General features: G+C 60.8%; 54 protein-coding genes (2 of these 54 only partly in view). 26 read left to right on the forward strand and 28 right to left on the reverse strand.

The features are described from left to right. On the forward strand, positions 1–1,592 hold the 3' portion of the coding sequence (ptsP, locus tag BMY54_RS02430; RefSeq protein ID WP_093429796.1) for a phosphoenolpyruvate--protein phosphotransferase. The gene continues 688 nt to the left of window position 1, outside the view; 1,592 of the gene's 2,280 nt are visible here — the last part of the coding sequence; its start codon lies off the left edge, out of view; it ends in the stop codon at positions 1,590–1,592. 247 nt (positions 1,593–1,839) lie between these two features. Here ptsP and BMY54_RS02435 read toward each other — a convergent pair whose 3' ends face one another. After that, a complete protein-coding gene (locus tag BMY54_RS02435) occupies positions 1,840–2,586 on the reverse strand; it encodes an NRDE family protein (protein ID WP_093429797.1) in 747 nt (248 codons plus the stop codon). Between the two features lie 132 nt (positions 2,587–2,718). Between BMY54_RS02435 and BMY54_RS02440 the strand changes: the two genes are divergently transcribed. From BMY54_RS02440 to BMY54_RS02450, 3 genes are all read left to right on the forward strand, one after another. After that, on the forward strand, positions 2,719–3,501 hold the full coding sequence (locus tag BMY54_RS02440) for a sulfite exporter TauE/SafE family protein (RefSeq protein ID WP_093429798.1): 783 nt from the start codon (positions 2,719–2,721) through the stop codon (positions 3,499–3,501). A gap of 79 nt (positions 3,502–3,580) precedes the next feature. Continuing rightward, positions 3,581–4,396, forward strand: coding sequence for a prolipoprotein diacylglyceryl transferase (gene lgt / locus BMY54_RS02445; protein WP_016983202.1), 816 nt, complete (start codon positions 3,581–3,583; stop codon positions 4,394–4,396). 50 nt (positions 4,397–4,446) lie between these two features. Further along, a complete protein-coding gene (locus BMY54_RS02450) occupies positions 4,447–5,418 on the forward strand; it encodes a thymidylate synthase (RefSeq protein ID WP_093429799.1) in 972 nt (323 codons plus the stop codon). A gap of 125 nt (positions 5,419–5,543) precedes the next feature. Here BMY54_RS02450 and cadR read toward each other — a convergent pair whose 3' ends face one another. After that, complete coding sequence (gene cadR / locus BMY54_RS02455) at positions 5,544–5,993, reverse strand: Cd(II)/Pb(II)-responsive transcriptional regulator (protein WP_016983204.1); 450 nt, start codon at positions 5,991–5,993, stop codon at positions 5,544–5,546. A gap of 84 nt (positions 5,994–6,077) precedes the next feature. On the opposite strand from cadR, the gene BMY54_RS02460 reads away from it, so the two are divergent. From BMY54_RS02460 to BMY54_RS02490, 7 genes are all read left to right on the forward strand, one after another. Then, complete coding sequence (locus BMY54_RS02460) at positions 6,078–8,387, forward strand: heavy metal translocating P-type ATPase (protein ID WP_093429800.1); 2,310 nt, start codon at positions 6,078–6,080, stop codon at positions 8,385–8,387. Between the two features lie 13 nt (positions 8,388–8,400). Continuing rightward, positions 8,401–9,264 (forward strand): LysR family transcriptional regulator, encoded by an 864-nt coding sequence (locus BMY54_RS02465; RefSeq protein WP_093429801.1) that lies wholly within the window; start codon positions 8,401–8,403, stop codon positions 9,262–9,264. 233 nt (positions 9,265–9,497) lie between these two features. Further along, positions 9,498–10,574 carry a putative 2-aminoethylphosphonate ABC transporter ATP-binding protein gene (locus BMY54_RS02470; RefSeq protein ID WP_093429802.1) on the forward strand — a complete coding sequence of 359 codons (1,077 nt, stop codon included), beginning with the start codon at positions 9,498–9,500 and terminating at the stop codon, positions 10,572–10,574. Continuing rightward, positions 10,574–12,298: a putative 2-aminoethylphosphonate ABC transporter permease subunit gene (locus tag BMY54_RS02475; RefSeq protein ID WP_093429803.1), complete on the forward strand. Its 1,725-nt coding sequence runs from the start codon at positions 10,574–10,576 to the stop codon at positions 12,296–12,298. The genes BMY54_RS02470 and BMY54_RS02475 overlap by 1 nt, the downstream gene beginning before the upstream one ends. 26 nt (positions 12,299–12,324) lie before the next feature. Beyond that, positions 12,325–13,350 carry a putative 2-aminoethylphosphonate ABC transporter substrate-binding protein gene (locus BMY54_RS02480; protein WP_093429804.1) on the forward strand — a complete coding sequence of 342 codons (1,026 nt, stop codon included), beginning with the start codon at positions 12,325–12,327 and terminating at the stop codon, positions 13,348–13,350. A 146-nt stretch (positions 13,351–13,496) separates the two neighbouring features. Further along, the gene (locus BMY54_RS02485; RefSeq protein WP_093429974.1) at positions 13,497–14,630 is read left to right on the forward strand and encodes a TIGR03364 family FAD-dependent oxidoreductase; all 1,134 of its coding nucleotides are present in this window, start codon (positions 13,497–13,499) and stop codon (positions 14,628–14,630) included. After that, complete coding sequence (locus tag BMY54_RS02490; protein WP_093429805.1) at positions 14,630–15,190, forward strand: phosphonate degradation HD-domain oxygenase; 561 nt, start codon at positions 14,630–14,632, stop codon at positions 15,188–15,190. The genes BMY54_RS02485 and BMY54_RS02490 overlap by 1 nt, the downstream gene beginning before the upstream one ends. A gap of 187 nt (positions 15,191–15,377) precedes the next feature. Here BMY54_RS02490 and BMY54_RS02495 read toward each other — a convergent pair whose 3' ends face one another. Beyond that, the gene (locus BMY54_RS02495) at positions 15,378–16,763 is read right to left on the reverse strand and encodes a GTPase/DUF3482 domain-containing protein (protein ID WP_093429806.1); all 1,386 of its coding nucleotides are present in this window, start codon (positions 16,761–16,763) and stop codon (positions 15,378–15,380) included. Then, positions 16,756–18,135, reverse strand: coding sequence for a DUF2868 domain-containing protein (locus BMY54_RS02500; protein ID WP_093429807.1), 1,380 nt, complete (start codon positions 18,133–18,135; stop codon positions 16,756–16,758). The genes BMY54_RS02495 and BMY54_RS02500 overlap by 8 nt, the downstream gene beginning before the upstream one ends. An 85-nt stretch (positions 18,136–18,220) precedes the next feature. Here BMY54_RS02500 and BMY54_RS02505 point away from each other — a divergent pair, with 85 nt between their 5' ends. Beyond that, entirely contained in the window at positions 18,221–18,733 is a 513-nt protein-coding gene (locus BMY54_RS02505; RefSeq protein ID WP_093429975.1) for a dihydrofolate reductase, read from the forward strand. Between the two features lie 108 nt (positions 18,734–18,841). Here BMY54_RS02505 and BMY54_RS02510 read toward each other — a convergent pair whose 3' ends face one another. Continuing rightward, positions 18,842–20,233, reverse strand: a complete 1,392-nt coding sequence (locus BMY54_RS02510) for an L-cystine transporter (protein ID WP_041063642.1) — start codon at positions 20,231–20,233, stop codon at positions 18,842–18,844. A gap of 241 nt (positions 20,234–20,474) precedes the next feature. On the opposite strand from BMY54_RS02510, the gene BMY54_RS02515 reads away from it, so the two are divergent. Beyond that, positions 20,475–21,536, forward strand: a complete 1,062-nt coding sequence (locus BMY54_RS02515; RefSeq protein ID WP_093429808.1) for an HAD family hydrolase — start codon at positions 20,475–20,477, stop codon at positions 21,534–21,536. A gap of 191 nt (positions 21,537–21,727) precedes the next feature. On the opposite strand, the gene ilvD is transcribed toward BMY54_RS02515, so the two are convergent. From ilvD to BMY54_RS02545, 6 genes are all read right to left on the reverse strand, one after another. Continuing rightward, positions 21,728–23,569, reverse strand: coding sequence for a dihydroxy-acid dehydratase (gene ilvD, locus BMY54_RS02520; protein ID WP_093429809.1), 1,842 nt, complete (start codon positions 23,567–23,569; stop codon positions 21,728–21,730). A gap of 257 nt (positions 23,570–23,826) precedes the next feature. Next, positions 23,827–25,059 carry a multidrug effflux MFS transporter gene (locus BMY54_RS02525; RefSeq protein ID WP_093429810.1) on the reverse strand — a complete coding sequence of 411 codons (1,233 nt, stop codon included), beginning with the start codon at positions 25,057–25,059 and terminating at the stop codon, positions 23,827–23,829. Beyond that, positions 25,052–26,029, reverse strand: a complete 978-nt coding sequence (locus BMY54_RS02530; protein ID WP_093429811.1) for a diiron oxygenase — start codon at positions 26,027–26,029, stop codon at positions 25,052–25,054. The genes BMY54_RS02525 and BMY54_RS02530 overlap by 8 nt, the downstream gene beginning before the upstream one ends. Beyond that, positions 26,026–27,099 carry a SagB family peptide dehydrogenase gene (locus tag BMY54_RS02535; protein ID WP_093429812.1) on the reverse strand — a complete coding sequence of 358 codons (1,074 nt, stop codon included), beginning with the start codon at positions 27,097–27,099 and terminating at the stop codon, positions 26,026–26,028. The genes BMY54_RS02530 and BMY54_RS02535 overlap by 4 nt, the downstream gene beginning before the upstream one ends. Positions 27,100–27,539: 440 nt before the next feature. Continuing rightward, the gene (locus BMY54_RS02540) at positions 27,540–28,736 is read right to left on the reverse strand and encodes a class I SAM-dependent rRNA methyltransferase (RefSeq protein ID WP_093429813.1); all 1,197 of its coding nucleotides are present in this window, start codon (positions 28,734–28,736) and stop codon (positions 27,540–27,542) included. A 172-nt stretch (positions 28,737–28,908) separates the two neighbouring features. Further along, on the reverse strand, positions 28,909–29,448 hold the full coding sequence (locus tag BMY54_RS02545) for a type 1 glutamine amidotransferase domain-containing protein (RefSeq protein ID WP_093429814.1): 540 nt from the start codon (positions 29,446–29,448) through the stop codon (positions 28,909–28,911). Positions 29,449–29,676: 228 nt separating this feature from the next. Here BMY54_RS02545 and BMY54_RS02550 point away from each other — a divergent pair, with 228 nt between their 5' ends. The 3 genes from BMY54_RS02550 to BMY54_RS02560 all read left to right on the forward strand — a co-directional run bounded on the left by BMY54_RS02550 (position 29,677) and on the right by BMY54_RS02560 (position 31,707). After that, positions 29,677–30,489: an HDOD domain-containing protein gene (locus BMY54_RS02550; protein ID WP_175559546.1), complete on the forward strand. Its 813-nt coding sequence runs from the start codon at positions 29,677–29,679 to the stop codon at positions 30,487–30,489. Between the two features lie 12 nt (positions 30,490–30,501). After that, positions 30,502–31,314: a bifunctional DNA-formamidopyrimidine glycosylase/DNA-(apurinic or apyrimidinic site) lyase gene (gene mutM, locus BMY54_RS02555; protein WP_007913582.1), complete on the forward strand. Its 813-nt coding sequence runs from the start codon at positions 30,502–30,504 to the stop codon at positions 31,312–31,314. Positions 31,315–31,383: 69 nt separating this feature from the next. Beyond that, a complete protein-coding gene (locus BMY54_RS02560; RefSeq protein WP_093429816.1) occupies positions 31,384–31,707 on the forward strand; it encodes a multidrug transporter in 324 nt (107 codons plus the stop codon). A 132-nt stretch (positions 31,708–31,839) separates the two neighbouring features. Here the strand turns inward: BMY54_RS02560 and BMY54_RS02565 are convergent, their stop codons facing one another. The 5 genes from BMY54_RS02565 to BMY54_RS02585 form a co-directional block, all read right to left on the reverse strand. Continuing rightward, a complete protein-coding gene (locus tag BMY54_RS02565) occupies positions 31,840–32,091 on the reverse strand; it encodes a YfhL family 4Fe-4S dicluster ferredoxin (protein ID WP_003195146.1) in 252 nt (83 codons plus the stop codon). 147 nt (positions 32,092–32,238) lie between these two features. Next, positions 32,239–32,718: a pantetheine-phosphate adenylyltransferase gene (gene coaD, locus BMY54_RS02570; protein ID WP_003229157.1), complete on the reverse strand. Its 480-nt coding sequence runs from the start codon at positions 32,716–32,718 to the stop codon at positions 32,239–32,241. A gap of 115 nt (positions 32,719–32,833) precedes the next feature. Beyond that, a complete protein-coding gene (locus tag BMY54_RS02575) occupies positions 32,834–34,429 on the reverse strand; it encodes a GMC family oxidoreductase (protein ID WP_093429817.1) in 1,596 nt (531 codons plus the stop codon). A 119-nt stretch (positions 34,430–34,548) separates the two neighbouring features. Next, positions 34,549–35,094, reverse strand: coding sequence for a twin-arginine translocation pathway signal protein (locus BMY54_RS02580; RefSeq protein ID WP_093429818.1), 546 nt, complete (start codon positions 35,092–35,094; stop codon positions 34,549–34,551). Between the two features lie 29 nt (positions 35,095–35,123). After that, positions 35,124–36,554 (reverse strand): coniferyl aldehyde dehydrogenase, encoded by a 1,431-nt coding sequence (locus BMY54_RS02585; protein WP_093429819.1) that lies wholly within the window; start codon positions 36,552–36,554, stop codon positions 35,124–35,126. A 146-nt stretch (positions 36,555–36,700) separates the two neighbouring features. Here BMY54_RS02585 and BMY54_RS02590 point away from each other — a divergent pair, with 146 nt between their 5' ends. Further along, positions 36,701–37,372, forward strand: coding sequence for a TetR/AcrR family transcriptional regulator (locus BMY54_RS02590; RefSeq protein ID WP_007913599.1), 672 nt, complete (start codon positions 36,701–36,703; stop codon positions 37,370–37,372). A 33-nt stretch (positions 37,373–37,405) separates the two neighbouring features. Further along, entirely contained in the window at positions 37,406–38,260 is an 855-nt protein-coding gene (locus BMY54_RS02595; protein ID WP_093429820.1) for a sulfurtransferase, read from the forward strand. Between the two features lie 102 nt (positions 38,261–38,362). On the opposite strand, the gene BMY54_RS02600 is transcribed toward BMY54_RS02595, so the two are convergent. The 5 genes from BMY54_RS02600 to BMY54_RS02620 form a co-directional block, all read right to left on the reverse strand. Next, the gene (locus tag BMY54_RS02600; protein ID WP_093429821.1) at positions 38,363–39,205 is read right to left on the reverse strand and encodes an AraC family transcriptional regulator; all 843 of its coding nucleotides are present in this window, start codon (positions 39,203–39,205) and stop codon (positions 38,363–38,365) included. Next, complete coding sequence (locus tag BMY54_RS02605; protein ID WP_093429822.1) at positions 39,202–40,197, reverse strand: hydrolase; 996 nt, start codon at positions 40,195–40,197, stop codon at positions 39,202–39,204. Before BMY54_RS02605 ends, BMY54_RS02600 begins: the two co-directional genes overlap by 4 nt. 63 nt (positions 40,198–40,260) lie before the next feature. Then, positions 40,261–40,875, reverse strand: a complete 615-nt coding sequence (gene rsmD / locus BMY54_RS02610) for a 16S rRNA (guanine(966)-N(2))-methyltransferase RsmD (RefSeq protein WP_093429823.1) — start codon at positions 40,873–40,875, stop codon at positions 40,261–40,263. Continuing rightward, positions 40,875–42,362: a M16 family metallopeptidase gene (locus tag BMY54_RS02615; protein WP_093429824.1), complete on the reverse strand. Its 1,488-nt coding sequence runs from the start codon at positions 42,360–42,362 to the stop codon at positions 40,875–40,877. The genes rsmD and BMY54_RS02615 overlap by 1 nt, the downstream gene beginning before the upstream one ends. After that, complete coding sequence (locus BMY54_RS02620) at positions 42,355–43,710, reverse strand: M16 family metallopeptidase (RefSeq protein WP_007913612.1); 1,356 nt, start codon at positions 43,708–43,710, stop codon at positions 42,355–42,357. Before BMY54_RS02620 ends, BMY54_RS02615 begins: the two co-directional genes overlap by 8 nt. Positions 43,711–44,054: 344 nt before the next feature. On the opposite strand from BMY54_RS02620, the gene ftsY reads away from it, so the two are divergent. The 4 genes from ftsY to rpoH all read left to right on the forward strand — a co-directional run bounded on the left by ftsY (position 44,055) and on the right by rpoH (position 48,244). After that, positions 44,055–45,584, forward strand: coding sequence for a signal recognition particle-docking protein FtsY (gene ftsY, locus BMY54_RS02625; RefSeq protein WP_093429825.1), 1,530 nt, complete (start codon positions 44,055–44,057; stop codon positions 45,582–45,584). Next, positions 45,581–46,252 carry a cell division ATP-binding protein FtsE gene (ftsE, locus tag BMY54_RS02630; protein ID WP_008065082.1) on the forward strand — a complete coding sequence of 224 codons (672 nt, stop codon included), beginning with the start codon at positions 45,581–45,583 and terminating at the stop codon, positions 46,250–46,252. Before ftsY ends, ftsE begins: the two co-directional genes overlap by 4 nt. Beyond that, entirely contained in the window at positions 46,249–47,274 is a 1,026-nt protein-coding gene (gene ftsX, locus BMY54_RS02635) for a permease-like cell division protein FtsX (protein WP_077574909.1), read from the forward strand. Before ftsE ends, ftsX begins: the two co-directional genes overlap by 4 nt. Before the next feature lie 115 nt (positions 47,275–47,389). Beyond that, entirely contained in the window at positions 47,390–48,244 is an 855-nt protein-coding gene (gene rpoH / locus BMY54_RS02640; protein ID WP_003229146.1) for an RNA polymerase sigma factor RpoH, read from the forward strand. A 182-nt stretch (positions 48,245–48,426) separates the two neighbouring features. On the opposite strand, the gene mtgA is transcribed toward rpoH, so the two are convergent. After that, positions 48,427–49,149 (reverse strand): monofunctional biosynthetic peptidoglycan transglycosylase, encoded by a 723-nt coding sequence (gene mtgA / locus BMY54_RS02645; protein ID WP_093429826.1) that lies wholly within the window; start codon positions 49,147–49,149, stop codon positions 48,427–48,429. 74 nt (positions 49,150–49,223) lie between these two features. Between mtgA and BMY54_RS02650 the strand changes: the two genes are divergently transcribed. From BMY54_RS02650 to trmB, 4 genes are all read left to right on the forward strand, one after another. Further along, positions 49,224–49,604, forward strand: coding sequence for a DUF423 domain-containing protein (locus BMY54_RS02650; RefSeq protein ID WP_093429827.1), 381 nt, complete (start codon positions 49,224–49,226; stop codon positions 49,602–49,604). Between the two features lie 71 nt (positions 49,605–49,675). Beyond that, entirely contained in the window at positions 49,676–49,876 is a 201-nt protein-coding gene (gene thiS, locus BMY54_RS02655) for a sulfur carrier protein ThiS (RefSeq protein ID WP_122604433.1), read from the forward strand. 60 nt (positions 49,877–49,936) lie between these two features. Continuing rightward, the gene (locus tag BMY54_RS02660) at positions 49,937–50,731 is read left to right on the forward strand and encodes a thiazole synthase (protein WP_093429828.1); all 795 of its coding nucleotides are present in this window, start codon (positions 49,937–49,939) and stop codon (positions 50,729–50,731) included. Between the two features lie 9 nt (positions 50,732–50,740). Then, complete coding sequence (trmB, locus tag BMY54_RS02665; protein ID WP_093429829.1) at positions 50,741–51,466, forward strand: tRNA (guanosine(46)-N7)-methyltransferase TrmB; 726 nt, start codon at positions 50,741–50,743, stop codon at positions 51,464–51,466. 130 nt (positions 51,467–51,596) lie between these two features. Here trmB and BMY54_RS02670 read toward each other — a convergent pair whose 3' ends face one another. The 6 genes in view from BMY54_RS02670 to BMY54_RS02695 are tightly spaced (at most 26 nt apart) and all read right to left on the reverse strand, a layout consistent with a single transcriptional unit that may run on beyond the window. Next, positions 51,597–51,920, reverse strand: a complete 324-nt coding sequence (locus tag BMY54_RS02670; protein WP_007913629.1) for a DUF3392 domain-containing protein — start codon at positions 51,918–51,920, stop codon at positions 51,597–51,599. A gap of 22 nt (positions 51,921–51,942) precedes the next feature. Beyond that, the gene (gene hemW / locus BMY54_RS02675; RefSeq protein WP_093429830.1) at positions 51,943–53,148 is read right to left on the reverse strand and encodes a radical SAM family heme chaperone HemW; all 1,206 of its coding nucleotides are present in this window, start codon (positions 53,146–53,148) and stop codon (positions 51,943–51,945) included. After that, positions 53,145–53,741, reverse strand: coding sequence for an RdgB/HAM1 family non-canonical purine NTP pyrophosphatase (gene rdgB / locus BMY54_RS02680; protein ID WP_008083802.1), 597 nt, complete (start codon positions 53,739–53,741; stop codon positions 53,145–53,147). Before rdgB ends, hemW begins: the two co-directional genes overlap by 4 nt. Beyond that, positions 53,738–54,172, reverse strand: a complete 435-nt coding sequence (locus BMY54_RS02685) for a DUF4426 domain-containing protein (protein ID WP_093429831.1) — start codon at positions 54,170–54,172, stop codon at positions 53,738–53,740. Before BMY54_RS02685 ends, rdgB begins: the two co-directional genes overlap by 4 nt. A 26-nt stretch (positions 54,173–54,198) precedes the next feature. Then, the gene (gene metW, locus BMY54_RS02690; protein WP_007913638.1) at positions 54,199–54,819 is read right to left on the reverse strand and encodes a methionine biosynthesis protein MetW; all 621 of its coding nucleotides are present in this window, start codon (positions 54,817–54,819) and stop codon (positions 54,199–54,201) included. Positions 54,820–54,826: 7 nt separating this feature from the next. Next, on the reverse strand, positions 54,827–55,087 hold the 3' portion of the coding sequence (locus BMY54_RS02695) for a homoserine O-succinyltransferase MetX (RefSeq protein ID WP_093429832.1). It continues 879 nt past the right edge of the window; the window shows 261 of its 1,140 coding nt (coding positions 880–1,140); its start codon lies beyond the right edge, outside the window — the gene reads right to left on this strand; it ends in the stop codon at positions 54,827–54,829.

The raw sequence follows: 55,087 nt of genomic DNA on the forward strand, positions 1-55,087 counted from the left end.
TGCGCGCGTTGTCCGCCAAACTCGCGACCCAACTGCGCCCGGAAGAGCGCGCACTGTTCGACGTCTACCTGATGATGCTCGACGATGCCTCGCTGGGCAGCGAAATCACCACCGTGATCAAGACCGGCCAGTGGGCCCAGGGCGCGCTGCGTCAGGTGGTCACGGAACACGTCAACCGTTTCGAATTGATGGACGACGCCTACCTGCGTGAGCGTGCCTCGGACGTCAAAGACCTTGGTCGCCGTCTGCTCGCCTACTTGCAGGAAGAGCGCCAGCAGAACCTGGTCTACCCGGAAAAAACCATTCTGGTCAGCGAAGAACTGACGCCGGCGATGCTCGGCGAGGTGCCGGAAGGCACGCTGGTCGGTCTGGTCTCGGTACTCGGCTCGGGTAACTCGCACGTCGCGATCCTCGCCCGAGCGATGGGCATTCCGACGGTGATGGGTCTGGTCGACCTGCCGTACGCCAAGGTCGACGGCATCGAAATGATCGTCGACGGCACACGCGGTGAGGTTTACACCAACCCGAGCGAAGTGCTGCGCAAGCAGTTCGCCGAAGTCGTCGAAGAAGAGAAACAACTGGCGCTGGGCCTCGACACCCTGCGTGACCTGCCGTGCGTGACCCTCGATGGCCACCGCATGCCGCTGTGGGTCAACACCGGCCTGCTGGCCGATGTGGCGCGGGCGCAGAAGCGTGGCGCCGAAGGTGTCGGCCTGTACCGCACCGAAGTGCCGTTCATGATCAACCAGCGCTTCCCGAGCGAGAAGGAACAACTGGCGATCTACCGCGAGCAGCTCGCCGCGTTCCACCCGCAACCGGTGACCATGCGCAGCCTCGACATCGGCGGTGACAAGTCGCTGTCGTACTTCCCGATCAAGGAAGACAACCCGTTCCTCGGCTGGCGCGGCATTCGCGTCACCCTCGACCACCCGGAAATCTTCCTGGTGCAGACCCGCGCGATGCTCAAGGCCAGCGAAGGCCTGAACAACCTGCGGATTCTGCTGCCGATGATCTCCGGCACCCACGAGCTCGAAGAAGCCCTGCACCTGATCCACCGGGCCTGGGGCGAAGTGCGCGACGAAGGCACCGACGTGCCGATGCCGCCGATCGGCGTGATGATCGAGATCCCGGCAGCGGTGTACCAGACCAAGGAGCTGGCGCGGATGGTCGACTTCCTGTCCGTCGGTTCCAACGACTTGACCCAGTATTTGCTGGCGGTCGACCGTAACAACCCGCGTGTGGCCGATCTCTACGACTACCTGCATCCGGCGGTGCTGCAAGCCCTGCAGACCGTGGTGCGCGATGCCCATGCCGAAGGCAAACCGGTGAGTATCTGCGGCGAAATGGCCGGTGATCCGGCGGCGGCAGTGCTGTTGATGGCGATGGGCTTCGACAGCCTGTCGATGAACGCCACCAACTTGCCGAAAGTGAAGTGGATGCTGCGTCAGGTCAATTTGAGCAAGGCTCAGGAATTGCTGGCGGAGCTGATGACTATCGACAACCCGCAAGTTATCCACAGCTCGCTGCAATTGGCGCTGAAGAACCTTGGGTTGTCGAAGATGCATCCGCCGGCGGTGGTCAAGGCCCTCTGAATCAAAAGCCCCTCATCGGAACGCCGCCCGCCTAACCCTCTCCCAGAGGGAGAGGGGACTGATCCGGGGATGCTGCGGACTTACGCCGACCTGAAAGGGCTGTGCTGAATCCATAATCGAAGCGCCCCGACCTGATAGTGCTGTGCCGAATCCATAATCGACTCGGTCTTTCAGGTCGGTGTATGGCGCAAGACACCTCGGTCGGCCCCCTCTCCCTCCGGGAGAGGGCTGGGGTGAGGGTCAGCTCTTAGACACAAACCTCAACTTCCCCAAGATGCCCGCCATACGGCCCAAAACTCCGCTCCACCATCCGCCGAGTCCCGTCCGCCTGAACGATCAACGCCGTACTCGCCCGCGTCCCATAACTCTGACTGGCAATAAACACACTCGACAACAAAGTCTCAGTCGCCAACCCCACCCCTGTATCCGGCAGCTCAGCCGACGGCGCAACCTGCGCATCACTCAACAACCCCAACAACCGCGCAGGCGTCGGATCATCCAGCACTGCACCTAACGCTGCCTTGGCCTTGAGCAACTTCGGCCACGGCGTATCCAGCCCGGCATTGGATAATCCGTAAACCCCCGATCCCAGCATCACCGGTTCCGACATCCGCGCATTGAAGTGCCACAGCTCATGACTATTACCGAGCAGCAGATTAAACCCGGCATATTCCGCCGCACGCCCGACCACTTCGCTCAAATAATCATCAATCGACGCATCGCCGGTCAGAAACCGCGCCACCAACTCACCCCGCGACTTACGCGCTGGCGCCTGCTGCGGATCGCGAATATTGGTCAGCGCGGCAAAGCGCCCGTTGGCGCCAATCCCCAGCCAACTCCCGCCGGCCTCAAGATCACGTCCGGCATGCACATGCGGCGCCTCTGGCCATGGCGCCAGTGGCAGGCTTGGCCGGGCGTAGAACTCGTCACGGTTGGCCGCGACGATCAGCGGCTGGGCATGGCCCGGGCGCCAGGCGAAAACAATCAGGCACATAAGGTGGTCCTTGTGTGTTTTTTGCTCACTCTACGCATCCGGCGTCCGTGCATCCATCGCCAGTGGAGCCAAAGGGTGTGCATCCGTTACCATGCCGCTCCGGTTTTGCGGATGCGGTCTGGGGAGACGGTCATGGAATTTCTGCTCTATCTGGCGCTGGGCGCCTGTGCGGGCGTGCTGGCCGGGCTGTTCGGGGTTGGCGGCGGGATCATCATCGTGCCGGTGCTGGTGTTCAGTTTCACCTTGCAGGGCTTCGATCAGTCGATCCTCACGCATCTGGCGGTCGGCACTTCGCTGGCGACGATCATCTTCACCTCGGTCAACGCCGTGCGTGAGCATCACCGTCGAGGCGCAGTGCGCTGGCCGATCTTCATGTCGATGGCCGTTGGCATCCTGCTCGGTGCAGGTTTCGGCGCGCTGACTGCGGAAGCGATTTCCGGGCCGCACCTGCAAAAGATCATCGGCGTGTTTGCCTTGATCATCTCGGTGCAACTGGCGCTGGACATCAAACCCAAGGCCAGCCGAACGGTGCCGGGTAAACTCGGTCTGACCGTGGCCGGTAGCATCATCGGATGGGCCTCGGCGATTTTTGGCGTGGGCGGCGGTTCGCTGACCGTGCCGTTCCTGACCTGGCGCAGCGTGCCGATGCAGCAAGCCGTGGCAACCTCATCGGCCTGCGGTCTGCCGATCGCCCTGGTCAGTGCATTAAGTTTCATGATTCTGGGGTGGCACGATCCGTTGTTGCCACCGCATAGTCTCGGTTTTGTTTATTTACCGGCGCTGCTTGGCATCGCCCTGACCAGTATGGTCTTCGCCCGCATCGGCGCGCGTTTGGCGCACAGATTGTCGCCGCGCTTGCTGAAACGGCTGTTCGCCGCTTTGCTGTTCAGCGTGGGTCTGAGCTTCTTGCTTTAACCACTTCGCAATCCTGGCTTAATCCTGTGGTGGCAGCGTCGCCCGGGAATTTTGGTTTCAACTCTAACGAGGAGTCGCAATGCTGCCTTACCCGCAGATCGACCCGGTGGCCCTGGCCATCGGTCCGCTGAAAATCCACTGGTACGGTCTCATGTACCTCGTCGGCATCGGCGGTGCGTGGCTGCTGGCGTCGCGCCGGCTCAACCGTTTCGACCCGACCTGGACCAAGGAGAAACTCTCCGACATGGTCTTCTGGATGTCGATGGGCGTGATCGTCGGCGGACGTCTGGGTTACGTGCTGTTCTACGATCTGAGTGCCTACCTGGCCAACCCGACGCTGATTTTCGAAGTGTGGAAGGGCGGCATGTCGTTCCACGGCGGTTTCATCGGCGTGATGCTCGCAGCCTTGTGGTTCGGCAAGCGTAACGGCAAGTCGTTCTTCCAGTTGATGGACTTCGTCGCACCAATGGTGCCGATCGGCCTGGGTGCTGGGCGCATCGGTAACTTCATCAACGCCGAGTTGTGGGGTAAGGCCACCGACGTGCCATGGGCGATGGTCTTCCCGCCGTTCAGCGATCCGGCGCAACTGCCGCGTCACCCGTCGCAGCTGTACCAATTCGCGCTGGAAGGCGTGGCGCTGTTCCTGATCCTGTGGATTTTCTCGCGCAAACCGCGTCCGACCATGGCCGTTTCCGGCATGTTCGCGCTGTTCTACGGCATCTTCCGGTTCATCGTCGAGTTCGTCCGCGTCCCGGATGCGCAACTGGGCTATCTGGCCTGGAACTGGCTGACCATGGGCCAGGTGCTCTGCGTACCGATGATCGTCGGCGGGCTGTTCCTGATCTGGCTGGCCTATCGTCGCGCACCGGCAGCACCGCTCGCGCCGACGGCTTAAACTACGAACCCCGGCGCGCGACGCCGGGGCTCAAAGGACACAGGTAACTCATGAAGCAATATCTCGAACTGGTCTCGCACGTCATTCAGAACGGCACCAAACAGGCCAACCGCACCGGCATCAACACCATCAGTTTCCCGGGTGCGATGCTGCGTTTCGATCTGCAGGAAGGTTTTCCGGCGATCACCACGCGCAAAATGGCCTTCAAATCGGCCATCGGCGAGATGTGCGGTTTTCTCCGTGGCGTGAACAATGCCGCTGAATTCCGGGCGCTGGGCTGCAAGGTCTGGGACCAGAACGCCAACGAAAACGCGCAGTGGCTGGCCAACCCGTTCCGTCAGGGCGACGACGACCTCGGCGAAATCTACGGCGTGCAATGGCGCAAATGGCCGGCGTACAAGCAGATCCCGCTGAGCAACACCGCCGCCATCGAACAAACCCTGGCCAACGGCTACAAGCAGATCGCTCAAGGCGAAGAAGACGGCCAGGCCTACGTGGTGCTGTACAAAGCCATCGACCAGGTGCGTCAGTGCGTCGACACGATCATCAACGATCCGGGCAGCCGCCGCATTCTGTTCCACGGCTGGAACGTCGCCCAGCTCGATGAAATGGCCCTGCCGCCGTGCCACCTGCTGTACCAGTTCCACCCGAATGTCGAGACCAAGGAAATTTCCCTGACCCTCTACATCCGTTCTAACGATCTGGGTCTGGGCACGCCGTTCAACCTCACCGAAGGCGCCGCACTGCTGAGCCTGATCGGTCGCCTGACCGGCTACACGCCGCGCTGGTTCACCTATTTCATCGGTGATGCGCACGTCTACGAGAACCATCTGGACATGCTCAACGAACAGCTCAAGCGCGAGCCGTTCGCCATGCCGAAGCTGAAAATTTCGGATCGTGTGCCGGAGTTTGCCAAGACCGGTATTTATCAGCCGGAGTGGCTGGAGCTGGTCGAGCCGAGCGATTTCTCGCTGGAAGGCTATGAGCACCACGCGCCAATGACCGCGCCAATGGCAGTGTAAGCCGTTGCATAAAACCCCTGTGGGAGCGAGCCTGCTCGCGAAGAGGGCGTGTCAGTCGTAGAGATGTCGACTGATACACCGCTTTCGCGAGCAGGCTCGCTCCCACATTTGGTTTTGCGTGAGTCTTAATGGCCGTGGCTGCGGCCTACGTGGGAATGCTCAACCTCCGTCGCGACTACCCCGCCACTCACTTCCAGGCGCTGCAAAATTCCGCACTGATCGGCCATCGGCCCTTCGCCACAACGTTGGCGCAGGTCGAGCAGTTGTGTCTGCAACGCCAACAAGCCATCAATCCGCGCCTTCACATGTTGGATGTGCTCGTCGATCAGCGTATTCACGCTTTCACACTGATCCTGCGGGCTATCACGCATGGCCAGCAGGCTGCGGATTTCTTCGAGGGTCATGTCGAGGGTGCGGCAGTTGCGGATAAAGGTCAGGCGTTCGGCGTGCGCCTGGGTGTAAACGCGGTAGTTGCCGTCGCTGCGAGCCGGTTCCGGCAGCAGGTTTTCGCGCTCGTAGTAGCGGATGGTTTCCACGGCGCAGTCGGTGAGTTTGGCCAGTTCTCCAATCTTCATGACGACAATCTCCAAAAGGGTGCTTGACCCTATAGTGGCTACAGGGTCTTTACTTGGCAACAGGCACCTTCATGGACGCGACCAATGAGCGATTCCCAGCACACCCACAAGCCCGGCGACGGACACGATCACAGTCATAAATTGCAGCCTGTGCATAAACATTCACAGGGTGGCGATGCTTGCTGCGGATCGAAAGTCGCTGCGCCGGCACCGGTTCATGCGCACGAAGATTCCTGCTGCTCGTCGAAAGCCGCCGCGCCTGCGCTGGTGCAACTGAGCGAAAAGACCAGCGCTGACGCGCGGCTGAGCAGTTTCCGCATCGAGGCGATGGACTGCCCGACCGAGCAGACGCTGATCCAGAACAAGCTCGGCAAACTCGCCGGCGTGCAGCAACTGGAATTCAACCTGATCAACCGCGTACTCGGCGTGACCCATAACTTGCCGGGCACCGAACCGATCACCGAAGCGATCAAATCCCTCGGCATGCACGCCGAGCCCCTGGAGGCGGGCGTCGAAGCACCGGCCCCGGCGCCAGTGAAAAAGCACTGGTGGCCGCTGGCGTTGTCCGGTGTCGGCGCCCTCGCTGCCGAAGTCATCCACTTCACCAACGCCGCGCCCACCTGGGTGGTGGCGATCATCGCGCTGGTGTCGATCCTCAGCGGTGGCCTCACCACTTATAAAAAGGGCTGGATCGCCCTGAAGAACCGCAACCTCAACATCAATGCGCTGATGAGCATCGCCGTCACCGGCGCCATCCTCATCGGCCAGTGGCCGGAAGCGGCGATGGTGATGTTCCTGTTCACCGTCGCCGAGCTGATCGAAGCGCGCTCGCTGGACCGTGCGCGCAATGCGATCAGTGGCCTGATGCAGATGACGCCGGAGCAAGCCACGGTGTTGCAGGCTAATGGCACTTGGCTTGAACAAGACGTGAAAAGCGTCGAGCTCGGTGCCCGTGTGCGGGTGAAACCCGGCGAGCGCATTGCGCTGGACGGTGAAGTGGTCAGCGGCAGTTCGACCATCGACCAGGCGCCGATCACCGGTGAGAGCCTGCCGGTGGAGAAAACTGTCGGCGATAAAGTCTTCGCCGGCACCATCAACCAGGCCGGTTCGCTGGAATACGCGGTGACCGCAGCGGCGAACAACTCGACTCTTGCGCGGATCATCCACGCCGTCGAGCAGGCCCAAGGCGCGCGTGCGCCGACCCAGCGCTTCGTCGATCAGTTCTCGAAAATCTACACGCCCGTGGTGTTCGTATTTGCCTTGGCCGTGGCGATCATTCCGCCGCTGTTCATGGGCGCTGTGTGGTTTGACTGGATCTACCGTGCGCTGGTGTTGCTGGTGGTCGCGTGCCCATGTGCATTGGTGATTTCGACCCCGGTGACCATTGTCAGCGGCCTTGCGGCAGCTGCGCGCAAAGGCATTCTGGTCAAGGGCGGCGTGTACCTGGAGGGCGGCTTCAAACTGGATTATCTGGCGCTGGATAAAACCGGGACGATCACCCACGGCAAACCGGTGCAGACCGATTACCTGTCGCTCGATCCAACCGCCGATGCCACCGCACCGGCAATTGCCGCTGCCCTGGCCGGTCGCTCCGATCACCCGGTGTCGCTGGCCATCGCCAATGCCGCTGTGGATAAAAACTTCGCCGCGCTGATTGTGGATAACTTCGAAGCGCTGGGCGGGCGGGGCGTCAAAGGCGACATCAACGGCCAGACCTACCACTTGGGCAACCATCGTCTGGTCGAAGAACTCGGCCTGTGCTCGCCGGCGCTGGAAGAAAAACTCTTCGCGCTGGAGAAACAGGGCAAATCCGTGGTGTTGCTGCTCGACAGCTCTGGCCCGTTGGCACTGTTCGCTGTGGCCGACACCGTCAAGGAAACCAGCCGCGAAGCGATCCGCCAATTGCATGAACTCGGGGTGAAAACCCTGATGCTCACCGGCGACAACGTCCACACCGCCCAAGCGATTGCCGCACAGGTCGGGATCGACGAAGCGCGTGGCGACTTGCTGCCGACCGACAAGCTGCAAGCCATCGAAGAGCTTTATGCACAGGGCCGCCGAGTCGGCATGGTCGGCGACGGCATCAACGACGCGCCGGCACTGGCCCGCGCCGAGATTGGTTTTGCCATGGCCGCGGCCGGTACCGACACCGCGATTGAAACCGCCGATGTCGCCCTGATGGACGACGATCTGCGCAAGATTCCGGCATTCATCAGCCTGTCGCGCAATACCGCAAGCATCCTGAAACAGAACATTGCGTTGGCACTGGTGATCAAGGCTATCTTTCTTGGGGTAACCTTCGCCGGGCTCGCCACCATGTGGATGGCGGTGTTCGCCGACATGGGCGTGAGCCTGTTGGTGGTGTTCAACGGTTTGCGCCTGCTGCGCAAATAGATGAGGAAAGGTTGTGCTGAGTGCCGAGCTGAAAGCGTTTTACATGGTCGCCCGCCTGGGCAGCATCACGCTGGCGGCGAAAAAACTCGGCCTCAGCCAACCGACCGTGACCACGCAGATCCGCAATCTGGAAAGCCAGTATTCGGTGGAGCTGTTCTACCGTGGCGGCCGGCGTCTGAGCGTCAGCGACGAAGGTGCGCGGTTGCTGCCGATGGTCAAGACGCTGTTGCAGCAGGAGGCCGACATCGAGTTTTTTCTGCGCAACAGCGGTCAGGTGCAGGGTACTTTGCGCATTGCCGCGACGGCGCCGTATTACATCCTCGATCTGGTGAAGACCTTTCGCGAGCGCTTGCCGCAGGTGGAAGTGTCGGTGGAAATCGGTAACTCGCAGCAGGTGCTCGAAGCGCTGGAGGATTACCGAGTGGACGTCGCCGCTTCGTCACAGTTGCTCGACGATGCGCGATTGATTCGCCGGGTGCTCGGCACTGATCCACTGGTACTGGCGGTGCATCGCAACCATCCGCTGGCGGCCCATGATCATGTGACATTGAGCGCACTGGCCGGGCATACCTTGTTGATGCGCGAAACCGGGTCAACGACGCGGCGGCTGACTGAAGAGTTGCTGGCCAGCGCCGGGGTGAGTTTCGGTCCGTTGCTGGAGATTGGCAGCCGTGAGTCGATCCGTGAGGCGGTGTTGCGCAATATCGGCATCAGCATCATTGCCCGGCAGGAAGTGCCGCATGACCCGCAGTTGCGCGTGTTGACGATCGAGAATGCGCCGCAGATTCCTGAATATCTGTATTGCCTGAAGGAGAGGAAGGGCGCGCGGTTGCCGGCGGCGTTTCTCGGCCTGGCGCAGGAAATGTCTCCGGCCTGAGATGTTCAGTGCCTGCGCCGGCCTCTTCGCGAGCAAGCTCGCTCCCACATTGGAATGCGTTCCCCCCTGTGGGAGCGAGCTTGCTCGCGAAGGCGTCGGTTCAAACAACCCAAGACCTGAATCTTCTGAACCAAAATCCCCGAATACCACTATCACCAGTTTTTGCCTCACCGCCACATGACGGACGCATTACAACTCTAGGATTGGCCCCATCTGCTTGATGAGGTCTGTCCATGAATCCTGCCATCGCAACTGCCCTGACCAACCCCGGTGCGCCGATGAAAGTGCGCGGCGTACAGAAACGCTTCGGCGCGTTCACTGCGCTGGATAACGTCTCCCTCGACGTCGCCGCCGGTGAGCTGGTGTGCCTGCTCGGCCCGTCGGGCTGCGGCAAGACCACGTTGCTGCGCTGCATCGCCGGTCTGGAGAAGCAGGACAGTGGCGAGCTGTACCTCGGCGACCGCGACGTTTCGCACCTTGCCCCACAAGCCCGCGACTACGGGATTCTGTTCCAGTCCTATGCGCTGTTCCCCAATCTGACCGTCGAAGCGAACATTGCCTACGGCCTCGCTGGCAGCGGTCGTGATGAAGTACGCCGTCGCGTCGGGCAGATGCTCGAACTGGTCGGCCTCACTGGCAGCGAGAAAAAATTCCCCGGCCAATTGTCCGGCGGCCAGCAACAGCGCGTTGCTCTTGCTCGGGCCTTGGCACCAGCACCATCGCTGTTGTTGCTCGATGAACCGATGTCCGCCCTCGACGCCCGCGTCCGCGAGCATCTGTGCACCGAACTGCGCCAGCTGCAACGCAACCTCGGCATCACCACGCTGATGGTCACGCACAATCAGGACGAAGCCATGCTGATGGCCGACCGCATCGCCGTGATGAACAACGGCCGCGTCGAGCAGTACGCCACCCCGCAGGAAATCTACAACCGCCCGGCCACACCGTTCGTGGCCGAGTTCGTTGGTCAGGGCAACTGGCTGCCGTTCCAGCGCAGCAGCGACACTCACGCGCAGGTCGGCGGAATGAACCTGCGCCTCAGCGACGGCAGCATCCAGCGCGCCTCGGGCCGTTTGTTCTGCCGCCCGGAAGCGATCAACGTCAATCCGCCAGTGCATGAGGAAAACCTGTTCCCGGCCAAAGTCCGCGAGATCACCTTCCTCGGCAACCGCTGCCGCATGAGCTTCGAACTCGATCAGTTGCCGGGCCACGCACTGCTCGCCGAACTCGCGCCGGAAGCCATGCCGCGTCTCGGCGCCCAGCAGATCATGGTCGCCTTGCCGCCGCGCAGCCTGCAGGTGTTTGCCTGATGAACAGCAACCTCGCGCTGCCGCTACCGCACAAGCAGGTGCGACAGTCTTCGAAAGCCGAGATTGGCGACCGCATTTTTGTCGTCGGCGGCAAGCTTCTCTTGCTGCTGTTGCTTGGCGTCGCGGTGTTGCTGCCGTTGCTGGCGATCTTCTGGCGCGGCTTCAGCAGTGAAGCCGGGCAGGGCGGTGGCTGGGTCGCGGCGAAGGAACTGGTGAGCAGCGAGAATTTCCACTGGCTGCTCGGCAACAGCCTGAAAGTTTCCCTCAGCGTTGCGGCCATCGTTGTACCGCTGGCCTACCTGTTTGCCTACGCGCTGCAACGCACGCTGATTCCGGCGAAAGGCATCTGGCGCGGGATTTCCCTGCTGCCGCTGATGGCGCCGTCGATGTTGCCGGGCATTGCGCTGGTCTATCTGTTCGGCAACCAGGGCATGTTGCGCGGCCTGCTCTCGGACAACATCTACGGGTTCTGGGGGATTGTGCTGGGTGAGGTGATTTACACCTTCCCGCATGCATTGATGATTTTGCTCTCGGCGCTGTCGCTCGCCGATGCGCGTCTGTTTGATGCTGCATCGAGCATGGGCGCCAGTCCGGCCAAGGCGTTTCGCAGCATCACTTGGCCGGCAACGCGACAGGCCGTGTTCGCCGCGTTCTGTCTGGTGTTCACCCTGACCATCACCGATTTCGGGGTGCCGGTGGTGGTCGGTGGCGACTATCAAGTGCTGGCGCTGGAAGCCTATAAAGCCGTGGTCGGCCAACAGCAATTCGGTCGCGGCGCGTTGATCGGCATGGTGCTGTTGCTGCCGGCGCTGTTCAGCTTCGGCGTCGATGCGTGGTTGCGTCGGCGACACGGCGACTCCATGAGCGGGCGTGCGCAGGTGTTCAAACCGGCACCGTCGAAACTGCGCGATGGCTGCTATCTGGCGATTGTTGTGCTGATCAGCGCGGCGTTGATTCTGGTGTTCGGCATGGCGGTGTTTTCCTCGCTGGTGAAGTTCTGGCCGTACAACCTGTCGCTGTCACTCAACCATTACCAGTTCAACGAAACCGCTGGCGGTGGCTGGCTGGCCTACAGCAACAGTTTGAAGATGGCTTTGGGCACGGCGCTGATCGGCAGTGTGCTGATCTTTACCGGCGCTTACCTGATGGAGAAAACCCGCAGCCAACGCGGACTCAACCTGGCCCTGCGCATGCTCAGTTTTGTGCCGATGGCGGTGCCGGGGCTGGTGCTCGGTCTGGGTTACGTCTTCTTCTTCAACCTCACGGGTAACCCGCTGCATGTGCTCTACGGGACGATGACGCTGCTGATCGTCTGCACGATTGCGCACTACCTGACCACCGCACAAATGACCGCGACCACCGCGCTGCGCCAACTCGATGCCGAGTTCGAAGCCGCCGCGCTGTCGCTCAAAGCGCCGCTGTACCGCCACTACCTGCGTGTCACTGTGCCGATCTGCCTGCCGGCGCTGCTCGACATCGTGCGCTACCTGTTCGTCTCGGCGATGACCACGGTTTCTGCTGCGATCTTCCTCTACAGCCCCGACACCATCCTTGCGGCGGTCGCGGTGCTGAATATGGATGACGCCGGCAACGTCGGCGGTGCGGCGGCGATGTCGACCCTGATTCTGTTCACCTCGGCGGGCGTGTCCTTGCTGCTGGCGTGGGCTTCGCGCGGCTTGCTGCGCCGTTCTCAAGCCTGGCGGCAAACCGCGCCCGGTCACTGATTCAACTCACTTACAGGAAAACGATCATGTTCAAGCCTATGGCCCTGGCCGCTGCTGTGCTCGCTACTTTCAGCCTGAATGCCTTCGCGGCAAAAACCGAGTTGACGGTGTACACCGCCCTCGAGGCCGAGCAATTGAAGTCCTACAAAGAAGCCTTCGAAAAGGCCAACCCGGACGTCGAGATCAAGTGGGTGCGTGATTCCACCGGGATCATCACCGCCAAACTGCTCGCCGAGAAGGCTCGTCCGCAGGCTGATGCGGTGTGGGGCCTCGCGGCTTCGAGCCTGGCGATCCTCGATCAGCAAGGCATGCTGCAAAGCTACGCGCCGAAGGACCTCGGCAAGATCGGCGCGAACTACCGCGACGCCGCCAACCCGCCAGCGTGGGTCGGCATGGACGTCTGGGCCGCGACCATTTGCTTCAACACCGTCGAGGCCGAGAAGCAGGGCCTGAGCAAGCCCGTGAGCTGGCAGGACCTGACCAAACCTGAGTACAAGGGCAAGATCGTCATGCCGAATCCGGCGTCGTCCGGCACCGGTTTCCTCGACGTCAGCGCCTGGCTGCAAACCTTCGGCGAGAAGCAGGGCTGGGCCTATATGGACGGTCTGCACCAGAACATCGGCCAGTACGTTCACTCCGGTTCCAAGCCTTGCAAACTGGCAGCGGCGGGCGAATTCCCGATTGGTATTTCCTTTGAATACCCGGCAGTACAGCTCAAGCGTCAGGGCGCGCCGCTGGACATCATTCTGCCGAAGGAAGGTCTGGGTTGGGAGATCGAAGCGACGGCGGTGATCAAAGGTACGCCGCATGAAGAGGCAGCCAAGAAACTGGCTGACTTCTCAGCGAGTGCTGAGGCGATGGATCTGTACAAGGAGAACTTCGCTGTCCTCGCGCAGCCAGGGATCGCCAAGCCGCAGACCGAATTGCCGGCGGATTATGAGCAACGCCTGATCAAGAACGACTTTGCCTGGGCCTCGAAGAATCGTGACGAGATCCTGACCGAGTGGCGCAAGCGTTATGACGGCAAGTCCGAGAAAGTGGTTGCCAAGTAAGATCTCCATCGACTGACAGGGCCCCTTCGCGAGCAGGCTCGCTCCCACATTGGATCTTCAGTGAACGCAAATGCTGTGGGCACTAAAAATCCCTGTGGGAGCGAGCCTGCTCGCGAAAGCGGTCTCTCATGCAGGACATCATCCAGATGACACAACACAAAGACCTGCTGATCGTCGGCGCCGGCATCCTTGGCCTGTCCCACGCCTATGCCGCCGCCAAACGCGGCCTAAAAGTCGCCGTTTTCGAACGCACCGCCACCCCCCTCGGCGCTTCGGTGCGCAACTTCGGTCAGGCCTTGGTCACCGGCCAACCGCCGGGCCCAATGCTCGAACTGGCCAAGGCCAGCCGCGAAATATGGGGCGACTGGGCGCAGCTCGCCGGTTTGCAAATCAAGCGCAACGGTTCCTATCTGTTCGCCCGCACTGAAGCCGAAGAACATCTGCTCGAAGCCTTCTGCAACGGTCGCGCCGTGGAACACGGTTACAACATCCAGTTGCTGCGCGGCGCTGCCTTGCGCGATCTGTATCACGGTCAGTTCAGCCACCACCGTGCCGCTTTGCACGGCATGGACGATCAACAGCTGTATTCGCGCGAAGCGATTCCGGCACTGATCGATTATCTGCGCCGCGACCTTGGTGTGGAGTTTCATTTCTCCACGCTGGTGCGCGACGTCGAACCGGGGCGTCTGCACAGCACCGTCGGCAGCTTTACGGCGAAGCAGATTATCGTCTGCTCCGGCCACGACTATCAGACCCTGCTGGCCGAGCCGATCGCCGCACTCGACCCGCAAATCTGCCGCCTGCAAATGCTCCGCGCCAAACCGCAGACCGAACTGAATCTGCAACACGCCTTGCTCACCGGCCTCAGTTGCGTGCATTACGGCGCCTTCGCCGATCTGCCGGAAGCGGCGGCGGTGCAGGCGCAAATCCTCCGTGAGCAACCGCACCTGCACGACAACGGCATCCACCTGCTGATCAGCCCGACGCCTTACGGCGAACTGATCATCGGCGACTCGCACCATTACGGCAGCGACCCTTCACCGTTCAACGCCGAGCAGGTGGATGACTGGATGCTCGAACTGGCCGAGCAGACGCTGGGCTGCAAGGTGCAAGTGGTCGAGCGCTGGCAGGGCGTCTATGGTTCCCGGGGGCCGGGGCCGTTCTCGTTCCTGCGCCCGGCAGCGGGGCTAAGTGTGGCGCTGATGCACACCGGCGTCGGCATGAGCGTCGGCCCGGCGTTGGCTGAGCGCAATATCGCGCAGTTGCTGGAGGAAGATTGATGACAGGTCACGAGCAAGTCGTCGCCCGGGTGTTCGGCTTGTATGAGCGCTTTGGCACTAGCGATTACATCGGCGAGCCGGTGTCGCAGATCGAGCATATGTCCCAGGCCGCTGAGCTGGCGATGGCCGAAGGCTTCGATGATGAAGTGGTGCTCGCGGCGTTCTTCCATGACATCGGCCATTTGTGTGCCGAGGGCGCGGAGAACATGGGCGGGTATGGCGTGGTCAGCCATGAACGGCTGGGTGCGGATTATTTGCGTGAGGCCGGGTTCAGTGAGCGTATGGCGCGGCTGGTGGAATATCACGTGCAGGCCAAGCGGTATCTGACGTTGCGTGAGCCGGGGTATTACGAACGCTTGAGTGAGGCGAGTCGGCGGACCCTGGAATATCAGGGCGGGGTGATGACCGAGGCTGAAGCGGATGCGTTTGCGCGGGATCCGTTGTGTGCGGTCAGTCTGCGGATGCGCCAGTGGGATGAGTTGGCCAAGGAGACGGCGGTGCCGGTTATTGATTTGGCGGTTCTCAAGCGCAAGGCTGAGGTTTTGTTGGCGGCTGAATGATTGCAACCCTCATCGGATCGCCGCCCGCCCAGCCCTCTCCCGGAGGGAGAGGGAGCCTACGGAGTTGTTCTCAGGTGATACATCGACCTGAAATATCCAGCCGAACTCAGGTTTTGAAAAGCCTGGAGATCTGCTCCCTTCCCCCTCTACCCCTTGGGGGAGAGGGCTGGGGTGAGGGGGTAGCGATCTAAAGCTCAAGCACCCGATCAACCAACGCCTCAATCTGCTCCTGCCGTTCCGCTTGATTCAATTTCGCCTGCGGATTGAGCGACGACCACTGCGGATGCGCCCGCGCCTTGCTCAATGCCTCCGGCAACTTGCCCTCTCGCCAGGTCTTGTCCTGCGGTGTCGCCACCTGAACCGCATCCATCGCCGCATGCCCACGCTGATCCAGCGCCAACACCAACTGCCGCTGACGCAACGCCAGCAGCCGCAACACCCCGTCATCCACCGTCAGCTCACGCTGCCCTTTGATCTTGCCCAGCAAGCGACTGCCATAACTACGCGCCGTCTGCAGCGCACCACCGGCAATCGCCCCAGCCAACGCCGCAGCGCCGAGGGTAATCCCGCCAACCAGCAAATCCACACCAGCCCCCGCCGCCGCACCGGCAGCAATGCCGCCACCCACGCGCACGCCGAGTTGCTTTAAGGTCTCAGGGTTGAACAAATCATCGCCCCAACGTCCATCCAGCAGCGGCAAATCACTCGCCGCCGCATCTTGCGGGCGGAACGCATACAGCTTGAGCAACGCCTCAACACACTTCTGCTCACGCTGACGCACAGCCTTGCGCAGCTCGCTGATCGCTTGCTGTTCCTGCTCCGCTTCGCTGACCACACTGCGTCGGCAAGCCGCACAGTCGATCAACAATTCAGCAATCAATCGCGCCGCACTTTGCTGACGCGCGAGGCGCTGAGCCTGTTGATCGGCAATCAACCGCTCCAATTGTGGCCGAGCATTCTCCAGCAACAACGCGAGACTTTCGTACAGCCGCCGCTCGCCATCTTCTGGCGGCGCCACGCTGTCGAAACGCACCAGCGCATGCAGCCCAAGCCGCGCCAGCGCTTCACGCCAATCCGGCTCGCGATGGTTGGCGCTGCTGACAAAATTCAGCACCGGCAGCAGCGGTTTGCCGCAACTGGCGAGTACTTCTAGCTCATCGCGATATTTGGCCAACACCGGTTCGCGGGCGTCGATCACATACAAACCGGCGTCGGAGGCGAGCAGTTGCCGTAGCACTTTCGCCTCCTGCTCGAAACGCTGGCGCGCTTCGCTGCCGTCGAGAAACCGCGCCAGCCGCGCCGGGCCATCGAGGCGTTCGCCGGGCCGCTCCAGGCGTTCGAGGAAGTCCAGCAGAGCGATGGCATCTTCCAGCCCTGGCGTGTCGTAGAGATCGAGCAACGGCTCGCCGTCCACCGACAACCGCGCACCTTCGACATGCCGCGTGGTACTCGGGCGATGGGAGACTTCGCCGAAGCCGACATCGCGGGTCAGCGTGCGTAGCAGCGAGGTCTTGCCGACGTTGGTATGGCCGACCACCGCGAGTTTCAGCGGCGCTTTCCAGGCATCAGTCATGGCCACTCTCCAGCCAGTTCAACGGTGCGCAATCGGCAAACTGCAGATCCAGCTGTTGCAGCGCGGTGTGCCAGTCGCCGAGGCGCTCGGCATCCAGTGCTTCGCCCGGTGGCGCTTGCAGCAGCCACACGCGAGTCTCGCCCGCGCTGCGCGCCAGTTCAGCGATCAAGGCGAGGCTGCCGCGATCCGGCGAGCGCCGTGGGTCGCAGGCAATCGCCAGACGTGCCGGCGGGAAGCGGCTGAGTTGTTCGAGGAGTTTATGGCGCGATTCGCGACTGTCGAGGATGCCGGCGTTGCTGACGTTTTTCGGCAGTGCGGGTGGCCATGGGCGTTGTTCATCGAGTTCGATGGCGACCAATAAGGCACCTTCGCTGGCGAGTCCGCTGACGCTGCTTTCGACGCGGTGCAGTTGCGCAGGCTCCGGGTCGTTGACGCCGAGGCGTTCGCTGGTTGGCATCAGACGTTCGCGCAGTTGCGCGTAGCCGGGCAGGTTCAGCTCCAGACGCAAGCGATCCCGACCACGCTTCCAGCGCCAACGGCAGAACAGCATCAGCAGCAGACGGGGTAGCACGCCATAGATCAGCACCGCGCCGACCAGCCATATCGCCCACATCTGGCGAACCAGGACGCGGTTGTAATCGGTGTCCAGCGTCACGCGAATCATGTCCACGCTCGGCGCACTCAAGCCCAGCGCATGGGGAATCACCGTCAACGCATCAGTCAGTGCCGCGAAGAAGTCTGCGCCCAGCAGCGTGCTTTCCCAGATGAAGTCATATTGCCGAGTGGCCATCATCAATATCAGCATGCTTAGCGCGCTGAACATGATCAGCAGCCACAGGCCATTGACCAGCGTGCCAATCGCCCAGCGATTGAGTTTGTGGCGTTGCAGCAAGACCAGTAATGCGGGGGGTAATTGCGCGGCCTTGGCGTCCCGGGCAAATTTTTCGCTGAGCCACAGCCACAGGCGGCCGAGCGCTGCTCCGTGTTCGCCAGCGAAAAGCAGGCCCAGTGCCCAGCTCAGCAGGAGGATCAGATTGACCCCGAGCAAGGTGCCCAGCGCCCAGAAAATATTGACCGCTCGTGTGCCGTCGCCGAGCGCAGAAAATGCCATGCCTGCGCCAGTGACGCAGGCCAGTAGCGCCATCAGCACCAACGCCAGACGCGCACCTTGCAGCCAGTGTTTGAGGGCTGCCGTCAGCCCGTCACGCTCGGCCAGCCATAAAGCCCGGCGCTGAATGCGGCTCGGCAGATCGCCGCCGGCCGTGCGCGCCAGTCGGTTGGCTTCCAGATCTTCCAAGGGGCCTGCGTGTTCTTCGCGCAGGCGCACGGTCTCGGTCAGCCAGAGGTTTTGCAGTGGAGTCAGTTCAGTCACGCGGCGTCCCGTCGCTTAAATGAGCGCTGAGCATAACCGCTGTGGCGCTTATCGGGGTAAGCACGGCTCTGGTATCCTCGCCGGCATGACTAAATCACTCCCTCTCAGCCTGATCGCAGCCCTCGGTGAAAACCGCGTGATCGGCGTCGACAACAGCATGCCCTGGCACCTGCCGGGGGACTTCAAATACTTCAAGGCCACCACCTTGGGCAAGCCGATCATCATGGGTCGCAAGACCTGGGATTCGCTCGGCCGGCCATTGCCGGGGCGCTTGAACATCGTGGTCAGCCGTCAGGCCAGTCTGGTGCTCGAAGGTGCGGAAGTTTATCCGTCGCTGGAAGCAGCCGTGGTTCGCGCCGAGGAATGGGCGAAGGAGCAGGGCGTCGATGAGCTGATGCTGATTGGCGGCGCGCAGCTGTATGCGCAAGGGCTGGCGCAGGCGGATCGTCTGTATCTGACTCGCGTGGCGTTGAGCCCTGAAGGGGATGCGTGGTTTCCAGAGTTTGATTTGGAGCAGTGGAAACTGGTCTCGAATGTGCCGAATCCGGCTGAGGGCGACAAACCTGCGTACAGCTTTGAGGTTTGGGAGAAAGCCTAAAAGCATCGTCGGAACGCCGCCCGGAGCCGGCTCGCTCCCACAGGGGAAACGCATTCCTATGTGGGAGCGAGCCTGCTCGCGAAGAGGCCAGATCAGGCAAAGATGAGCTTAAGCCTGAGCCAGCTCCGCATGCTCATCAGCATCCAGCAGCGCTTTATCAGTCTGCTGCATCACCTGACTGGTAATCGCGCCAGCCGTGATCGAACCGCTCACGTTCAACGCTGTGCGGCCCATATCGATCAGCGGCTCAACCGAAATCAGCAACGCCACCAGCGAAACCGGCAAGCCCATCGCCGGCAGCACGATCAGCGCCGCGAACGTCGCGCCGCCACCCACACCGGCCACACCCGCCGAACTCAACGTCACAATCGCCACCAGCGTCGCAATCCACAGCGGATCCAGCGGGTTGATACCAACTGTCGGCGCAACCATCACCGCCAACATCGCCGGGTACAAACCGGCGCAACCGTTCTGGCCAATCGTCGCGCCGAACGATGCAGCAAAACTCGCCACCGACTGCGGAATCCCCAGACGCCGGGTCTGCGCTTCAATGCTCAGCGGAATGCTCGCGGCGCTGGAACGGCTGGTGAACGCGAACGTCAGCACCGGCCAGATCTTGCGGAAGAAGCGCAGCGGGTTGATACCCGCCGCCGAAACCAGCAAACCGTGCACGACGAACATCAGGCCCAGACCGAGGTACGACACCACCACAAAACTGCCGAGTTTGATGATGTCTTGCAGGTTGGAACCGGCGACCACTTTGGTCATCAGCGCCAGCACGCCGTATGGGGTCAGTTTCATCACCAGACGCACCAGGCGCATCACCCAGGCTTGCAGGGTGTCGATGGCGTTGATCACTTTCTGACCTTTCTCGACGTCATCCTTGAGCAGTTGCAGCGCTGCGACCCCGAGGAACGCGGCGAAAATCACCACGCTGATGATCGAGGTTGGCTTGGCCCGCGCCAGGTCGGCAAACGGGTTTTGCGGGATGAACGACAGCAGCAGTTGCGGCACATTCAGATCGGCGACCTTGCCGGCGTAGTCGGTCTGAATGGTTTGCAGACGGGCCATTTCCTGGGTGCCGGCGACCAGACCTTCAGCGGTGAGGCCGAACAGGTTGGTCAGGCCGATGCCGATCAGCGCCGCAATCGCAGTGGTGAACAGCAGGGTGCCGATGGTCAGGAAGCTGATCTTGCCCAGCGACGAAGCATTGTGCAGGCGTGCCACGGCGCTGAGGATCGAGGCGAACACCAGCGGGATGACGATCATTTGCAGCAACTGCACGTAGCCGTTGCCGACCAGATCGAACCAGCCGATCGACGCTTTCAGCACCGGGTTGCCAGCACCGTAAACGGTGTGCAGAGCTACGCCGAACGCCACGCCGAGCACCAGTGCGAGCAGGACTTTTTTCGCCAGGCTCCACGTGGTGTGGCGGGTTTGTGCCAGACCGAAAAGCAGGGCGAGGAACACCAGCAGGTTGAGAATCAACGGTAGATTCATGAGATCTCCAGGAAAGACTGTGCCAACAGCCTTCCGGGGCTGCTGCGAACCGGCAAGCCTAACAGCTTGATTTGCAATGATTTAATACCGAAATCTTAGGGCGACCGTCGTTTTTGGAATAAGCGTGTGTCGCTCTCGGCAATGCATCTGGCGCGATAGGGACGCGGACGGTCGCTGACAGACGAGGACTGTCACACTAATTTGTTAGCGTCGGTCTCTTTGAATCAGGGAGAAGAGGCTTATGAAGTTCGCACCGAAATTTCTGGCTGTTGCACTGGCTGTGGGCATGGGACTGGCCACTCAGGCGTTCGCTACTGACCTGAAACACTGGCCGGCCGATCAGGCCAAAGCGCTGGATGCGATGATCGCCGCCAATGCCAACAAAGGTAACTACGCGGTGTTCGACATGGACAACACCAGTTACCGCTACGATCTCGAAGAGTCGTTGCTGCCGTTTATGGAAAACAAGGGCCTGATCACCCGCGACAAACTCGACCCTTCCCTGAAACTGATGCCGTTCAAGGACACCGCCGACCACAAGGAAAGCCTGTTCAGTTACTACTACCGCCTCTGCGAAGTCGACGACATGGTCTGCTACCCGTGGGTGGCGCAGGTGTTCTCCGGTTTCACCCTCAAGGAACTCAAAGGCTACGTCGATGAGCTGATGGCTTCGGGCAAGCCGGTGCCAGCGACTTATTACGAAGGCGATGTGGTCAAGAAACTCGACGTCAATCCGCCGAAGATCTTCACCGGCCAGCAAGAGCTGTACAACAAGCTGATGGAGAACGGCATTGAGGTCTACGTGATGACCGCCGCCTCTGAAGAGCTGGTGCGCATGGTCGCGGCGGATCCGAAGTATGGCTACAACGTCAAACCGCAAAACGTCATCGGCGTGACCACCCTGCTGAAGAACCGCGAGACCAACGAACTGACCACTGCACGCAAGCAGATCACCGCCGGCAAATATGACGAGAAGGCCAACCTTGGCCTCGAACTGACCCCGTATCTGTGGACCCCGGCAACGTGGATGGCCGGCAAGCACGCGGCGATCCTCACTTACATCGACGAGTGGAAAAAACCGGTATTGGTCGGTGGCGATACGCCGACCAGCGACGGTTACATGCTGTTTCACGATGTCGATGTGGCCAAGGGCGGGATTCACTTGTGGGTCAACCGCAAGGACAAGTACATGACGCAAATCAACGGCATGATGGCCAAGCATGCGGCGGCGCAGGCGAAAGAAGGGTTGCCGGTGACGGCGGACAAGAACTGGGTGATCGTTAAGCCAGAAGAGATTCAGTAAGCCACACCGATCCAATGTGGGAGCGAGCCTGCTCGCGAAAGCGTAGTGTCAGTCACCTTCTTCGTTTCTGACATACCGCATTCGCGAGCAGGCTCGCTCCCACAGTTTGATCTGCAGTGACTTTGGGATTTCGGCCAGACAAAAAAATGCCCCGCACTTGGCGGGGCATTTTTATTGCTGCGATTTGACGCTTACAGCCCGTCGAGCATCGCTTTGTTACGCACTGCACCCTTGTCGGCACTGGTCGCCAGCAGGGCGTAGGCCTTGAGGGCGGTGGTCACTTTGCGTGGACGCACCTCGACCGGTTTCCAGCCTTTCTTGTCCTGCTCGGCGCGGCGTGCGGCCAGTTCTTCGTCGCTGACCAACAGGTTGATCGAGCGGTTCGGAATGTCGATCAGCACCTTGTCGCCGTCCTGTACCAGGCCGATCGCGCCGCCGGCTGCTGCTTCTGGCGAAGCGTGGCCGATGGACAGACCCGACGTACCGCCAGAGAAACGGCCGTCGGTGAGCAGCGCACAGGCTTTGCCCAGGCCTTTGGATTTCAGGTACGACGTCGGGTAGAGCATTTCCTGCATGCCCGGGCCGCCTTTCGGGCCTTCGTAGCGAATGATGACGATGTCGCCAGCCTTCACTTCGTCAGCGAGGATGCCGCGTACGGCGCTGTCCTGGCTTTCAAAGATCTTCGCGTTGCCTTCGAAGACGTGGATCGACTCATCGACACCGGCAGTTTTCACCACACAGCCGTCGAGGGCGATGTTGCCGTACAGCACGGCCAGGCCACCTTCTTGCGAATAGGCGTTCTCGAAGCTGCGGATGCAGCCGTTCTCACGGTCGTCATCGAGGGTTTCCCAACGGGTCGACTGGCTGAACGCCGTCTGTGTCGGAATACCGGCAGGGCCGGCCTTGAAGAAGTGGTGCACGGCTTCATCGTCGGTCTGGGTGATGTCCCACTTGGCAATGGCTTCTTCCATGCTGCGGCTGTGCACAGTCGGCAGGTCGGTGTGCAGCAGGCCACCACGGGCCAGCGAACCGAGGATGCTGAAGATACCGCCAGCGCGGTGCACGTCTTCCATGTGGTACTTCTGGATGTTCGGCGCCACTTTGCACAGTTGCGGGACGCTGCGCGAGAGACGATCGATGTCGCGCAGGTCGAAATCGATCTCGGCTTCCTGAGCGGCAGCGAGCAAGTGCAGGATGGTATTGGTCGAACCGCCCATGGCGATGTCGAGCATCATCGCGTTCTCGAACGCCTTGAAGTTGGCGATGTTGCGCGGCAATACCGACTCATCGTTCTCGCCGTAGTAGCGTTTGCACAGCTCGACGATGGTGCGGCCGGCCTGCAGGAACAGTTGTTCGCGGTCGCTGTGGGTGGCGAGGGTCGAACCATTGCCGGGCAATGCCAGACCCAGTGCTTCGGTCAGGCAGTTCATCGAGTTGGCGGTGAACATGCCGGAGCACGAACCGCAGGTCGGACAGGCGCTGCGCTCGTACTCAGCGACTTTCTCGTCAGAAGCGCTGGCGTCGGCGGCGATCACCATGGCATCGACAAGGTCGAGGCCGTGGGAAGCGAGTTTGGTCTTGCCGGCTTCCATCGGGCCGCCGGAAACGAAAATCACCGGAATGTTCAGGCGCAGGGCAGCCATCAGCATGCCCGGGGTGATCTTGTCGCAGTTGGAGATGCAGACGATGGCGTCGGCGCAGTGGGCGTTGACCATGTACTCGACGGAGTCGGCGATGATTTCGCGACTCGGCAGCGAATACAGCATGCCGTCGTGGCCCATGGCGATGCCGTCATCCACGGCGATAGTGTTGAATTCCTTGGCTACGCCACCGGCGCGTTCGATTTCACGGGCGACCAGTTGACCGAGGTCCTTCAGGTGCACGTGGCCCGGTACGAACTGGGTAAACGAGTTGGCAATGGCGATGATCGGCTTTTTGAAGTCGTCATCTTTCATCCCCGTGGCGCGCCACAGTGCGCGGGCACCGGCCATGTTGCGGCCGTGGGTGGATGTTTTCGAGCGGTAATCTGGCATGGAGCACTCCGGGCGGCTAATCAGGTATCAAAGGGGAGTGAGCTTCTATTGACGTCTGGAACACTCAGAAATGGCCGTGTGTCCGTGAAGTTGCCGATGACGTTGCGGGATCGCCGCTGGTCTCAGCCTGAGCTCATAAACCCGCCGGGGGATGAATGGCGATGAATCAGCCGATTCTACACCGCTGGCGTCTGGAGGGAATGGCGCAAAGCGTTGTTCCAGTGCAGACGGCGTGTATGGGATGACGACTGGCGGGTTTAATCACCGCCGGTCTGCGCCATGACGTTGCCTTCAAGGTTTTTCGCGCGACGGCTGAGCCGGTTGTTGAGCACCAGCGCGATCGCGCTCAGCAGGACAAAGCTGTAGCCCAGCGTCAATTGCAGATTGGCCGGACTGAGGCTGATCAATGCGCTGATCAGGCCGCCACAAATAAAGATGATCGTACTGCCCGCCGAGGCCGATGTGCCGGCGTTTTCAGGAAACAGGCCCATGGCCCGAGAGGTAGCGGCGGGGCGGGCAATGGTGGTGCCAGCGGTGCAGATCAGCATCGGGATCAACACCGTGGCCGGTGCCAACACATGATTGGCTGCCAGGTACAGCATTGCCAGTCCCGACAGCAGTATCAGGCTCAGCCCGGTGAAGATTTGCTGAACCGGCGTGATGCGTCGATTGAGTACCGCGGCGATGATCCCGCCGACAACATACGCCGCACCGTAAACCAGCAGGATCAGCGAAAAGTCGTAAGGCGCGAGTTGCAGTTGGTCCATGAAAATCAGCGGCGAAATCACGATGAACGAGAAGTGGCAGGCGAAGGCAAACGCCGAAATCAGCCAGTAGCCGACAAACTCGAAGTCGCCCAACACGCGTCGGTAGGATTGAAAGAAGCCGGTCGGCGAACCACCTGAGGCCGGACGGCTGCTCGGTAAAAACAGCCAGGCCTTGATCAGCACCATGGCGGACAGTGCGCAAAAGACCCAGAAGCTGCCGCGCCAACCAAGTGTCGCCTGGAGAAAAGTCCCGGCCAGCGGCGATACCGAAATGAATATCCCGGTCGCCGTGACCATCAGGATCCGTAACCGGTCGCGCTCTTCACCTTCGAACAGATCCTGCACCAGTGCCTGCGACAGCACGAAACATCCACAGCCCAAGGCCTGCATCACCCGAAATACCAGGAATAGCGTGTAATCGGAGGTCATCACGCAACCGAACGCACCCAGCATCGATACGCTCATGCCGGCGAGTAACAGGCCCTTGCGCCCGATCACGTCCGAGAGGGGGCCGATCAAGAGCTGGGCAAACGCGATCCCCACGGCGAACAGGCTGATGGACAGTGCGATGTCTGCCGGTGAACGGAGAAAGTGCGTCGCCATTGCCGGAAAGGAGGGCAGCAGCACGTCCAGTGGAAACACACCCAGCAGCACCATGGCCAGCAACAGGCTGACAGCGGCGCGGCGCTGCCTGGTGGTTGCCACGGATTGTCCTTTATCCATCGATCAGTCCTGCCTTGGCGAAAAGTTTCTGGTTATGGGGAAGTGCGAAAAAACCGGCCTTGCGTAGTGCGTCCAGCGTTGCGATGGCGCCTGATCGTGCACGGGCCCGGTTGGCTTGCACCGTTGCCATGCCGCCGACGATTTGTTTCACGTCACTGTCGGCGATGCCTGCCCCTCGCAGGCTCTGTTGCAGCCAGCGTTCGTCGGCCTCGAAAAAAATCCCGATGATCTCCAGCAGTGTCCGGCTCACAAACGCACGCTGGCGGCTGTTCATCGACAGCCAGAAATAATGGAACACCTCGCTGAAGTAGCGGCTGTGGCGGGCTTCGTCAGTCAGGTGGTCGCGCAGCATGTCGTTGACGCTGGACACCAGGCTGTCGCGGCAGACGTCCAGCAGCTCGCGGGCAATGATGGTTTCCGAGACGAAACCGAGCAGAAACCATGCCAGTGGCCGGTTGTTTTCCGGGGTGCGGGCGATCAGTGCGTTGAGGCGGCTGATGCGCTTCGGAATCGTCGGACGTCCGGTGAACCCGTAAAACGCGGCGATCTGTTCGGCGAGACGATTGGAGAACAGCGCGTGATAACCCTCGTCGGTGTAGAGCTGCAGCGCGGCGTGCTTCATCGGCAGAGGCACGTAAAGGGGCAGTTCCCGGTGCACGATGACTTCCACTGCACGATTGACGATGCGGTGTTCAAGCAAGGTGGTGTAATCGAGAAAATGCACCAGATGGTTGGCTGCCAGTCGATGCTGTACGTCGCGCCCCGCCGCCTGGATGGCCGGATGTGCCAGATAAGGCAGAAATGCCGGCGGGAACCAGTGGCGGGTTTGCAGTTGCAGCGGCACATCGGCGGGCAATTGATAGTCATGGGTACTGCTGCGCACCGAGGCCCGGCTTTCCCAGTCTCCCAAGGTAAATTTGAGCGCCCAGGACACCGGCGCTTGATCAGGGTCGGCCATCGACAGGGTCATGCCTGTCCCTCGCGCAACAGCTCGCGCATTTCGTGGCACATCACTTGCCCGTCGCTTTGTCCACAGCCAACAAAGAACAGCGGTTGTTCAGCACTGCCCTCGAGATTGAGCAGTGCTTCGACCTGCTGGTCGGCAAATGCGCCGGTCAGCCAGGTGTTGAGGCCCAGTGCCGTGGCGACCAGTTGAAAGGTTTGCGACAAGTGGCCCGCTTCAACGAAGGCCATGCGATAGGCCCGCGAGTGTTCGTACTTCCACCATAGCCGGTCAAAACGGGCGGTGATGAACAACCCCAGCGGCAGGTTGTTGATGAAGTGCTGACCGCCGAGCAATTGGCCCAGCGCTGGTTGAGGCAGCGGATTGATCCGGCTCAGGGTGTGGTCGGCCGGATGATAGGCATAGATGCCCGGTTCCAGGCCATCGACGTTCTGCACCAGGAGGAAGCCTTCGCAAGCGTTCAGGCCCCCCGCGGAAGGACTGCTTCGCCGTGCGCTTAGTCCTTGGGCGATGCTGTCGTCGCGATCATTGTCTCGTTCATGGAGATAACCGAGGGAAAGGTAAAGCAGGGTGCCGACGTCCTTCAGCGTTATCGCTGCACCTGTATAGGAGCGGCAGGTTTTGCGCTGGAGCAGAACATTTCCCAGACGGTCGTTATTCAAAGCGCCCGGCGCAGGCAGGGCGATACGCTGCTCGGGTGCTGGTGTCGGGCGGTCTGTAGCAGGCTGTGGGGTGGCCAGTACTTCGTTGCAGTGCGCCAGATATTGCCTGGACCACTCGTGAATATTCTGTGGGGTATGTTCGCAGGGAATATTTTGTGTGCCGATGTGATAAATCTTCGACAGCTCATCCCAGCCCCATGGCGGATTGTCTATTTTTGAAACGGTAAGAATATCTGCGCTCAATAGTTGTGTGTCTATTATGTTGTGCGCGTCGAACAGTTGAGGGTTGTTGATTAGTTGCGCAAGGCGAGTTGCATAGTTCAGATCAAGTTCGTGTTGTGTATGGTTTTTATAATTCCACACAACTTGTCCGGTCTGGCGCGGCAATATAAACAAGTAAGGATTGATGTGCATATTGATCGTTTCACTCTGGAAGAAGTCAAAAGGACGCCGGGTTGCCGGCACTCCCCAGCGTCCTGACTTACTTAGCGGGCTTTAGGGGCAACCAGAAAAGCCAGGTTTGCGATTTTTTTACTTTCCAGAGAAATACTTTTCATGATGTGAACTCCTTGTTCATTGATAGTTGAAGTCACCTCGTGGTGACAACTTCATAATAGTTTGTAATGGATTATTGGCAAGGGGATATTAGGTAGGAAATTTCCAGTAATTTTGTCGGAGCAATCTTTAGCTGAAAATAAACTTGTAGGGCAAGTTTCAGTAATTAAAAGACGTAAGGAAATGTCCTGCATGTCTGCGGGAATATAATTGTAGGAAGTCCAGGAAGATAGTGAAGGGAAGGGCGATGCCAGAAACCAAAACGGGGAGCCTGCTGGCTCCCCGTTATCCGCAAAAAATCAGCTGTTGGGCAGCAGGCGGCAGGTGATGCTCTTGATGTAGCGTGTTTCGGCGATGGCAGGGTGCACCGGGTGATCCGGACCCTGGCCGCCCCGCTCGAGCAACTGGATGTTGCGATCCAGGTGACGGGCGCTGGTCAGCAGGATGTTCTGCAGGTCATCTTCCGGCAGGTGCATCGAGCACGACGCGCTGACCAGGATGCCGTCCTTGTTGAGCAGGCGCATGGCTTGCTCGTTCAGGCGACGGTAGGCGCCTTCGCCGTTTTTCATGTCTTTCTTGCGTTTGATGAACGCTGGCGGGTCGGCCACGATCACGTCGAAGCGCTCTTCGCTGGCTTTCAGCTCTTTCAAGGCTTCGAAGACGTCGCCTTCGATGCAGGTCATCTTGTCGGCGAAACCGTTCAGCGCGGCGTTGCGCTCAACGCCGTCGAGGGCGAAAGCCGAGGCGTCGACGCAGAACACTTCGCTGGCGCCGAACGCAGCAGCCTGCACGCCCCAGCCACCGATGTAGCTATAGAGGTCGAGGACGCGTTTGCCTTTGGCGTAAGGGGCCAGGCGTGCACGGTTCATGCGGTGGTCGTAGAACCAGCCGGTTTTCTGCCCCTGAATGACCGGGGCTTCGAACTTCACGCCGTTCTCTTCCAGCGCCACCCACTCCGGCACCAGGCCGAACACGGTTTCGACGTAGCGGTTGAGGCCTTCGGCATCACGGGCTGCGGAGTCGTTCTTGAACAGGATGCCGCTTGGCTTGAGTACTTGGGTCAGGGCCGCGATCACGTCATCTTTGTGCGCTTCCATGGTCGCCGAGGCGATCTGCACCACAAGAATGTCACCGAAACGGTCAACGACCAGGCCTGGCAACAGGTCGGAGTCGCCATAGACCAGACGGTAAAACGGTTTGTCGAACAGGCGCTCGCGCAGTGACAGGGCCACGTTCAGACGGTGCACCAGCAGCGACTTGTCCAGCGCAACTTTAATATCGCGCGACAGCAGGCGGGCGCAGATCAGGTTGTTCGGGCTCATCGCCACGATGCCCAACGGCTTGCCGCCAGCGGCTTCGAGGATGGCCTGGTCGCCGGCATTGAAGCCGTGAAGCGGGGTGGCGGCTACATCGATTTCGTTGCTGTAGACCCACAGGTGACCGGCGCGCAGGCGACGGTCGGCGTTGGCTTTGAGGCGCAAGCTAGGCAGGGACATGACGTCGCTCCGGAAAAAAGAGCGGGAGTATAGCGTGTTGCGACTTGTGCCGGGTTTGATGAGCGATGAAACGCTGATGGCCTCTTCGCGAGCAAGCTCGCTCCCACAGGGACCTTGTGTCGATCCAGAATCTACTGTGTGAGCGAGCTTGCTCGCGAGACGGCCTCGAATGCTACGCCGACAGCGCGGTGATCAACTCCTTGCTGAACGCCGGAATATCATCCGGCTGACGGCTGCTGATCAGGTGACCATCCTTGACCACTTCTTTATCGACCCAGTTGGCCCCGGCATTCACCAGATCATCCTTGAGTGTCTTGTAACTGGTCATGGTCTTGCCGTTGACGAGCCCGGCGGAAATCAGCAGCCATCCGCCATGGCAGATCACCGCAATCGGTTTGCCAGCAGAGGCGCCGGTCTTGACCAGGTGCTGGGCATCCTGATCGATGCGGATGGTGTCGGAGTTCTGCACGCCGCCCGGCAGGACGATCGCGTCGTACTGCTCGCTGCTGGCGCTCTGGAAAGTCTGGTCGACCTCGAAGTCGTCCGCTGGTTTATCGTGGTTCCAGCCTTTGACCTTGCCGGCCTCGGCGGAGAGGATGTCGACTTGCGCGCCCGCTTGCTCCAGTGCCTGCTTGGGACCGGTCAGTTCGACCTGCTCGAAACCGTCTGTTACCAAAATGGCGACGCGTTTGCCGTTGAGGGAAGTGGCCATCGATAAGCTCCTGAGTCTGTGGGAGTTTGCCGCCGCAATGGGCCGGTGTGACCCGTTGGGCATTACAGATTCCGAAGCCTGGACGTGAATGAAAGTTCCTGACAATTGCCCACTGGTGTGTCGTCGTGCGGTTTTTAGAGGTTAGAATCGCCGCCTGTCCCAGAGTGTGTACTTATGTCCCAAGAGCTGACCACCGAACAGATTCAACAATCGCTGCAAGGCATCAGCGTGCCTGCGCAACCGCAGATCATGGTGGATCTGCAAATGGAGCAGTACATGCCCGACCCGGACCTGGAGGTGATCGCCAAGCTGATCGCCCAGGATCCCGGGCTGTCCGGCTCGTTGCTGAAGATCGTCAACTCGCCGTATTACGGCTTGAGCAACAAAATCACCTCGATTCAGCGCGCGGTGAACCTGCTGGGTAGCCGCTCGATCATCAACCTGATCAACGCGCAGTCGATCAAGGGCGAGATGAACGACGACACCATCGTCACCCTTAACCGCTTCTGGGACACCGCCCAGGATGTGGCGATGACCTGCCTGACGCTGGCCAAGCGTATCGGCACTCAGGCCGGTGACGAGGCTTACGCCTTGGGCCTGTTCCACGATTGTGGTGTGCCGTTGATGCTGCAACGGTTTCCCAATTACATGACGGTGCTGGAAAAGGCTTACGCCAATGCCAGCGCTGAATGTCGGGTGGTCGACACCGAGAACAGCGAGTTCAACACCAACCACGCGGTGGTCGGCTACTACACCGCCAAGTCGTGGCGCCTGCCGGAGCATGTCAGTGCGGCGATCGCCAATCACCACAACGCCCTGGCGATCTTCAGCGATGAATCGTCGCGCAACAGTCAGCTGAAAAACCTCCTGGCGATCCTGAAGATGGCCGAGCATATTTGTGCGTCATACCGTGTGCTGGGCAACCAGACCGAAGATTCCGAATGGAACGCCGTCGGCCCGCTGGTACTCGACTATGTAGGACTGTCGGATTACGACTTCGAAACTCTCAAACAAACAATCCGCGACCTCGGCGCGCATTGATCCGAGAACGCCATGCCTGAACTGCCAGAAGTCGAAACCACCCGTCGCGGGATTGCCCCGCACCTGGAAGGCCAGCGCGTCAGTCGGGTGATCGTGCGTGACCGGCGGTTGCGCTGGCCGATCCCCGAAGACCTCGATGTGCGCCTGTCGGGGCAGCGCATCGTGCTGGTCGAGCGTCGCGCCAAGTATCTGCTGATCAACGCCGAAGTCGGCACGCTGATCAGCCACTTGGGCATGTCGGGTAATTTGCGTCTGGTTGAAGTCGGATTGCCGGCGCTTAAGCACGAACACGTCGATATCGAGCTGGAGTCAGGGCTGGCGCTGCGCTACACCGATCCGCGCCGGTTCGGCGCGATGTTGTGGAGCAACGACCCGCTCAATCATGAACTGCTGATTCGCTTGGGGCCTGAGCCACTGACCGATCTGTTCGACGGCGAGCGCTTGTTTCAGCTATCACGCGGGCGGTCGATGGCGGTCAAGCCGTTCATCATGGACAACGCAGTGGTGGTCGGGGTCGGCAATATTTACGCGACCGAAGCGCTGTTCGCCGCCGGGATTGACCCGCGCCGCGAGGCCGGGGGCATTTCCCGGGGGCGCTATCTGAAGCTGGCGATAGAGATCAAACGCATTCTGGCCGCTGCCATCGAGCGCGGAGGTACGACGCTGCGCGATTTCATTGGCGGCGACGGTCAGCCGGGGTATTTCCAGCAGGAACTGTTTGTCTATGGCCGTGGCGGTGAACACTGCAAGGTCTGCGGTACCGGTTTGCGTGAAGTGAAGCTCGGCCAGCGTGCCAGTGTGTTCTGCCCGCGCTGCCAGAGCTGAGGCAAACGGCTGAAAAAGTCCTACGGTCTATAGTGAGTGGTCTCACTGTTCAGCCCGAAGGATCGTGCCATGAAATCCTTGCAAACCCTCGTTGTTACGCTGCTGCTGTGTTCCAGTCTGGCTGTTCAGGCCACGGAAAACGGCAGCGGTGACCCGCGCTACACCATCCAGAATCCACCGGCCTACGCGATGATCGGCGACTTGCTGATTGCCCGACCTTTATTGGTGGTGGCGACGGTGATCGGTGCGGGGGCGTTCGTCGTGTCGTTGCCGTTTACCGCACTCGGCGGCGGGGTGGGCGATGCCGGGCAGGCGCTGGTAGTTGATCCGGCTAAAGCCGCTTTTGTGCGGTGCCTGGGGTGTATCGGGGAGGGGTTTGAGCAGCGCGAGTAAGCTGAGCAGGGATTTCCTGTGTGGCTGACGGCCCTTTCGCGAGCAAGCTCGCTCCCACATTGGAACGCATTTTAAATGTGGGAGCGAGCTTGCTCGCGAAGAGGCCCGAAAGAGCGCTACAAATCCGGCGGATCAAGCCTTGCCAGTGATCTTGCGGTATTTCTCCATCAACTGTTCTTCAGTCTCCGGATGCGCTTCGTCCAGCGGAATGCAATCCACCGGGCAGACCTGCTGGCATTGTGGTTCGTCGTAGTGGCCGACGCACTGGGTGCACAGGTTCGGGTCGATCACGTAGATCTCTTCGCCTTGGGAGATGGCGGCGTTCGGGCACTCGGGTTCGCAGACGTCGCAGTTGATGCAATCGTCGGTGATGATCAGGGACATGCTAACTCCAGCCGGGGCGGCAGGCCCGGGCGCTATAAATCAATGCGCGCAATTGTGCCGCATTGGCGAGCGCAGTGCACGCGGCTGCGATCAAGGGCACGAGACTGCAATCTTTTAAAAGCAAAAGATCACAGCCTTCGGCAGCTCCTACTTCTTGAAGCGCAGGGTCAACGCATCAGCCACGGCCGGGTGGACGAACTTGCTGATATCGCCGCCCAGCGCGGCAATTTCCCGCACCAGCGTCGAGGAAATGAACGAATAACGCTCGGACGGCGTGAGAAACAGGCTCTCCACATCCGGGGCCAACTGACGGTTCATGTTGGCCAGCTGGAATTCGTATTCGAAGTCCGACACCGCACGCAGACCGCGCAGGAACACGTTGGCGTTCTGCTCTTTGGCGAAATGCGCCAGCAGTGTCGAGAAACCGACCACTTCCACGTTCGGCAGGTGTTTGGTCACTTCGCGAGCCAGTTCTACCCGTTGTTCCAGCGGGAACAGCGGGTTTTTCTTCGGGCTGGCAGCGACTGCAATAATCACGTGGTCGAACAGGCGCGAGGCGCGTTCGACCAGATCGCCATGGCCCTTGGTAATAGGGTCGAAGGTACCTGGGTACAACACTCGGTTCATCGCGTCGTCCTGGCGGGAGTCCGTTGGGGAGTCGGATGGTATCGCAGCCGTCCCGGTCGGCCAAGTCGCCTGTTGGGTAAGAAAGCACTATAGACGAGGCAATTAATTGGTTTTTTCACGGGTTTCTCAGCCGATCGGCGAGGGAAGTCGCCAGTTGCGCGGTCAGGCCATACACCGATAGCTGCGGGTTGGCGCCGATGCTGGTAGGGAACAGCGAGCCGTCGTGAATCGACAGATTAGCCAGTTGATGATGCCGGCCAAGACTGTCGGTGACTGCGCTTTTCGGCTCTTCGCCCATCGCGCAACCGCCCATGACGTGCGCGCTGCCCAGACGCGTGCGGTACAGCTCAAGGCTCAAACCATCGATCAACGTGCGGGCCTCGGCCAGGGTTTTCACGTAACGGGCGTCGGCGTGCATCGGCATCACCGCTTTTGCACCGCCGGCGAACTGGATTTCGGCCATGACGTGAAAAGCCCGGCGCAAGCCTTCCCAGGCGTAGGGTGACACCTGATAGTCGAGCACCGGCGAACCATCGCCACGCAGCTCGACGGTGCCGCCCGTGCTGTCCGGGTGAAAACCGTCACGTAGCAAGGCCAGCATGGCGTGGGTGTGCGGCAGGTCTGCCATGTGTTGCGCGCTCTCTGCGCCAAAGCCGCCGAGCAGGGTGGCAGCCAAGGCCGGATGCAACGGCGGCACTTCGAGTTTGAAGGCCATCGGCCCGCTGGTGCCGTCCTTCCACTGGAAATGGTCGGAATAGATCGACTGCGGCGCCCCGTAAAACGGGTTGATGACTTCGTCGAAGCGCGCTGCGGACATGTTCACCGGGTGCAGGAAGGTACGTTTTCCCAGGGTTTTATGTGGGTCCGCAGCATCCGAACGCAGCAGCAGCGCCGGGCTGTTGATGCCGCCGCCGGCGAGCACGTAATGCCGCGCCTTGACCGTGATCTTGCGCCCGGTCGGCGTGACGCAACGTTCGTCCATCGCCACGCATTGCAGGCCAGTGACCTTGTCGCCGTTGATCAGCAGCTTCTCCGCGCGGGCCAGATACAGCAGTTCGCCGCCCTTTTCCAGAGTCGCCGGAATGGTCGTGACCATCATCGATTGTTTGGCATTGGTCGGACAGCCCATGCCGCAATAGCCGAGGTTCCAGCAGCCGCGCACGTTACGTGGGATCACGTGCCAGCTATAGCCAAGTTGTTCGCAGCCTTTACGGATCACGTCGTTGTTGGCATTGGGTGGCACCCTCCACGGGGCGACGCCGAGGCGCTGCTCCATTTTCTCGAACCACGGCGCCATCTCGGCAGGGCTGTGACCTTTGACGTTGTGTTCCTTGGCCCAGTGCTCGAGGGTCGGCTCCGGGGTGCGAAAGCTCGAGGTCCAGTTGATCAGCGTCGTGCCGCCGACCGCGCGGCCCTGAAGAATGGTGATCGCGCCGTCCTTGCTCATGCGCCCGATGCCTTCCTGATAAAGGCTGCTGTAGGCCTTGTCTTCGAGCATTTTGAAATCTGAACTGGTTTTCAGCGGGCCTTCTTCGATCAGCAGAACTTTGTAGCCGGCAGCGCTGAGGATTTCTGCCGTGGTGCCGCCACCGGCGCCGCTGCCGATGATGGCCACGTCGGCTTCAAGGCTGAGATCGTCGCTCAGTTGTGCGCCGTTGTAGGTTTTCCAGCCTCGGGCGAGGCCTTCGCGGAACGGGTCGGGTACGGGCATCGATCAGGTTCTCTTGTTTTTGTTGTTCTGGCGGGCCTCATCGCGAGCAGGCTCACTCCTACAGGGGAATGCATTTCAAATGTGGGAGCGAGCTTGCTCGCGAAGGGAGCGACACGGTTTCAGACGCTAGGCGGCCCTGGATAACCGCAATGCGCCCACGATTCTGCGCGGGTATACCAGGCCATCATCACCATCTGCTGCAACGAGCTATGCCCCATGCGCAGTAGGTTCAGCGAACTGTTTTCCCAGCGCTCGAGGAAATGGCGCATGGCCTCGGGGCTGGCATTTTCCCAGCTGCCCCAGATCCCGGTGAGTGGCCCGCGCGTCACGGCCATGCCGAGTACGTCGAACAGTTGCCGGGTGAGCTTGAGCATTTCCGGCGACAGGTGATCAAGGCTGTAGTCCAGCGACTTGAGCGTGCCATCAACCGCGCTCGGCATCTTCTCGGCTGCCACGGCGCCGTCGAGCATCACCGGAATCAGTGCGCGCAGAAACAGCAGGTCGCCGTCGCGCAACGAGACAAAGCCGTTGGCCGCGACGCTCGACGAACAGCCACTTAGGCTGGCGCCGAGTCCGGCGGTGGCGAGAAACGCCGTGGCGCCAAGGCTGAATTTCAGCAGGCCACGGCGCGACAGTGCAGGTGTTTCGGTCAGGCTTGGGTGCATTGTTTTTATTACCCGGCGATGACAAAGGTTTAGCGAATGAACAGCTTCTGGATCAGTTTCTGAATCGATGTGCCGTAGGGCGGGTAAATCAGTCGGGCTGCGTTGAAGCGCTGTTTAATCAGCACGCCCTTGGCCTTGCTGAAGGTCAGGAAGCCTTCGTGACCGTGGTAGTGGCCCATGCCCGAAGCGCCGATGCCACCGAATGGCATATCGTCCTGAGCCACATGCAGCAAGGTATCGTTCAGGCACACACCGCCGGAATGAGTTTCGTGTAGCACCCGGTTCTGTTCGCGTTTGTCGTAGCCAAAGTAGTAAAGAGCCAGAGGACGTGGCCGCTGATTGATGTAAGCAAATGCCTGCTCCAGGTCCTGATACGGCACGATCGGCAGCAGCGGGCCGAAGATTTCGTCCTGCATCACCGTCATCTCATCGCTGACATTCAGCAGCACACTGTGCGGCATGCGTCGGCCCTGGCCCTGCTCGAACAGCGGAATCAACAGCGCTCCCTTGCTGGTGGCGTCGCTTACATAACCGTTGAGCCGCGCCAGTTGGCGTTCGTTGATGATCGCCGTGTAGTCCGGATTGTCGGTGAGTGTCGGGTAAAAACCCTGCACCGCCTGGCGATAGGCTTCGACAAAAGCACCGACCCGGTCTTCCGGCACCAGCACGTAATCCGGGGCAACGCAGGTCTGGCCGGCGTTGAGGGTTTTACCGAAGGCTATGCGCTCGGCGGCATCCTTGAGCGGGACATCGCGGGAGACGATGGCCGGCGACTTGCCGCCCAGCTCCAGGGTGACCGGGGTGAGGTTTTCGGCGGCGGCGCGCATCACGTGTTTGCCGATGCTGGTGGCGCCGGTAAACAGCAAGTGGTCGAAGCGCAAGCGCGAGAACGCCACGCCGATGTCGGCTTCACCGAGCACCACGCAGACCAGGTCTTCGGGGAAAATTCGTGCCAGCAGTTCTTTCATCAACAAGCCGGTGGCCGGGGTCGATTCGCTCAGTTTGAGCATCACCCGGTTACCCGCCGCCAAGGCGCCGACCAGTGGGCCGACGGCCAGATACAACGGGTAGTTCCACGGCACGATGACGCCAACCACGCCCAATGGTTGATACACCACTTTTGCCGAAGCGGGCTGAAACGCGATGCCGACCTTGCGCCGCGAAGCTTTCATCCAGCCTTTGAGATGGCGGTTGGCGTAATGAATGCCGTGCAGGCTCGGCATCAGTTCGGCGAGCAAGGTTTCGTCGGCGCTGCGATGGCTGAAATCGGAGCTGATCGCCTCGATCAAGGCCTGACGCTCGTTGCTGAGCAAATCACTCAGGGCCTTGAGCCATTGCTGGCGCTGGGCGGCGGGCGGCATCGGATTGGCGGCATACGCAGCCCGCTGCGCCTCGAACAACCGGTCCAGTTCGGCCAGCGGTTGTTGCAGCGTTTGCAGGTAAGCAACGTCGGCAGTCATGGTCTGCTCCGGATTTATTGTAGTGATGAACTTTTTAGAGTCTATGCTCTAGAAAGTCAAATGACTTCCTTGCACGGCAGTGTTTTATCCATTTCCGGTTAGGTCGTAAGATGCTCCCCAACGCACTCTGAATTAAAGCTCAAGCCATGGCCCCACGAATAAAAACCAGCGAGCGTATCGTGCTGAACAGCCTTGAACTGTTCAATCAGCAGGGCGAGCGCAGCATCAGCACCAATCATATTGCCGCCCACATGGAGATTTCTCCGGGCAACCTGTACTACCACTTCCCCAACAAGCAGGCGATCATCGCCGTGTTGTTCAGTGAGTACGAAAGCCTCGTGGACAGCTTTCTGCGTCCGCCGCAGGGGCGCGCGGCGACGGTCGAGGACAAGCGTTTCTATCTCAAGGAATTGCTCTCGGCGATGTGGCGCTACCGCTTTCTGCACCGCGATCTGGAGCATCTGCTCGACAGCGATCCGGAACTGGCCGCCCGCTATCGGCGCTTTTCCCAGCGCTGCGTGATTCAGGGCGCGGCGATCTACGAAGGTTTTGTTGCCGCCGGGATCCTTGATATGGATCGCGTGCAGATCGAATCCCTGACCCTCAATGCCTGGATCATCCTGACGTCCTGGGTGCGCTTCCTGTGCACCACCCGCGAAAACTCCAACCACCTCAGTGAACAAGCTATTAAACGTGGCGTGTATCAGGTACTGGTGCTCGAAGCCGGGTTTGTCACCGAGCAGGCGCGTGACGAGGTCAATGCGTTGTTCGAGGAATTCTACGTGCCGCTGGCCCAGGCCCTCGAAGACGTGAAATAAACCGTTCTGTTGAAATCCCTCAGGGAGCCCGTTATGCCGATTGCGCAACTGATCAGCCCCGAAGCACTGGACGCCCGCAAGGCGCAGCCAGGGCTGGTGATTCTCGATTGTCGTTTTGCCCTCGAAGACCCGGACTACGGTCAGCGCAGCTATGCCGAAGGGCACATTGCCGGGGCGAGCTTTGCTGACCTTGAGCGTGACCTCAGCGGTAAAGTGGTCAAAGGCGTGACTGGCCGTCACCCGTTGCCCGAGCCGGCGGCGTTGATCGAGCGGCTGCAGGCGTGGGGCATCAACAGCGACAGCGACGTGGTTTTGTACGACGACGGTCCCGGTGCCTACGCGGCGCGGGCGTGGTGGTTGCTGGCTTGGCTGGGCAAGCGCGACGGTGTGTTCATTCTCGATGGCGGGCTCAAGGCGTGGCATGCGGCGGGGCTCCCGCTGAGCCTGGATGCGCCGACGGTTACCCGTGGCAATTTCAGTGGCCAGCCGGACACCCGCCTGCTGCTCAGCGCCGAGCAACTGCAACAGCGCCTTGGTCAACCGGCGCTGACGTTGATCGATGCCCGGGCTTTGCCGCGTTTCAAAGGTGAGGTCGAGCCGATTGATCCGGTTGCCGGGCATATTCCCGGTGCGCAATGCACGGCGTTCACCGACAACCTCGGCAGCGATGGACGATTCCTGCCGGCGGATCAACTCAAGCAGCGTTTTGCCGCGAAGCTGGGTGAGCGTTCGCCAGCGGATCTGGTTGCGTATTGCGGGTCCGGCGTGACGGCGTGTCATAACCTGTTTGCCTTGTGTCTGGCGGGTTATCCGTTGGGGTCGTTGTATGCCGGGTCGTGGAGTGAGTGGATCAACGAGCCTTCGCGCGGTATCGCCACCGGCGAATAACCAACATCTGTGGGAGCGAGCCTGCTCGCGAAGGTGTCGGATCAGTCGACATTAATGTTGAATGAACAACCGCTTTCGCGAGCAGGCTCGCTCCCACATTGGTTATTCGTTGTCTGAAGGAAGCTGTCGGGCGCTGCGGTAAGCGGCGGGCCCGACACCATAAGCCTGTTTGAACTGTCGGCTCAAATGGCTCTGGTCGGCAAAACCCAATTGCGTGGCGACCTCCACGGGCAGGCAGCCATGTTGCAGGAGTGCGCGGGCCTGGGCGATGCGCTGCTGCATCAGCCAGGTGTGCGGCGGCATGCCGGTGGCGCGACGGAATACTCGGGCGAAATGGAAGGGTGACAGATTGACCGCCGCCGCGAGCTCTTCCAGCGATGGCGGCGCCGCCAGTTGCGCGCGCAGCAGTTCTTTGCCCAACAGCACCGCGCGGTGTTCCTTGCCGGCTCGGCCGGGCACGGGCACTGCCGCATGGCGCTGCAACAGCCGCAACATCATCTCGCGCCACACCGTCTGCTGTTGCAGCGCGGTGGTCGGGCTTTCGAGCAGACGGTGCAACTGCGCAAAGCCGTTGACCAGATCCGCATCGCGATACAACGTGGCGCTGAACGCCGGCAGGTTGCTGGTGGACAGCTCCAGCTCATCCAGCAGCGAAACGATTTGCGCGGTATCGGGATAAAACGCCCGGTACAGCCAGCCGTCCTCGGTGCCCTTGTGCCCGGTGTGCAGCTCGTCCGGATTGATCAGTACCAGCGTGCCGCTGCCCGCCAGATGCTCGGCGCCGCGATAGCGATAACGCTGGGCGCCGGCCATGATCATGCCGATCACATAGCCGTCATGCACATGCGGGGCGAAGCGATGCTCGATGTAGCGCGCCGACAGCAACTCGACCCCGGCCAGCGGCGCGGTTTGCCAGAAGCGGATCGACTCGCCCTGATCGCTCATGCGGACACGCGAGCCAGCCACTGCGGGATGCGCCGCTCCAGGTAGTAACCGGGCTGACGCAGCGAGCCTTCGACAAAGCCGACATGCCCACCGCGTGCCTGCAATTCGAAGACGGTTGACGCCGATAGCTCATTGGCCTGCGGCAAACTGTGCGGGAACACGAAAGGATCGTCCGCCGCTTGAATGATCAGGGTCGGCGTGCGGATCTCGCCGAGGAAATAGCGGCTAGAAGCGCGGCGATAGTAATCCTCGGCATCCTCGAACCCGTGCAACGGCGCGGTTACCCGGCCATCGAAATCCCAGAAGGTGCGCATGTTTTCCAGCGAGCCGAGGGCGGCCAGCGCGGCGAGTCCTTCTTCACGCCCGTCGTGTTGAAACTTCCGCTGCTTGTTCTTGATATAGGCGACCATCTCGCGCATGAAGTGCGCCTGATAGACCTTGGAAAATCCCTGGCCGATGCGGTCGGCGCATTGGTCGAGGCGAAACGGCACTGATACCGCCACGGCGCCGAGCACGCCGCTGGCGCTGCCGGTTTCCCCGAGGTGTTTAAGCAGCACGTTGCCGCCCAGGGAGTAGCCGACGGCATACAGCGGTGCCAGCGGTCGTTTGGCGCGCAGATGTCTGATGGTTTCGGCGAGGTCTTCGCTGGCGCCGGAGTGATAGCTGCGCGGCAGCAAATTCGGTTCGCCAGAGCAGCCGCGCCAGTTCAACGCAACACTGGCCCAGCCTTGATCAGCCAATGACTTCTGGATGCCCGCTACATAAGGCGAATTGGAGGACCCGGTCAGACCGTGTAACACCAGCACCAGTGGTGCATCGGCGGTGTGCGGGCCGTGCCAGTCGAGATCGAGAAAGTCGCCATCCTCAAGCCACAGGCGTTCGCGTTCACGCTCGATATGTACGGTTTTGCGCCACAGCGGCCCCCACAAGGTTTGCAGGTGCGGATTGCCGAGGCCGAAGGCGGGGTTGAAGCGTTCTGAAGAGGCGGACACGATGGTTCTCGATGCAGAGCGGCGACCCTGTTGGAAGGGGCGCCGCTTATTCGGACCGGTCGGTTAACCGGCGATCTCTGCCGTACGTTGCCACAACGCGTAATAAACCCGGCCGGATTTCTGTTCGCGGTGCAGGCGCCAGTTGCCCGGCAGGCCCAGCGTCGATGGCGCCGTTTCGCTTTCAGTGTAGATCCACGAGTCCGGCGCCAGCCACTGGCGCTCTTCGAGCAAGGTGCAGACGGCAGGCAGCAGGTTCTGGTTGAACGGCGGGTCGAGGAATACCAGGTCGAACGGTGTTGCGGTCTGGGTTTCCAGATAACGCAGGGCGTCGGCGGTCTGCACCTGGCCGTTGGTGCAGCGCAGGGTGCCGAGGTGTTCTTTCAGGCTGGACACCGCAATGTTGCTGGCATCCAGCGCCTGACCCATGGCCGCGCCACGGGACAGCGCTTCGAGAAACAGCGCGCCACTGCCGGCGAACGGATCAAGCACCTTGGCCCCTTCAACGTACGGTGCGAGCCAGTTGAACAAGGTTTCACGCACGCGATCCGGCGTCGGGCGCAGGCCCGGTGCGTCGGGGAAGCTCAGCTTGCGGCTGCGCCATTGGCCGCCAATGATGCGCAACTGGTTCACACCGTTGTGAACGTTTTGCGCAGGTTTCTTGGGTGCTCGAGTCGCCATTAGTGCTCCGGAACCCCGAGCGGTTGCTCGGCAGGTTTATCAGATGGGGCCGGTAACGGCTTTTGCGGCACGGTCGGGCCAGCGGTGACGATGACCATTTTGTCCGTGCTCAGGTGTTTGTTCAGAGCGTCGCGGACTTGTTCCACGGTCAGGCTTTGCGACTGACGCATGAAGTCATCCAGGTAGCTCAGCGGCAGATTATAGAAGCCCATCGCGCCGAGTTGGCCGACGATATCGGCATTGCTCGCGGTGGACAGCGGGAAGCTGCCGGCCAGTTCGCGTTTGGCGTCGTCGAGTTCCTTCTGCGTCGGCCCGGTTTTCAGGTAGTCAGCGAGCACGTCCTGCACCAGTTTCAGGGTGCCCTCGCTCATTTCTGCGCGGGTTTGCAGGTTGATCATGAACGGGCCACGTACCTGCATCGGGCTGAACGCCGAGTACACGCCGTAGGTCAGGCCGCGCTTCTCGCGCACTTCACTCATCAGGCGCGTGCCGAAACCGCCGCCACCGAGGATCTGGTTGCCCATCGACAGCGCGGCGTAATCCGGATCGTCACGGTCGATACCCAGTTGCGCGATCATCAGATTGGTCTGCTTCGACGGGAACTCGATATGGCCTGTGCTGGCCTTCGGTTCCTGTGGCTGGGCGATCTTCGCCAGCGCCGGGCCTTTCGGCAGGGCAGAAGAGACCTGATTGGCAATTGCTTCGGCGTCCGCCCGCGACAGGTCGCCGACCAGCGCGATCACCACGTTGCCAGCGGCGTAGGCCTTGGCGTGGAACTCACGCAACTGCGCGAGGGTGATCTTCGGCACGCTCTGCGGGTTACCGTCACTCGAATGCGCGTACGGGTGATCGCCGTACAAGCGCTTCATCAGCTCAAGGCTGGCGAGTTTGCCGGGGTTCTGTTTCTGGTATTCGAAACCGGCGAGCAGCTGGTTCTTGATGCGTGCGAACGAATCGGCCGGGAAGGTCGGTTTGCCAACCACTTCCGAAAACAGCTTCAGCGCCGGTTCACGCTTGTCGGTGGCACTCAAGCTGCGTAGCGAAGCCAGCGCCATGTCCTTGAAAGCACCGTTGCCGAAATCCGCACCGAGGCCTTCGAAGCCTTGCGCGATGGCGCCGACGTCTTTACCGGCGACACCTTCGTTGAGCATTGCGTTGGTCAGCACCGCCAGACCCGACGCGCTGCCGTCCTGGCTGCTGCCGGCGGCGAAGATCAGGCGCATGTCGAACATCGGCAGCTCATGGGCTTCGACGAACAATACTTTGGCGCCTTCGGCGGTGTTCCAGGTTTGCACGTCGAGTTTGCGGCTGGCCGGGGCCTTGCCGTCGAGTTCGGTCAGTGATTGCAGCTTCTGGCTGGTCTTGGCGTTGTCGAGGGCTTCGCTGGCATTGCTGTCAGCGCCAGGCGACAGGTAGAGCGCGGCAGAGCCGATCACCGCCGCGGCGATCAGGCCGAGCAGCAGGCGTGGGGATTTGCGCTTACTCATGAGTCGTCTCCAGTGGCAGGACGTGGGCGACGCTGAGACGTTCGCGGGTGAAATACAGCTTGGCGGCATTCTGGATGTCTTGCGGGGTCACGCTTTCCAGATCGGCGAGTTCGGTGTCCATCAGTTTCCACGACAGACCTACGGTCTCGAGTTGACCGATGGCGGTGGCCTGACTGGTGATCGAATCACGTTCGAAGACCAGACCGGCAATCACTTGTGCTCGCACGCGCTCCAGTTCTTCAGCGGACGGTGCGGTGGTTTTCAGTTGTTCCAGCAGTTTCCACAAGCCCGCCTCGGCTTGCGCGATAGTCTTTTTCTTCTGGGTGTTCGGGGTTGCCGACAGGGTGAACAGACTGTCGCCACGGGTATAGGCGTCGTAGCTCGACGAACCGCCGGAGACCAGCTCTTCGCCGCGCTCCAGTTGCGTCGGGATGCGCCCGCTGTAACCGCCGTCGAGCAACGCCGAGATCAGGCGCAAGGCGTTGACCGAGCGTTTGTCTTCAGCCGTGGCAATGCTTGGCACGTTGAAACCGAGCATCAAGCTAGGCAACTGAGTCTGCACGTGCAGGGTGATCTGGCGTTCGCCGGGTTCGGCCAGCTCCAGCGGTTTTTTCGCTGGCGGCACGTCGCGCTTGGCGATCGGGCCGAAATAGCGCTGGGCGAGGGTTTTCACTTCGTCCGGAGTAACGTCACCGACTACGACCAGCGTGGCGTTGTTCGGCACGTACCAGGATTGGTACCAGTGGCGCAGCTCCTCGACTTTCATCCGGTCGAGGTCGGCCATCCAGCCAATGGTTGGCGTGTGGTAACCGCTGGCCGGGTAGGCCATGGCCTTGTAGCGCTCGTAAGCCTTGGACATCGGCTTGTCATCGGTGCGCAAACGGCGCTCTTCCTTGATGACTTCGATTTCCTTGGCGAACTCGTCGGCCGGCAGGCGCAGATTTGCCATGCGGTCGGCTTCCAGTTCGAAGGCTACGCCCAGACGGTCGCGGGCCAGCACCTGGTAATAAGCGGTGAAATCGTCGCTGGTGAAGGCGTTCTCTTCGGCGCCGAGGTCACGCAGGATCAGCGAGGCTTCGCCGGGACCGACTTTTTCACTGCCCTTGAACATCATGTGCTCAAGCGCGTGGGACAGACCGGTCTGGCCCGGGGTTTCGTAGCTGGAGCCGACCTTGTACCAGACCTGCGAGACCACCACCGGCGCGCGATGGTCTTCGCGCACGACGACCTTGAGGCCGTTGTCGAGGGTGAATTCGTGAGTCGGTTGCGGGTCGGCCGCCAAGGCCGAAAGGGGCAGGCAGACTGTGCTGAGCAGCAGGCCTGCGGCGCGGCGGGCTAGAGCATTCATTCGTTTTTTAACCTGTTGGGCTGCCCGCTTGGTCTTAGCGTCGGCGGGCGAGAGGGTGCTAGGATACTGATCCGTTTTACCGGCGACCACGCCTATCAGGTTTTCAGACCTGATCTGGCTGAATGGGTTTGCGGCAGAAAGCTACGGTTTATCGACTAAACTTCGCTTTTTCGCCGAATTTGCCGGTTTAGTCCTTCGTTTATACGATTCTTTGAGGTGCCGCTGGCGCCTCGACAAAATGTTGCGCGTGAACAAGCTGGATGAAACACAGTCTGTTCTGCATCGAATATTTATTTGCCGGGGCGCCCTTATGGCGCGTCGCTACCGTGAGATAGCCGTCCTCCATGTTTGGTTCCAACGACGACAAGAAGACCCCAGCTGCGGCTGGCGAGAAGAAAAGCCTGTTCGGATGGCTGCGTAAGAAACCGCAGGAACCCGTCGTCGAACAGCCGCCGGTGACTCCTGAGCCAGCGCCTGCGCCGGCTCCAGTCATAGAAGAAGAGCCGGCACCGATTGTGCTGCCGATTGCCGAGCCGGTGTTGCAACCGGTTGAGCCTGAGCCTGAAGCGCCTGTGGCGGCTGAGCTACCACTGACTCCTGCGGCTGAACCGTGGCTGACCTTGCCGGTGGCGGAAGAGCCGGTGGCGTTGGTTGAAGAGGCTGCGCCGCATATCACCCCGATGATTCCTGCGCCTGCTGCGTTCGTTCCAGAGGTTGCTCCGGCGCCGGTGGTTGAGCCGGTTGTCGAGCCTGCGCCGGTTGTTGTCGAGCCTGTTGCGCCCGTGTTTGTTGCGCCAGTTGTTCAACAGCCCGAGCCTGCACCTGCACCTGCACCTGCACCTGCACCTGCACCTGTACCGGTATCGGTCGTCGCTGCGCCAGTTGTGCCGGTTGAAGTGGTTACCGAGGCCCCAGTCGAAGCCCCGCGCACCGAAGAAGCCAAAGCCGGTTTCTTCGCCCGCCTCAAGCAAGGCCTGTCGAAAACCAGCGCCAGCATCGGCGAGGGCATGGCCAGCCTGTTCCTCGGCCGCAAAACCATCGACGACGATCTGCTCGATGACCTCGAAACCCGTCTGCTCACAGCCGACGTCGGCGTCGAAGCCACCACGCAGATCATCCAGCGCCTGACCCAGAAGGTCGCCCGCAAAGAGCTGGCCGACGCCGACGCGCTGTACAAATCCCTGCAGGCCGAACTGGCGGCGATGCTCAAGCCGGTCGAACAACCGCTGAAAATCGTTTCGCAGAACAAACCGTTCGTGATTCTGGTGGTTGGCGTTAACGGCGCTGGCAAGACCACCACCATCGGCAAACTGGCGAAGAAGCTGCAACTGGAAGGCAAGAAAGTCATGCTCGCTGCCGGTGACACCTTCCGCGCCGCTGCCGTAGAGCAACTTCAGGTCTGGGGCGAGCGCAACAAGATTCCGGTCATCGCCCAGCACACCGGCGCCGACTCGGCTTCGGTGATCTTCGACGCCGTGCAGGCCGCCAAGGCCCGTGGCATCGACGTGTTGATCGCTGACACTGCCGGTCGTCTGCACACCAAAGACAACCTGATGGAAGAACTGAAAAAGGTTCGCCGGGTCATCGGCAAGCTTGATGCAGACGCGCCGCACGAAGTGCTGCTGGTGCTCGACGCCGGCACCGGCCAGAACGCCATCAACCAGGCCAAGCAATTCAACCAGACCGTCGAACTGACCGGCCTGGTGCTGACCAAGCTCGACGGTACCGCCAAGGGCGGCGTGATTTTCGCCCTGGCCAAGCAGTTCGGCTTACCGATCCGCTACATCGGCGTCGGTGAAGGCATCGACGATTTGCGTACCTTTGAAGCCGAACCCTTTGTCCAGGCACTGTTTGCCGAGCGGGAGCGTTCATGATTCGTTTCGAACAGGTCGGTAAACGCTACCCGAACGGTCACGTCGGCTTGCATGAGCTGAGCTTTCGAGTCCGTCGTGGCGAGTTCTTGTTTGTCACCGGCCACTCCGGCGCCGGTAAATCCACGTTGTTGCGCCTGTTGCTGGCGATGGAGCGTCCGACCAGCGGCAAACTGCTGCTGGCCGGGCAAGACCTGAGCACCATCAGCAACGCGCAGATTCCGTTCCTGCGTCGGCAGATCGGCGTGGTGTTCCAGAATCACCAACTGCTGTTCGATCGCACGGTGTTCAACAACGTCGCCTTGCCGCTGCAGATTCTTGGCTTGTCCAAGGCCGAAATCGCCAAGCGTGTCGACTCGGCGCTGGAGCGCGTGGCGCTGTCGGATAAAACCGATCTGTACCCGGGCGACCTGTCCACCGGTCAGCAACAGCGCGTCGGCATCGCCCGCGCCATCGTGCACCGCCCGGCCTTGCTGCTGGCGGACGAACCGACCGGTAACCTCGACCCGCGTCTGGCGGCGGAAATCATGGGCGTATTCGAAGACATCAACCGTCTGGGCACCAGCGTGCTGATCGCCAGTCACGACCTGGCACTGATCGCGCGCATGCGTCACCGCATGCTGACCCTCCAACGCGGCCGATTGATTGGCGACGGGGAGGCCGGGGAATGAGTGCGACACGCAGTCCGAAGGTTTCCGAACGCGTGGCCCCGAAAGCCGCCGATCCGCAGCCACCGAAGAAGAAAAAACACGACGAAGACGATGGCCCGGACTTCGCCACGCTGTTCCGTGCCTGGGTCGAAAGCCATCGCGCCAGTCTGCTCGACAGCCTGCGTCGTCTCGGCAAGCAGCCGATCGGCAGCTTCTTCACCTGCATGGTGATGGCGGTCGCGCTGAGTCTGCCAATGGGCTTGTCCCTGTTGCTCAACAACGTCGAGCGTCTTGGCGGTTCGTGGCAGCGTGCGGCGCAGATTTCGCTGTATCTGCAACTCGACGCCAGCCCGGAGCAGGGCGAGTCGTTGCGCGAGCAGATCAAAGGCATGCCCGGCGTAGCGGATGCTGAATATGTCGGCCGCGATCAGGCGCTGGAAGAGTTTCAGCAGCAATCCGGGTTGGGCGAAGCCCTGCGCGAGCTGCCGGAGAACCCGTTGCCGGGCGTGGTGCTGGTCACCCCGAACGAGGTCGACAAGCCGACGCTGGAAGCATTAAGACAAAAACTTTCCGAATTGCCCAAGGTACAACAGGCGCAACTTGATCTAGTCTGGGTCGAGCGTTTGGCCGCGATCCTCAAGCTTGGCGATCGTTTTGTCTTCGGTCTGACGGTGCTGCTGGTTTCTGCATTACTTTTGGTGATAGGCAATACCATTCGTCTTCATATTGAAAACCGCCGCACCGAGATAGAAGTGATTAAACTCGTCGGCGGCACTGACAGTTATGTGCGTCGCCCTTTCCTTTATATGGGCGCGTTGTATGGCTTCGGTGCGGGGCTACTGTCCTGGGGTGTATTGGCGTTCGGCCTGAACTGGCTGAACGACGCGGTGGTTGGACTGGCCGGCTTGTACGGCAGTGATTTCGCGCTGGCCGGAGTGCCAGTTGCCGACGGTCTGTCGCTCTTGCTTGGCGCGGTGCTGTTGGGTTATATCGGTGCATGGATTGCAGTCGCACGCCATCTCAGGGAGCTGGCGCCGAAGTAGAATCTTTTTTGCGCGTGATTGACCTCGCGGTTTTTTTGGGAACTTGCACTTGAATTCCCGGTCAATTTTTCGCAGTGCCGAGAGGCACGAGTATGTAAGTGGGAGGTTTTTTCGTATGACCAATTCTTTGCAACCTGCGTATGCGTTGGTTCCGGGTGCGAACCTGGAAGCCTACGTGCACACCGTCAACAGCATTCCATTGCTGACGCCGGAGCAGGAGCGTGAACTGGCCGAGAGTCTCTACTATGAGCAGGATTTGGGGGCGGCTCGGCAGATGGTGCTCGCCCACCTGCGTTTTGTCGTACACATTGCCCGTAGCTATTCCGGCTACGGTCTGGCTCAGGCTGACCTGATCCAGGAAGGTAACGTCGGCCTGATGAAGGCCGTGAAGCGCTTCAACCCGGAAATGGGTGTGCGTCTGGTGTCGTTCGCCGTGCACTGGATCAAGGCGGAAATTCACGAGTTCATCCTGCGCAACTGGCGCATTGTGAAAGTCGCGACCACCAAGGCCCAGCGCAAGCTGTTCTTCAACCTGCGCAGCCAGAAAAAACGTCTGGCGTGGCTGAACAACGAGGAAGTCCACCGTGTGGCGGAAAGCCTCGGCGTCGAGCCGCGTGAAGTGCGCGAAATGGAAAGTCGCCTGACCGGCCATGACATGGCCTTCGACCCGGCTGCTGAAGCCGACGACGACAGCGCTTTCCAGTCGCCGGCCAACTACCTGGAAGACCACCGGTACGACCCGGCGCGTCAACTGGAAGATGCCGACTGGAGCGACAACTCCAATCACAACCTGCACGAAGCGCTGGAAGTGCTGGACGAACGTAGCCGCGACATCCTCTACCAGCGCTGGCTGGCCGAAGAGAAAGCCACGCTGCACGATCTGGCGCAGAAGTACAACGTGTCGGCCGAGCGGATCCGTCAGCTCGAGAAGAGCGCGATGAACAAGCTCAAGTTGTCGATCGCCGCATAACCGGCGAGCAGGCAATAAAAAAACGCCCCGATCAGCGATGATCGGGGCGTTTTCATTTCCGGCTTCACACAAAACCCATGTGAGAGCGAGCTTGCTCGCGAAAGCGGAGTGTCAGTCACCGCCACTGCTGGATGATCCACCGCATTCGCGAGCAAGCTCGCTCCCACAGGGGATCTTCAGCGTTATTCAGACCAAGGTGCGCGGCGGGAATCGTTGAGCCCCAACAGATAACTATCCCCACCCAACTGACTCATCTGCTGACGAATCCACCCGGCCCGGCGCGAGACATAAGCGGTCGGATGGCTAGCGCTCCACACCCGAGGGTTGGGCAGAACAGCCGCCAGATAACTCGCCTGCTGCCGCGACAACGACTTTGCGCTCACACCAAAGTGATGGCGGGCTGCGGCTTCGGCGCCAAACACCCCGTCATCCCACTCGACGCTGTTGAGATACACCTCAAGGATCCGCTGCTTGGGCCAGAACACCTCGATCAGCGCGGTAAACCACGCCTCCAGGCCTTTACGCAGATAGCTGCGGCCGGCCCACAGAAACAGGTTTTTCGACACCTGCTGGCTCAAGGTGCTGGCGCCGCGAATCGACCCGCCAAGCTCGTTGTGGGCCAACGCTGCCTGGATCGCACTGAAATCAAAGCCCCAATGCTCGGGAAACTTCTGATCCTCACCGGCCATGACCGCGACTTTGAGGTCATCGGAGATCTCGTCCCACGGCTTCCACGTGCGTTGCAGGTCAATCGGCTCGCCATCGACCCAGGATTCGACCTTGCGCTCGACCATCAACGCCGTGCCCGGCGGCGGCACGAAGCGAAACACCAGCACCAGCAAGACGCTGCCGCCGGCGAACCAGAGCAGGGCCTTCGTGAGACGACGGAAAATAGTACGCAGCATAGAGATGGCTTGGCCGAACCGGTGGAGCGGGCCATTATACAGACCCTGCCGATTGCGTCTGACTGGAGTTCCCAATGCTGCGTGGCTTTTTGATGCTGGCCGCTTTTTTTGGTTTTACCGGGGTCGCTTTGGGCGCATTCGCAGCCCACGGCCTGAAAAACCGCCTGACACCCGAGTATCTGGCAATTTTCCACACCGGCGTCACCTATCAATTGGTGCACACCTTGGCGCTGTTTGGTGTGGCGCTGTTGGCCACGCAGATTCAGGGCCGACTGGTCACTTGGGCCGGCGTGTCATTCACCATTGGCATCCTGTTGTTCTCCGGCAGTCTGTATGTGCTGACCATGACCGGCATCAGCAAGCTCGGCATCATCACCCCATTTGGTGGCCTGGCGTTCATGATTGGCTGGCTATGCCTGGGCCTCGCCGCCTGGCGCTTGCAACCAACCGCTTGACGCTTGGTGCTGACCTTTAGGTCATGATCGGGCTAGAATGCCAGCCCCTAAAAATGATGGCGGCGTTACGCATGCGCATTCAGTTGAACGGCGAATCCCTTGAACTGCCCGACGGCGAGACCGTTGCGGCCCTGATCACTCGTCTGGAACTGACCGGACGTCGAGTGGCAGTCGAACTCAATCTGGATATCGTCCCGCGCAGCCAGCATGCCGACACCACCCTCAATGATGGTGACAACGTCGAAGTGGTGCACGCCATCGGCGGCGGCTGATCGCCAGGTCTGCAAGGGCACAGAATTCTGCAAGACCCTCACTCCTAAAGAGGATTCCCCATGAGCATCGTTCGTAGCGACAAGCCTTTTGTACTGGCCGGTCGTACTTACCAGTCGCGTTTGCTGGTCGGTACCGGCAAGTACCGTGACATGGAAGAAACCCGTCAGGCCATCGAAGCCTCGGGTGCCGAGATCGTCACCTTCGCCGTGCGCCGCACCAACCTGGGCCAGATCGAAGGCGAACCGAACCTGCTCGACGTGCTGTCGCCGGAGCGCTACACCTTCCTGCCGAACACCGCCGGTTGTTACGACGCCATCGAAGCTGTGCGCACCTGCCGCCTGGCCCGTGAGCTGCTCGATGGCCACAACCTGGTGAAGCTGGAAGTACTGGCCGACCAGAAGACCCTGTTCCCTAACGTCATCGAAACCCTCAAGGCCGCGGTAACGCTGGTCAAGGAAGGCTTCGACGTGATGGTTTACACCAGCGATGACCCGATCATCGCCCGCCAACTGGCGGAAATCGGCTGCATCGCGGTCATGCCGCTGGCCGGTCTGATCGGTTCCGGTATGGGGATCTGCAACCCGTACAACCTGCAGATCATCCTCGAAGAAGCCAAAATCCCTGTGCTGGTCGATGCCGGTGTCGGCACTGCGTCCGATGCGACCATCGCCATGGAACTGGGTTGCGATGCGGTGCTGATGAACTCGGCCATCGCCCACGCCCAGCAGCCGGTGATGATGGCTGAAGCCATGAAACACGCCATCGTTGCAGGCCGTCTGGCCTACCTCGCTGGCCGTATGCCGAAAAAACTCTATGCCAGCGCCTCTTCGCCGCTGGATGGTCTGATCAAGTAAGAGCCATTGATGACTGAATCGAACGACACGCCTGTCCAGACGGAAGAGGGCGACGAGCGCCAACACCGCCGCATCAAGAGCTTCGTGATGCGCGCCGGGCGCATGACCGAAGGCCAGCAACGCGGCCTGGATCAGGGCGCGCCGCTGTACGTGCTGCCGCTGGCCGACGCGCCGGTGGATTACGATCAAGTGTTCGGCCGTTCGGCACCGCGCTCGCTGGAGATCGGTTTCGGCATGGGCCACTCGCTGCTGGAAATGGCCGCGGCCGCGCCGGATCAGGATTTCATCGGCGTGGAAGTTCACCGTCCGGGGGTTGGCGCGTTGCTCAATGGCGTGCTGACTCAGGGCCTGACCAACCTGCGGGTCTACGATTGCGACGCGATCGAAGTGCTTAACCGCTGCATCGCCGACAACAGCCTCGATCGCCTGATGCTGTTCTTCCCGGACCCATGGCACAAGAGCCGTCACCACAAGCGTCGTATCGTTCAGGCCTCGTTCGCTGAACTGGTGCGCAGCAAGTTGAAGGTTGGCGGCATCCTGCACATGGCCACCGACTGGGAACCGTACGCCGAGTACATGCTGGAAGTGATGAGCGTCGCCCCGGGCTACCGCAACCTCGCCGAAGACGGCAAGTGCGTACCACGCCCGGCCGAACGCCCGATCACCAAGTTCGAACGCCGCGGCGAACGTCTTGGCCATGGCGTGTGGGACCTGAAGTTCGAAAAACAGTCCTAAGCATCACGCGGTAAAAATGTAGGAGTGAGCCTGCTCGCGATTGCGGGCTGACAGTCACCGAAGAGGTTGAATGTCAGACCGCAATCGCGAGCAGGCTCACTCCTACAGTCGTTTTGGGTGTGCTGAAAGATCAGCGGCGGTCGGCGACGACGCCGATCAGCACCAGCACCACCAGCAGGACTGGCGCCAGGCTGTAGTTGTTGAACTGGCTCAAACCCTTGATAACCCAAGGCGTTGCATAGATCAGCGCCGCACCGCTGCCGATCACGCAGAGCAGCGCCATCAATGGCACGCGCAGGGCGCCGGCGATGCTGCCCAGGCGTTGCTCAACCCAGCCTTTGAAGTCAGCGCCGAACAGCACCAGCAGGCAGCCGACCAGGGCCAGGGCGATTTCCGAGAGGTTGCTGCGGCTCCAGCGGGAGACGGTGGCGAGCAGGTCGAGTATCAAATCCATGCGTTTTCCCTTGGGACTGAAGTCAGTTCAGAAATTGTTGCAGCAAGTCGTTGAGAAACAGCTTTCCGCGCTCGGTGGCCGCCAGACGTGACGGTTCGACCTGCAACAGACCGCTTTGTTCTGCCGCTGCCCGGCCTTCAGCGAGGCTTTCCAGCGACAGCCCGGTGCGCTCAGGATACAGGCGCGATTCGACGCCTGCGGTCAGGCGCAAAGCGTTCATCAGAAACTCGAACGGCATCTCGTCGTTGGTCAGTGCTTTCTCGCCGGCCTGAAAGCTTTTTGCCGGATTGAGATAGTCCTTCGGCAGACGCGTCTTCCAGGTACGCACGATGCGTCCGTCCGGATGACTCAGCTTGCCGTGGGCTCCCGCGCCAATGCCGATGAAGTCGCCGAAACTCCAGTAATTGAGGTTGTGCCGCGCTGGCCGACCCGCCTGGGCATAAGCCGACACTTCGTATTGCGCATAACCGTGTTCCGCCAGCAGCGCTTGCCCGGCCTCTTGAATGTCCCACAGCGTGTCATCTTCCGGCAGCACCGGCGGCTGGTTCCAGAACACGGTGTTCGGCTCCAGCGTCAGCTGATACCAGGAAATGTGCGTTGGATTCAGCGCGATGGCCTGGCGCAGATCGCTGAGGGCATCGTCCAGCGACTGATCGGGCAAACCGTGCATCAAGTCGAGGTTGAAGTTATCGAACCCGGCCTGCCGCGCCATACCGGCCGCGCGTACCGCTTCGTCACCGTTGTGAATCCGCCCCAGCGCTTTGAGCTTTTCCTGCTGGAAGCTCTGGATACCGATCGACAGGCGATTGATCCCCAACTTGCGATAGGCGACGAACTTCTCTTGCTCGAAGGTGCCGGGATTGGCTTCCAGAGTGATTTCGATGTCGTGGGCAAACGGAATCCGCTGTTCGACGCCTTCCAGCAGCCGCCCGAGGGCTTCGGCGCTGAACAGGCTCGGCGTGCCGCCACCAAAGAAGATCGAACTGATTTCACGACCGTACACGGCGTGCAGATCCTGATCGAGATCGGCCAGCAAGGCGTCGACGTATTCCTGCTCCGGCAACACCGGGCTGGCGGTGTGTGAGTTGAAATCGCAATACGGACATTTGCGCACACACCACGGGATGTGGATGTACAGCGCCAAGGGCGGCAGCGTTGGCAGCGGTGCCCGAGGCGAAGAAGCGGCACCGCCGATGATCAGCGACGACGCGGAGGGGCTGTCGGTCATTTCAGGCCCAGACGCTGGCGCAGCAGATCCATTGCACGGGCGCGGTGGCTGATCTGGTTCTTGTCGGCCGGACTCAGTTCGGCGCTGGACACATCACGCTCCGGCACCCAGAACAGCGGGTCATAACCGAAACCGTGCTCGCCGCTGGCGGCCGTCAGGATGCGTCCGTGCCACAGGCCTTCGCAGAGGATCGGCAACGGATCATCGGCGTGACGCACCAATGCCAGCACGCAGACGAACTGCGCACCGCGCTCGGCTTCCGGCACATCTTTCAGTGCATCGAGCAATTTGGCATTGTTCGCCGCATCGCCCTTGCCGTCGGCATAACGCGCCGAATAGATGCCCGGCGCACCGCCAAGGAAATCCACCGCCAGACCGGAGTCGTCGGCCAGTGCCGGCAACCCGGAAATGCGCGCGGCATTACGCGCCTTGAGGATCGCGTTCTCGACGAACGACAGACCGGTTTCTTCCGGCTCGACCTTGCTCCACTCGCCAATCGAGCGCAGTTGCACCGATTCGCCGAGCATGGCCTGGAGTTCTTTGAGTTTGCCGGCGTTATGGCTGGCCAGTACGAGCTGCTTGATGTTCATCATTCGCCGGGAAAGAGTTCTTGGTTGAAATTGATGGTGTTGATCTTGTCGCCGTTCTGCACCTTGATTTCAAAGGTGCGGGTTTCCTGCTGCTCCACCGGGTACTGGGCGATGTAATAGATCGCGCCCTGTTCGGTGATCTGGCGGAAATTCAGCGGCACGCTCTGGCTGGTCAGGTCTTTGACCATGCCGGTGACATTGGCGATCAGTGGTTTGCCGTCCTTGATCACCGAGACATTGATCACGCCCTGATTTTTGCTGCGGATCAGCTCCGCTGCCTTGGCGATGTCCGGCGTCAGAAACGTCGAGTTGAAAGTGTTGTAGTGCACCGTGACGTCGCCAAAGGTTTCCTTGCGCTCGCCCTTGATGACGTCGGCCGCCATGGCGCTGGCGCTCAGGCAGGCAGTCAATAACAACAACGCTAAACGACCCATGATCGTGCTCCTCGAAATGACGGGATTCAGACCGCGACTTTGTGGTCTGCAAGCTGCGGGCTGCTGACGCGGTAGATACCGATCTCACCTAACAGATTAGGCCATAGCTTACTGGCCCACCCGTGACGGTGCTGTTGATCCACGGCAAGCCGATCAATGACCTTCGCATCACGTTCGCGGCAAAGTTCTTCAAAGTCTTCGAAGGTGCAGAAGTGAATGTTCGGTGTGTTGTACCAGGTGTACGGCAGAAATTCCGACACCGGCATGCGCCCCTTGCTTGCCAGATACCAGCGGCAGCGCCAGTGGCCGAAGTTCGGGAAAGTGATGATGCACTGGCGGCCGACCCGGAGCATTTCGTCGAGGATCTTGTCCGGGTAATGCACGGCTTGCAGGGCCTGGGTCATGACGACGATGTCGAAACTGTTGCTGGCAAAGTTGCCCAGCCCCTTGTCCAGATCCTGCTCGATAACGTTGACGCCTTTGGCCACGCACTGGGCAATGTTGTCAGCGTCGTTTTCCAGGCCATAACCGGTGACGTTCTTGTTGTCGCGCAGCCAGGTCAGCAGCTCGCCGTCACCGCAACCGAGGTCGAGGACGCGGCTGCCGGCGGGGATCCATTCCTGGATGATTTCCAGATCAGCTCTCATGGCTTTCTCACAACGTGATGCGGTTCATGTAATTGCCGAACGCCTGCAAGTAGCGCGGGATCGGAATCAGGAAGGCGTCGTGGCCCTGCGGTGCGTCGATTTCCAGATAGCTGACGTCTTTGCGCGCCGCCATCAGTGCATCCACCAGTTCCCGCGAACGGGCCGGAGAGAAGCGCCAGTCGGTGGTAAACGACATCACGCAGAACTTGGCCGTGGCGTTTTCAAAGGTTTTCGCCAGGTTATCGTCGAAGTTCGCCGCCGGATCGAA

Source organism: Pseudomonas sp. ok266 (genome assembly GCF_900110195.1).
Taxonomy (GTDB): domain Bacteria; phylum Pseudomonadota; class Gammaproteobacteria; order Pseudomonadales; family Pseudomonadaceae; genus Aquipseudomonas; species Aquipseudomonas neuropathica.

What these genes read in the sequence shown, in the direction of transcription:
- BMY54_RS02435 (WP_093429797.1), bottom strand. Translation starts at nt 2,586, where the DNA reads ATGTGCCTGATTGTTTTCGCCTGGCGCCCGGGCCATGCCCAGCCGCTG.
- BMY54_RS02440 (WP_093429798.1), top strand. Translation starts at nt 2,719, where the DNA reads ATGGAATTTCTGCTCTATCTGGCGCTGGGCGCCTGTGCGGGCGTGCTG.
- lgt (WP_016983202.1), top strand. Translation starts at nt 3,581, where the DNA reads ATGCTGCCTTACCCGCAGATCGACCCGGTGGCCCTGGCCATCGGTCCG.
- BMY54_RS02450 (WP_093429799.1), top strand. Translation starts at nt 4,447, where the DNA reads ATGAAGCAATATCTCGAACTGGTCTCGCACGTCATTCAGAACGGCACC.
- cadR (WP_016983204.1), bottom strand. Translation starts at nt 5,993, where the DNA reads ATGAAGATTGGAGAACTGGCCAAACTCACCGACTGCGCCGTGGAAACC.
- BMY54_RS02460 (WP_093429800.1), top strand. Translation starts at nt 6,078, where the DNA reads ATGAGCGATTCCCAGCACACCCACAAGCCCGGCGACGGACACGATCAC.
- BMY54_RS02470 (WP_093429802.1), top strand. Translation starts at nt 9,498, where the DNA reads ATGAATCCTGCCATCGCAACTGCCCTGACCAACCCCGGTGCGCCGATG.
- BMY54_RS02475 (WP_093429803.1), top strand. Translation starts at nt 10,574, where the DNA reads ATGAACAGCAACCTCGCGCTGCCGCTACCGCACAAGCAGGTGCGACAG.
- BMY54_RS02480 (WP_093429804.1), top strand. Translation starts at nt 12,325, where the DNA reads ATGTTCAAGCCTATGGCCCTGGCCGCTGCTGTGCTCGCTACTTTCAGC.
- BMY54_RS02485 (WP_093429974.1), top strand. Translation starts at nt 13,497, where the DNA reads ATGACACAACACAAAGACCTGCTGATCGTCGGCGCCGGCATCCTTGGC.
- BMY54_RS02490 (WP_093429805.1), top strand. Translation starts at nt 14,630, where the DNA reads ATGACAGGTCACGAGCAAGTCGTCGCCCGGGTGTTCGGCTTGTATGAG.
- BMY54_RS02495 (WP_093429806.1), bottom strand. Translation starts at nt 16,763, where the DNA reads ATGACTGATGCCTGGAAAGCGCCGCTGAAACTCGCGGTGGTCGGCCAT.
- BMY54_RS02505 (WP_093429975.1), top strand. Translation starts at nt 18,221, where the DNA reads ATGACTAAATCACTCCCTCTCAGCCTGATCGCAGCCCTCGGTGAAAAC.
- BMY54_RS02510 (WP_041063642.1), bottom strand. Translation starts at nt 20,233, where the DNA reads ATGAATCTACCGTTGATTCTCAACCTGCTGGTGTTCCTCGCCCTGCTT.
- BMY54_RS02515 (WP_093429808.1), top strand. Translation starts at nt 20,475, where the DNA reads ATGAAGTTCGCACCGAAATTTCTGGCTGTTGCACTGGCTGTGGGCATG.
- ilvD (WP_093429809.1), bottom strand. Translation starts at nt 23,569, where the DNA reads ATGCCAGATTACCGCTCGAAAACATCCACCCACGGCCGCAACATGGCC.
- BMY54_RS02525 (WP_093429810.1), bottom strand. Translation starts at nt 25,059, where the DNA reads ATGGATAAAGGACAATCCGTGGCAACCACCAGGCAGCGCCGCGCCGCT.
- BMY54_RS02530 (WP_093429811.1), bottom strand. Translation starts at nt 26,029, where the DNA reads ATGACCCTGTCGATGGCCGACCCTGATCAAGCGCCGGTGTCCTGGGCG.
- BMY54_RS02535 (WP_093429812.1), bottom strand. Translation starts at nt 27,099, where the DNA reads ATGCACATCAATCCTTACTTGTTTATATTGCCGCGCCAGACCGGACAA.
- BMY54_RS02540 (WP_093429813.1), bottom strand. Translation starts at nt 28,736, where the DNA reads ATGTCCCTGCCTAGCTTGCGCCTCAAAGCCAACGCCGACCGTCGCCTG.
- BMY54_RS02545 (WP_093429814.1), bottom strand. Translation starts at nt 29,448, where the DNA reads ATGGCCACTTCCCTCAACGGCAAACGCGTCGCCATTTTGGTAACAGAC.
- mutM (WP_007913582.1), top strand. Translation starts at nt 30,502, where the DNA reads ATGCCTGAACTGCCAGAAGTCGAAACCACCCGTCGCGGGATTGCCCCG.
- BMY54_RS02560 (WP_093429816.1), top strand. Translation starts at nt 31,384, where the DNA reads ATGAAATCCTTGCAAACCCTCGTTGTTACGCTGCTGCTGTGTTCCAGT.
- BMY54_RS02565 (WP_003195146.1), bottom strand. Translation starts at nt 32,091, where the DNA reads ATGTCCCTGATCATCACCGACGATTGCATCAACTGCGACGTCTGCGAA.
- coaD (WP_003229157.1), bottom strand. Translation starts at nt 32,718, where the DNA reads ATGAACCGAGTGTTGTACCCAGGTACCTTCGACCCTATTACCAAGGGC.
- BMY54_RS02575 (WP_093429817.1), bottom strand. Translation starts at nt 34,429, where the DNA reads ATGCCCGTACCCGACCCGTTCCGCGAAGGCCTCGCCCGAGGCTGGAAA.
- BMY54_RS02580 (WP_093429818.1), bottom strand. Translation starts at nt 35,094, where the DNA reads ATGCACCCAAGCCTGACCGAAACACCTGCACTGTCGCGCCGTGGCCTG.
- BMY54_RS02585 (WP_093429819.1), bottom strand. Translation starts at nt 36,554, where the DNA reads ATGACTGCCGACGTTGCTTACCTGCAAACGCTGCAACAACCGCTGGCC.
- BMY54_RS02590 (WP_007913599.1), top strand. Translation starts at nt 36,701, where the DNA reads ATGGCCCCACGAATAAAAACCAGCGAGCGTATCGTGCTGAACAGCCTT.
- BMY54_RS02595 (WP_093429820.1), top strand. Translation starts at nt 37,406, where the DNA reads ATGCCGATTGCGCAACTGATCAGCCCCGAAGCACTGGACGCCCGCAAG.
- BMY54_RS02600 (WP_093429821.1), bottom strand. Translation starts at nt 39,205, where the DNA reads ATGAGCGATCAGGGCGAGTCGATCCGCTTCTGGCAAACCGCGCCGCTG.
- rsmD (WP_093429823.1), bottom strand. Translation starts at nt 40,875, where the DNA reads ATGGCGACTCGAGCACCCAAGAAACCTGCGCAAAACGTTCACAACGGT.
- BMY54_RS02615 (WP_093429824.1), bottom strand. Translation starts at nt 42,362, where the DNA reads ATGAGTAAGCGCAAATCCCCACGCCTGCTGCTCGGCCTGATCGCCGCG.
- BMY54_RS02620 (WP_007913612.1), bottom strand. Translation starts at nt 43,710, where the DNA reads ATGAATGCTCTAGCCCGCCGCGCCGCAGGCCTGCTGCTCAGCACAGTC.
- ftsY (WP_093429825.1), top strand. Translation starts at nt 44,055, where the DNA reads ATGTTTGGTTCCAACGACGACAAGAAGACCCCAGCTGCGGCTGGCGAG.
- ftsE (WP_008065082.1), top strand. Translation starts at nt 45,581, where the DNA reads ATGATTCGTTTCGAACAGGTCGGTAAACGCTACCCGAACGGTCACGTC.
- ftsX (WP_077574909.1), top strand. Translation starts at nt 46,249, where the DNA reads ATGAGTGCGACACGCAGTCCGAAGGTTTCCGAACGCGTGGCCCCGAAA.
- rpoH (WP_003229146.1), top strand. Translation starts at nt 47,390, where the DNA reads ATGACCAATTCTTTGCAACCTGCGTATGCGTTGGTTCCGGGTGCGAAC.
- mtgA (WP_093429826.1), bottom strand. Translation starts at nt 49,149, where the DNA reads ATGCTGCGTACTATTTTCCGTCGTCTCACGAAGGCCCTGCTCTGGTTC.
- BMY54_RS02650 (WP_093429827.1), top strand. Translation starts at nt 49,224, where the DNA reads ATGCTGCGTGGCTTTTTGATGCTGGCCGCTTTTTTTGGTTTTACCGGG.
- thiS (WP_122604433.1), top strand. Translation starts at nt 49,676, where the DNA reads ATGCGCATTCAGTTGAACGGCGAATCCCTTGAACTGCCCGACGGCGAG.
- BMY54_RS02660 (WP_093429828.1), top strand. Translation starts at nt 49,937, where the DNA reads ATGAGCATCGTTCGTAGCGACAAGCCTTTTGTACTGGCCGGTCGTACT.
- trmB (WP_093429829.1), top strand. Translation starts at nt 50,741, where the DNA reads ATGACTGAATCGAACGACACGCCTGTCCAGACGGAAGAGGGCGACGAG.
- BMY54_RS02670 (WP_007913629.1), bottom strand. Translation starts at nt 51,920, where the DNA reads ATGGATTTGATACTCGACCTGCTCGCCACCGTCTCCCGCTGGAGCCGC.
- hemW (WP_093429830.1), bottom strand. Translation starts at nt 53,148, where the DNA reads ATGACCGACAGCCCCTCCGCGTCGTCGCTGATCATCGGCGGTGCCGCT.
- rdgB (WP_008083802.1), bottom strand. Translation starts at nt 53,741, where the DNA reads ATGATGAACATCAAGCAGCTCGTACTGGCCAGCCATAACGCCGGCAAA.
- BMY54_RS02685 (WP_093429831.1), bottom strand. Translation starts at nt 54,172, where the DNA reads ATGGGTCGTTTAGCGTTGTTGTTATTGACTGCCTGCCTGAGCGCCAGC.
- metW (WP_007913638.1), bottom strand. Translation starts at nt 54,819, where the DNA reads ATGAGAGCTGATCTGGAAATCATCCAGGAATGGATCCCCGCCGGCAGC.